The 57,671-nt window shown below is 68.8% G+C and carries 42 protein-coding genes (2 of these 42 cut by a window edge); 18 read left to right on the forward strand and 24 right to left on the reverse strand.

Annotation, left to right across the window (positions count from 1 at the left end; all coding sequences use genetic code 11):
- Nucleotides 1-2,084: the 3' end of a diguanylate cyclase gene (locus IT359_13010; GenBank protein MCC6929894.1), read on the forward strand. 2,632 nt of this gene lie to the left of the window's left edge; the window shows 2,084 of its 4,716 coding nt (coding positions 2,633-4,716); the start codon falls outside the window, past its left edge; its stop codon occupies nucleotides 2,082-2,084.
- A gap of 300 nt (nucleotides 2,085-2,384) precedes the next feature.
- Complete coding sequence (locus tag IT359_13015) at nucleotides 2,385-3,080, forward strand: hypothetical protein (GenBank protein MCC6929895.1); 696 nt, start codon at nucleotides 2,385-2,387, stop codon at nucleotides 3,078-3,080.
- A 110-nt stretch (nucleotides 3,081-3,190) separates the two neighbouring features.
- Here IT359_13015 and IT359_13020 read toward each other — a convergent pair whose 3' ends face one another.
- The 3 genes from IT359_13020 to IT359_13030 all read right to left on the reverse strand — a co-directional run bounded on the left by IT359_13020 (nucleotide 3,191) and on the right by IT359_13030 (nucleotide 8,329).
- Complete coding sequence (locus tag IT359_13020; GenBank protein MCC6929896.1) at nucleotides 3,191-5,914, reverse strand: PIG-L family deacetylase; 2,724 nt, start codon at nucleotides 5,912-5,914, stop codon at nucleotides 3,191-3,193.
- A gap of 687 nt (nucleotides 5,915-6,601) precedes the next feature.
- Nucleotides 6,602-7,384: a hypothetical protein gene (locus IT359_13025; GenBank protein ID MCC6929897.1), complete on the reverse strand. Its 783-nt coding sequence runs from the start codon at nucleotides 7,382-7,384 to the stop codon at nucleotides 6,602-6,604.
- A 75-nt stretch (nucleotides 7,385-7,459) separates the two neighbouring features.
- Nucleotides 7,460-8,329: a hypothetical protein gene (locus tag IT359_13030; GenBank protein MCC6929898.1), complete on the reverse strand. Its 870-nt coding sequence runs from the start codon at nucleotides 8,327-8,329 to the stop codon at nucleotides 7,460-7,462.
- Between the two features lie 657 nt (nucleotides 8,330-8,986).
- Here IT359_13030 and IT359_13035 point away from each other — a divergent pair.
- Nucleotides 8,987-9,130 carry a hypothetical protein gene (locus IT359_13035; GenBank protein ID MCC6929899.1) on the forward strand — a complete coding sequence of 48 codons (144 nt, stop codon included), beginning with the start codon at nucleotides 8,987-8,989 and terminating at the stop codon, nucleotides 9,128-9,130.
- Between the two features lie 6 nt (nucleotides 9,131-9,136).
- Nucleotides 9,137-10,798 (forward strand): sodium:solute symporter, encoded by a 1,662-nt coding sequence (locus IT359_13040; GenBank protein MCC6929900.1) that lies wholly within the window; start codon nucleotides 9,137-9,139, stop codon nucleotides 10,796-10,798.
- A gap of 129 nt (nucleotides 10,799-10,927) precedes the next feature.
- On the opposite strand, the gene IT359_13045 is transcribed toward IT359_13040, so the two are convergent.
- The 3 genes from IT359_13045 to IT359_13055 all read right to left on the reverse strand — a co-directional run bounded on the left by IT359_13045 (nucleotide 10,928) and on the right by IT359_13055 (nucleotide 17,735).
- Complete coding sequence (locus tag IT359_13045; protein ID MCC6929901.1) at nucleotides 10,928-13,690, reverse strand: 2-oxoglutarate dehydrogenase E1 component; 2,763 nt, start codon at nucleotides 13,688-13,690, stop codon at nucleotides 10,928-10,930.
- Nucleotides 13,691-13,813: 123 nt separating this feature from the next.
- The gene (locus tag IT359_13050) at nucleotides 13,814-15,046 is read right to left on the reverse strand and encodes a hypothetical protein (GenBank protein MCC6929902.1); all 1,233 of its coding nucleotides are present in this window, start codon (nucleotides 15,044-15,046) and stop codon (nucleotides 13,814-13,816) included.
- Nucleotides 15,047-15,050: 4 nt separating this feature from the next.
- Nucleotides 15,051-17,735, reverse strand: coding sequence for a serine/threonine-protein kinase (locus IT359_13055; protein ID MCC6929903.1), 2,685 nt, complete (start codon nucleotides 17,733-17,735; stop codon nucleotides 15,051-15,053).
- A 292-nt stretch (nucleotides 17,736-18,027) separates the two neighbouring features.
- On the opposite strand from IT359_13055, the gene IT359_13060 reads away from it, so the two are divergent.
- The 6 genes from IT359_13060 to IT359_13085 all read left to right on the forward strand — a co-directional run bounded on the left by IT359_13060 (nucleotide 18,028) and on the right by IT359_13085 (nucleotide 24,237).
- Complete coding sequence (locus IT359_13060) at nucleotides 18,028-19,191, forward strand: SDR family oxidoreductase (GenBank protein MCC6929904.1); 1,164 nt, start codon at nucleotides 18,028-18,030, stop codon at nucleotides 19,189-19,191.
- A 95-nt stretch (nucleotides 19,192-19,286) separates the two neighbouring features.
- Entirely contained in the window at nucleotides 19,287-20,561 is a 1,275-nt protein-coding gene (locus IT359_13065) for an aminotransferase class V-fold PLP-dependent enzyme (protein ID MCC6929905.1), read from the forward strand.
- A 130-nt stretch (nucleotides 20,562-20,691) separates the two neighbouring features.
- The gene (locus tag IT359_13070) at nucleotides 20,692-21,132 is read left to right on the forward strand and encodes a VOC family protein (protein ID MCC6929906.1); all 441 of its coding nucleotides are present in this window, start codon (nucleotides 20,692-20,694) and stop codon (nucleotides 21,130-21,132) included.
- Between the two features lie 150 nt (nucleotides 21,133-21,282).
- The gene (locus IT359_13075; protein MCC6929907.1) at nucleotides 21,283-22,812 is read left to right on the forward strand and encodes a DEAD/DEAH box helicase; all 1,530 of its coding nucleotides are present in this window, start codon (nucleotides 21,283-21,285) and stop codon (nucleotides 22,810-22,812) included.
- Complete coding sequence (locus IT359_13080) at nucleotides 22,790-23,998, forward strand: beta-lactamase family protein (GenBank protein MCC6929908.1); 1,209 nt, start codon at nucleotides 22,790-22,792, stop codon at nucleotides 23,996-23,998. Before IT359_13075 ends, IT359_13080 begins: the two co-directional genes overlap by 23 nt.
- Before the next feature lie 41 nt (nucleotides 23,999-24,039).
- A complete protein-coding gene (locus tag IT359_13085; GenBank protein ID MCC6929909.1) occupies nucleotides 24,040-24,237 on the forward strand; it encodes a DUF4177 domain-containing protein in 198 nt (65 codons plus the stop codon).
- A gap of 6 nt (nucleotides 24,238-24,243) precedes the next feature.
- Here the strand turns inward: IT359_13085 and IT359_13090 are convergent, their stop codons facing one another.
- The 12 genes from IT359_13090 to IT359_13145 form a co-directional block, all read right to left on the reverse strand.
- Nucleotides 24,244-26,682 carry an ABC transporter permease gene (locus tag IT359_13090; protein MCC6929910.1) on the reverse strand — a complete coding sequence of 813 codons (2,439 nt, stop codon included), beginning with the start codon at nucleotides 26,680-26,682 and terminating at the stop codon, nucleotides 24,244-24,246.
- 100 nt (nucleotides 26,683-26,782) lie between these two features.
- Nucleotides 26,783-27,205: a MaoC family dehydratase gene (locus tag IT359_13095; GenBank protein ID MCC6929911.1), complete on the reverse strand. Its 423-nt coding sequence runs from the start codon at nucleotides 27,203-27,205 to the stop codon at nucleotides 26,783-26,785.
- Entirely contained in the window at nucleotides 27,202-28,743 is a 1,542-nt protein-coding gene (locus tag IT359_13100) for a hypothetical protein (protein ID MCC6929912.1), read from the reverse strand. The genes IT359_13095 and IT359_13100 overlap by 4 nt, the downstream gene beginning before the upstream one ends.
- Entirely contained in the window at nucleotides 28,743-29,222 is a 480-nt protein-coding gene (locus tag IT359_13105) for a hypothetical protein (protein MCC6929913.1), read from the reverse strand. The genes IT359_13100 and IT359_13105 overlap by 1 nt, the downstream gene beginning before the upstream one ends.
- Before the next feature lie 73 nt (nucleotides 29,223-29,295).
- On the reverse strand, nucleotides 29,296-30,093 hold the full coding sequence (locus tag IT359_13110; GenBank protein ID MCC6929914.1) for a sulfoxide reductase heme-binding subunit YedZ: 798 nt from the start codon (nucleotides 30,091-30,093) through the stop codon (nucleotides 29,296-29,298).
- Between the two features lie 134 nt (nucleotides 30,094-30,227).
- A complete protein-coding gene (gene msrP / locus IT359_13115; GenBank protein MCC6929915.1) occupies nucleotides 30,228-31,199 on the reverse strand; it encodes a protein-methionine-sulfoxide reductase catalytic subunit MsrP in 972 nt (323 codons plus the stop codon).
- A 368-nt stretch (nucleotides 31,200-31,567) separates the two neighbouring features.
- A complete protein-coding gene (locus IT359_13120) occupies nucleotides 31,568-33,979 on the reverse strand; it encodes a DPP IV N-terminal domain-containing protein (protein ID MCC6929916.1) in 2,412 nt (803 codons plus the stop codon).
- 168 nt (nucleotides 33,980-34,147) lie between these two features.
- Nucleotides 34,148-36,685, reverse strand: a complete 2,538-nt coding sequence (locus tag IT359_13125) for a S9 family peptidase (GenBank protein MCC6929917.1) — start codon at nucleotides 36,683-36,685, stop codon at nucleotides 34,148-34,150.
- A 122-nt stretch (nucleotides 36,686-36,807) separates the two neighbouring features.
- Nucleotides 36,808-39,267, reverse strand: coding sequence for a DPP IV N-terminal domain-containing protein (locus IT359_13130; protein ID MCC6929918.1), 2,460 nt, complete (start codon nucleotides 39,265-39,267; stop codon nucleotides 36,808-36,810).
- 80 nt (nucleotides 39,268-39,347) lie between these two features.
- Entirely contained in the window at nucleotides 39,348-40,070 is a 723-nt protein-coding gene (locus IT359_13135; protein ID MCC6929919.1) for a carboxypeptidase regulatory-like domain-containing protein, read from the reverse strand.
- 89 nt (nucleotides 40,071-40,159) lie between these two features.
- Nucleotides 40,160-41,512, reverse strand: a complete 1,353-nt coding sequence (locus tag IT359_13140; protein MCC6929920.1) for a RagB/SusD family nutrient uptake outer membrane protein — start codon at nucleotides 41,510-41,512, stop codon at nucleotides 40,160-40,162.
- 33 nt (nucleotides 41,513-41,545) lie between these two features.
- Nucleotides 41,546-44,500, reverse strand: coding sequence for a TonB-dependent receptor (locus IT359_13145; GenBank protein ID MCC6929921.1), 2,955 nt, complete (start codon nucleotides 44,498-44,500; stop codon nucleotides 41,546-41,548).
- 465 nt (nucleotides 44,501-44,965) lie between these two features.
- On the opposite strand from IT359_13145, the gene IT359_13150 reads away from it, so the two are divergent.
- Nucleotides 44,966-46,084 (forward strand): mechanosensitive ion channel family protein, encoded by a 1,119-nt coding sequence (locus tag IT359_13150; GenBank protein ID MCC6929922.1) that lies wholly within the window; start codon nucleotides 44,966-44,968, stop codon nucleotides 46,082-46,084.
- A gap of 80 nt (nucleotides 46,085-46,164) precedes the next feature.
- Here the strand turns inward: IT359_13150 and IT359_13155 are convergent, their stop codons facing one another.
- Complete coding sequence (locus tag IT359_13155; GenBank protein MCC6929923.1) at nucleotides 46,165-48,459, reverse strand: hypothetical protein; 2,295 nt, start codon at nucleotides 48,457-48,459, stop codon at nucleotides 46,165-46,167.
- 139 nt (nucleotides 48,460-48,598) lie between these two features.
- On the opposite strand from IT359_13155, the gene IT359_13160 reads away from it, so the two are divergent.
- Nucleotides 48,599-49,258: a hypothetical protein gene (locus IT359_13160; protein MCC6929924.1), complete on the forward strand. Its 660-nt coding sequence runs from the start codon at nucleotides 48,599-48,601 to the stop codon at nucleotides 49,256-49,258.
- 40 nt (nucleotides 49,259-49,298) lie between these two features.
- Here IT359_13160 and IT359_13165 read toward each other — a convergent pair whose 3' ends face one another.
- On the reverse strand, nucleotides 49,299-49,727 hold the full coding sequence (locus IT359_13165) for an OsmC family peroxiredoxin (GenBank protein ID MCC6929925.1): 429 nt from the start codon (nucleotides 49,725-49,727) through the stop codon (nucleotides 49,299-49,301).
- A 139-nt stretch (nucleotides 49,728-49,866) separates the two neighbouring features.
- Here IT359_13165 and IT359_13170 point away from each other — a divergent pair, with 139 nt between their 5' ends.
- Genes IT359_13170 through IT359_13180 form a run of 3 tightly spaced genes read left to right on the forward strand, consistent with a single transcriptional unit; the run spans nucleotide 49,867 to nucleotide 51,414 of the window.
- Entirely contained in the window at nucleotides 49,867-50,322 is a 456-nt protein-coding gene (locus tag IT359_13170) for a SufE family protein (protein MCC6929926.1), read from the forward strand.
- Nucleotides 50,323-50,373: 51 nt separating this feature from the next.
- The gene (locus IT359_13175) at nucleotides 50,374-50,802 is read left to right on the forward strand and encodes a hypothetical protein (GenBank protein ID MCC6929927.1); all 429 of its coding nucleotides are present in this window, start codon (nucleotides 50,374-50,376) and stop codon (nucleotides 50,800-50,802) included.
- 57 nt (nucleotides 50,803-50,859) lie between these two features.
- The gene (locus IT359_13180) at nucleotides 50,860-51,414 is read left to right on the forward strand and encodes a PepSY domain-containing protein (GenBank protein MCC6929928.1); all 555 of its coding nucleotides are present in this window, start codon (nucleotides 50,860-50,862) and stop codon (nucleotides 51,412-51,414) included.
- On the opposite strand, the gene IT359_13185 is transcribed toward IT359_13180, so the two are convergent.
- Both IT359_13185 and IT359_13190 read right to left on the reverse strand, forming a co-directional pair.
- Nucleotides 51,395-52,012 carry a PepSY domain-containing protein gene (locus IT359_13185; protein ID MCC6929929.1) on the reverse strand — a complete coding sequence of 206 codons (618 nt, stop codon included), beginning with the start codon at nucleotides 52,010-52,012 and terminating at the stop codon, nucleotides 51,395-51,397. The two genes, IT359_13180 and IT359_13185, sit on opposite strands and share 20 nt — an antisense overlap.
- Nucleotides 52,013-52,138: 126 nt before the next feature.
- Nucleotides 52,139-54,256, reverse strand: coding sequence for a TonB-dependent receptor (locus IT359_13190; protein MCC6929930.1), 2,118 nt, complete (start codon nucleotides 54,254-54,256; stop codon nucleotides 52,139-52,141).
- A 280-nt stretch (nucleotides 54,257-54,536) separates the two neighbouring features.
- On the opposite strand from IT359_13190, the gene IT359_13195 reads away from it, so the two are divergent.
- From IT359_13195 to IT359_13205, 3 genes are read left to right on the forward strand one after another with little or no spacing between them, the layout of a single operon-like run.
- On the forward strand, nucleotides 54,537-54,869 hold the full coding sequence (locus IT359_13195; GenBank protein MCC6929931.1) for a CDGSH iron-sulfur domain-containing protein: 333 nt from the start codon (nucleotides 54,537-54,539) through the stop codon (nucleotides 54,867-54,869).
- Nucleotides 54,866-55,930, forward strand: coding sequence for an NAD(P)-dependent oxidoreductase (locus IT359_13200; protein MCC6929932.1), 1,065 nt, complete (start codon nucleotides 54,866-54,868; stop codon nucleotides 55,928-55,930). Before IT359_13195 ends, IT359_13200 begins: the two co-directional genes overlap by 4 nt.
- Before the next feature lie 37 nt (nucleotides 55,931-55,967).
- Nucleotides 55,968-57,047 carry a dihydrodipicolinate synthase family protein gene (locus IT359_13205; protein ID MCC6929933.1) on the forward strand — a complete coding sequence of 360 codons (1,080 nt, stop codon included), beginning with the start codon at nucleotides 55,968-55,970 and terminating at the stop codon, nucleotides 57,045-57,047.
- An 11-nt stretch (nucleotides 57,048-57,058) separates the two neighbouring features.
- On the opposite strand, the gene IT359_13210 is transcribed toward IT359_13205, so the two are convergent.
- Both IT359_13210 and IT359_13215 read right to left on the reverse strand, forming a co-directional pair.
- Nucleotides 57,059-57,562, reverse strand: a complete 504-nt coding sequence (locus IT359_13210; protein MCC6929934.1) for a hypothetical protein — start codon at nucleotides 57,560-57,562, stop codon at nucleotides 57,059-57,061.
- Nucleotides 57,563-57,658: 96 nt separating this feature from the next.
- Nucleotides 57,659-57,671 carry the end of an extracellular solute-binding protein gene (locus IT359_13215; GenBank protein ID MCC6929935.1) on the reverse strand. 1,127 nt of this gene lie beyond the right edge of the window, so the window shows 13 of its 1,140 coding nt (coding positions 1,128-1,140); its start codon lies beyond the right edge, outside the window — the gene reads right to left on this strand; it ends in the stop codon at nucleotides 57,659-57,661.

Here is a 57,671-nt window from a genome sequence, read left to right on the forward strand (position 1 = left end):
ACCACGCGTCGTGGGATGCGCTGGAGGCCCTGGCCAGCGCGATCGACCACGACCGCCTCCTCGTCTGCCTCACGGTGCGCCGCGAGGACGCGCAGCAATTCGAGGCGTCGCGCCGCCGCCTGTCGCGCCACGCGATGTACCACGAGATGCGCCTGGAGCGCCTCACAGCGTCGGAGGTGGGCGAGTGGCTGGCCGACGTCTTGCAGCAGGCGGAACGCGAGGGTGAACTGGCGGGGTTTCTCTACCGCTACACCGAGGGGAACCCGCTGTTCGTGGTGCAGGTGCTGCAGACACTCGTTGACGAAGGGGTGCTGTGGTACGATGGCAAGCGATGGGAATGGTCCACGGTGCACGCGTTGCAGCTGCCACCCGCGGTCGACGACCTCATCGCCCGGCGCCTGGCGCGCCTCGCCCCGTCCACGACGCAGGTCATGACCACGGCCGCCGTCATCGGACGCGCCTTCGAGTTCGACCTCCTGCGCCGCGTGACGGAACTGGACGAGACCGCCCTCATCGACGCCATCGACGAGGCCATCGAGGTGGGGGTGCTGGACGGTGCGCGCGACCGCGAACCCGACCGCTTCCAGTTCGCGCACACCCTCCTCGCCGACGCGCTCATCCGGCAGGCCAACCCGCGCCGCGTGCGCCGCCTGCACGCGCGCGCCGCCGAGGTCCTGGCCGCCGAACGCCCCAACGCCATTACCGAGATCGCCGTCCACTTCGACGCCGCGGGCGATGACGGACACGCCTTCGACTACGCGATGCGCTCCGGCAACGCTGCCGCCGAGATCTATGCCCTCGAGGATGCCATTGCCTCGTACCAGATCGCCGTGCGCCGCGCCCCCGCCGCCAGCGAGCGCCTCGAGGCACGGCTTCGCCTCATCGATGTGGCCCGCATCGCGGGAAAGCTGGAGACGGCAACGGCGGAGTGTGACGCGGCCCGTGCCGCGGTCGACCCCGACGACCGACTGGGCTACGTGCGCGTGTCGCGGCGCGCCTTGCAGCTGCAACTCCTCCAGGCCCGCAACATCGCCGGCGTCGTGGCCGACGGGCAGGCGCTGCTGGCGGTCGCGCGCGAAGCAGGGGCGCACGAGGACGCGGTACTCATCCTCGCCAGCATCGCCGACGCGTACACGCGACTGAGCCGGCGCACCGACGCCGAGCGTGAGGCGCGCGCCGCAACGGCGGAGGCCGAGCGACTGGGTGACGACGGGCTCATCGCCGACGCGCGCCTGCGCCTGGGGGCGGCACTCCTCGAATCGGCGCCGCACGAGTCGCTGCAAGAGTTCGAGTCGGCGCGCCGCCGCTTTGCCGCGCGCAACGACCGCTACGGCGTGATTCGCTGCCTGGTCAACAGCGGGATTGCGCACGCGCGGCGCGGCATGGGAGGGGCGGCCCAGCTCAGCTACGAGGAGGCGCAGCGCGCCGCCGGCGAGGCGAACATCCCCGACCTTGGCGGGCTGGCCGCCCTCAACCTCGGCGTGCTGTTCCAGAAGACGGGTAACTTCGACCGCGCCCACGCCGCGTACGCCCACGCCGAGCGGATGTTCGCCAAGGTGCATAACGAGGCGCGCCGGCTGGCGGCGATGTACAACAGCGCCAACCTCTCCCTGGAGCAGGGCGACGCCGTGGCGGCGCACGAGATGTACGAGCGCGTGCACGCCATCGCGATCGAACTCGACATCCTCGACATCGAGGTGGGGGCGCTGGCCGGTTCGGGGCTCGCCGCGCTCGCCCTGGGCTACGTGGACCAGGCGCTCCTCGCCCGCCGGCGCGCCACCGAGCGCAGCGCGGCGCTGGGCGAGATGTGGTTCCAGGGACGCGAACTGCTCGAGGCGCTCGACGTGCGCTACCTGGTCGCGACCGACCGGCACGAGAAGGCGGCGCGGGCCTTTGACCGCGCTCGCGCGCTCGCCGCCACTATCGATGAAGGGGCCGCGCTGTGGCTGGTGGCCGAATGCGCCCCCGCCCTCACGAGACTGGGTGGTGCCCGCTACGACGCCCTGATTGCCGAGGCGCACCAGCGGGCGACGGAGTTCGGCCTGCGCCCGCTCGCATCGCGCCTGGCCGCGTTCACCCGCTGACGCGACGTCGCCGCCATCGCTCGCTGGCGCCGCCATTCGCACGATTGTGTCGCGGCGCACCAACGTGTGTTCGCGCTCATCACACACCCATGCGCGAATGGCCGGTCGACGGGAGAGAGCGCTCTTCGGACTGGATGTCCGGAACAGGCCGGCGGGGGCGGACAGACTGACCGAAAGCCCGTCAGAACGCCCGAATAGCCAATCTCATAAGTCATTGTATTTCAGGTATTTAACGTGGCATGCACTGTGCTTGATGTCGGGGCAGCCCCAAGTAGCCGAACACCCTGACTCTCTCCTGACATGACCATGCACTACATCACCAAGCGCATCCCGAAGCTCGCCGGACTCGTCTTCGTCGCCATTCTCGCCGCGTGCTCTGCCGACAGCAGCACCAGCCCGGTGACGCAGAAGCTCGACGCGTCGATGAACGTCGCGGCGCCCGAGGCGCCGAGCGTGGTGTTGAAGAGTGCGGTGGCGGCACAGGAGATCACGGCACCGGCCGGGTCGGTCGATCCGCGCCACAGCACGATGGCGGCGGTCAATTCGTCCAACGCGTCGACGTATGAAGTCACGATCGATCCGCGCACCTCGACGAAGGTGATCTTCGGGACGCACATCGTCGCCTTCCCGGCGCTGACCATCTGCGACCCGGCCCAGAGCGGCTACGGTCCGGAGATGTGGTACAAGGCCTGTCCCAAGCTCACGACGCCAATCAAGATCACGGCGACGTTGTGGACCGACTCCCAGGGGCGCCCGCAGATCGACTTCGCCAACTCGATCCGCTTCTATCCCAACTCGTCCAACCAGCTCCCGGCCATCTACCTGCGTGACCCGTGGGCGGCGATGAGCAGCTGGGGTCGCATCGACTACTGCGGCGCCGAAGAGTGCGTGAACGAAGCGGCAAACGACCCGACGCTCGAGACGCAGCGCGACTGGAGCACCGGATACCTGTTCCGCCTCATCCGTCACTTCTCCGGCTACAACGTCTGGGCCTGATTCTTCAATCGCCGGCGCCCCTCACCTGAGGGCGCGCCGGCGAGACCGTTGCCTTGCAGCTGCCGGTGGCCGGCGCCCCGCCCTTGCGGCGATAGCGCACGGCCACCGGTTCACGGTTGGAGGGTGGCGCGCGCCGAGAGGAGGTTGATCATCAGGCGGGCAGCGCCGGGGACGCCGCTGGGGAGCTGTCGGAAGAAGGCAAGAGTCGTGTAGACGAAGGTCCCCTTGCCGTACGGCGCGACCAGGATCGCCCCCTGGTTCGGCGCTTCGCCCGGGTCGTTCATCTCGAGCACGCTCTTGAACGCGGGATCGAACGTTCTCGGCATGTAGAGCGTGCGGTCCTGGATCCAGCCGTCGAAGTCCCTTGCACCGATGGCGTTGGGCGAGACGAGGACCGGCGCCGACGGGTCGAGGATGCGGACCGGCGAGCCTTCCACCGTGACGCGATCGGCCGGGCGGGCGAGGGTGATGGGGAACGGGAGGATGCCCGGTTGCGTCATCTCGTACTGACCGTACTGCACCACCAGCGTCCCGCCGTCGCGCGCGTAGTCGAGGAGGCGCGCGTTGTTGGCGACGAGTGCCTCGCTGGCCTCGTAGGCGCGCGTCCCCACCACCACTGCGCCGAACTTCGACAGGTCGGTGCGGGGAAGGAGCGCGGGGTCGAGGACGGTGACGTTGACCCCCAGCTGCTCGAGCATGGGGGCGACGTTGTCGCCCACGCCGGCGATGTAGCCAATGGCCAGCGCGCGGGGGAGCGTCACGTCGACCGCCTCGATGCCTAACGTGGCGGGGCGATAGAGGCGCTGCGGGCGAATGTGGTCGTAGGCAACGGCGGTGTAGCCGGTGGTGAATGCCTGGCCGTTCGACGTTGCAACTGCCGAGACCAGGTGGCGGCCGGCGGGGAGGCGTCCGCGCACGTTGAAGGTCACCACGCGGACCACCTCGGGGGGCGGCCCGCCGCCAATGCCGAAGGCCGCCGCGGGGCCGGTCGCGGCGGCGGGGCGCGTGACGGCGGGGAACGCGACGCGGCGCTCGGCGCTATCGGCCACGAGCCCCGCCGGCAGCCGCAACGCGACCGTCACCTGGCGCGCCTCGGAGGCGTGCGAGCGCACATAGACGCGGATGGCGCGTTCCAGCGGGGCATTGGCGCGCGCGTACGCCACCGCGGCGTCGAGCGTCAGCGTGACCGCGGGGGCGCCGACCACCGGGCGCTGCACCTCGCCCTTGATGGCGTCGGCGAAGCGCAGCACCACGGGCGCCTCCACCAGCACCGCCACCGAGTCCACCTTGAGCGTGACCCACGCGGCGACGGGCGGGCGGCGCGCCGTCTCGGAGGTGCCAAGGACGCGCGGGGTGAACATCGCCCCCACGCGCGGCGTCCGCAGCCACCACGGCTCCCCCACACCGCTGAGCGTGATGGCGAGCGAGTCGGTCCACGTGCTGTCGGGGGCGAGCGGCGCGTTGACCGCCTTGCCGCCACTGCCAGTCCCCACCGACTCGAGGATCGCGACGTCGGAGACGGTGAAGGGGCGTTCACCGCGGTTGAAGACGCGCACGCTGACGGGGACGCGTTCCCCGGTCGCCCACAGCTCGCGGCTCGCGGTCGCCTCGACGGCGGCGCCCAGCGCCAGCGTGAGGGCGCGCGCGACGCGCTGCGTGGCGACCGACCAGGCGCTGGCGAGGTCGCCGTCACCGGCCGTGGACTGGATGATGTCCGGGGCGGCCCGGACTTCCAGCTGCAACTCGGCGTTGGAGAGTCCGGGCGGCGGTGACGTCATCGCGCGCAGGCAGGGCGTTGCCTCCACCAGCGGACAAATGGCGCGCAGCAGGCGGTGGGTACGCAGCAGCGCGGGGACGAGCGCGCCAGGGTGCGTGAGGTCGAGCGAGCGTCGCGCCGCCGCGAACGCGGCGGGGAGCGAATCCAGGGCGGCGCGTTGCGCCGGGGACTTCATGGCCCGGGCAAAGCGCGCCCACGTCGTGTCGACGCCGTCCAGCAGCGAGCGTTCCTGCCTGGCGTCGGCGGGGGCGCCGGCGGCGCGCGAGGCTTCGCGAACCACGAGGTCCCATCGCACCCCCTTCTGCTGCAGCGAGCCCATGGCCTGCGACTTGTGCTGCGACCGCGAGTCGGCGGCGATCTCGTTGAACGAGCGCCCCAGCACCGGCTCGTACTCCCCCACGTTGATGCGAAGCGTGGCCCGCTCCTGCATCCGGAAGTTTGCCGACCGGTAGAACTTGGAAACCGTCCACGGTCCGTAGCCGGCGGTGGCGGCGCGCGGGAAGCGCACCGTGTCGGCCGCGGCGTCGTAGGCCTCGCGGGCAAAGATCCCCGACACCTGATGGTGGCCATGACCATCGGCCGGAGTGCCGCTGAAGACCGCAACGATCACATGCGGGCGGAACTGTCGAACCACCGTGATGACGTCGCGCAAGATCGAGTCGCGCGACCATTGCGTGAGCGTTTCCTCGGCGTTCTTGGAGAAGCCGAAGTCATAGGCGCGGGTGAAGTACTGACGTCCGCCGTCGAGTCGCCGTGCGGCAAGCAGCTCCTCGGTGCGGATGGCGCCCAGCGCCTCGCCGAGTTCGTTGCCGATGAGGTTCTGCCCGCCGTCGCCGCGGGTGAGGGCGAGGTAGGCGGTCTCGACGTGCCGCCCCTTGGCGAGCCAGGTAATGAGCTGCGTGTCCTCGTCATCGGGGTGAGCGGCGAGGACGAGGACGCGGGCGGAGGTGCCGAGCCCTTCGACGAGGGGGGCGAGCGCGGCGGCGCCGCGGTCCTGGGCGGGGAGGGGGGCACCACCCACCCCGAGGGCGGCGAACGAATTGGCGATGGCTGACATGGACCAACGCAGGAGCCATCGACGGTGTACGAACATCATGCTTGCGTCTCGCGGCGGGTGCGACGCGAGAATCTACAGACCGTCTCACCGGTGGTCGACGTCACCTGGCTGGCGCAGGGTGTCGGCGCGCCGACGGCACTTTGTGAGATGATGTGGGGTGTCCCGCCGCGTCGGCTTCTCGCGGCGGGACCATAGTCAGCTCAGCGCAGGCCGGACAACGGTTGGTCGATTCGCAACCACCGTCCTTGACCCAGGTCTCCGATACGAGTCATTGGTCGTCGCTCCGCTCGTTCGATCAGCGACTGCAAGGGCGCGCGCGCAGAGGCCGGGAGTGCGCGCGTCCTCGCACTCGCGGAGATGGGAACGATGGCCGAACGCGCATCGCCAGCGTGCGCGCGTTCCAGGCGGCGCACGAGCGCGAGCGCGCCTCCGAGAAGTTCTGGCGTCGCCCGATCGCGCCGTATCGCCACGATGTGCCGGCCCGAGGGACGCGACCGAAACATGACGACCGCCGGTACAGCGGGAACGGGGAGCGAGTCGACGAGCGCGAGAACGGCCGAATTGCTTGCGGATGCCTGCGCGGCAGCACGCGTGGAGATGAGGAACAGCGCGAACGCCACGCCCGCCGCAATCAGGGCTGAACGAATTGCCTGGTTCAACATGGATAGCTCTCGGTGGGGGTTGAGGTCACAGCGGTGTGCAGCCAAGGAAGTAGCGAGCGATCTCCTGCCCACTCGGGCTATACCAGACTTCCCACCAGCAGAGGTACCACTCATCGGTATCCTTCTCACCTTGGCCTCCGCCACCCTGCGGCACGCCCTCATGCTCCACGGTTGGGGGACATGGGTCCTGCGCGGCGGGCTTTGCAACGCTGCCGGCCTCGCTGGTCATGAACGAGTTGTGCGGCGGAAAGGGGAGCTGATTCTCGTTCCACGCACGATGTTGCGCCGAGGCAGTGGCCGTGTGGTCACATGACTCCGTCAGCTGCATGCTTGCGTTCACATAGTGGGTGTACCGCCACGGAATCAGCCAGGATTCTTCCTCGGTGAACGTCTGCATCGCCACTGGAGTGCCGCGCCGCACAAGGTTGATGCTGACGGTTTGGCGAGCGCGGTTGCCGAGGAATTCCATGATGGCTTGCCACCACAGGATCGAGGTCGCTCCCTCGGTCTTGAAACCGATAGTGATCTCTTTCCGAAAGATCGTCGGCGTAGCCGCGGTCCCGTCGTCTACGGCAAGCGCGGTGACGTCCCCTCGAAGGCGCGAGGCCGTGAGTTGCTCTGAAGCCAGCGCCTCCGCGCGAGTACTCACTGCAGGCCCACCGGGAATCGAGTCGGGCAGGATGAGTTGAAGCGGATGGTTATCGTCGGCAACACCCGTGGGATTGCTCCCGGGCGCGTCCGTATCGGCGCACGCCAGCGTGACAAACGCCAGGTGGGCCGCAAGCAGAAGTCGAGTGAGATTCGTCATGTTGTCCTGGCGTGCAACATTCGGCGCCAGCGCTGATTCGGCGCGCGAACGGTGCACGTATGTCGAGTAGTCGTCTCATCGGTGATCCCGACATCCGAGGTCGAAGGAGATGAGAATCGTTCGGAGCTCATGCCCGCTCGCGATTGGCGCGAACGCGGGTCCGACAACGTGAAATCGCTGCTGTGATTCGAAATGGACTGGCGAGGGCGTGGCGAGACCCGTTGAGATCTGCAGCCGGCGCGTGAGTTGACCGGACGACTGCGACCAGATCGAGACCTTCGACCCCTTCAGCTGGTCGCCGCCATCGTCCGTGAACCACAAGGCCGGCGCGTTCGCTTGTCCGCCCACGAGCGTGATCGCTTTTCGGATGCCGCCCTGGAAGCTGAGCACGGGACTGTTCCACTCCCCGGGCCGAATCACGCGCGTTCGCCATTGATTAGTCGCACCGCGACGATACGTGGCACGGAATCCGTCGCCGAACGCGGCCACTGCGGAGACGTAGATCGGTGCCTCGTCATCGCTTGCCCCCATCTCACGCAGCGGCGACTTCAACTCGAAAAGACGGATTGCCTCTCCCGGTGCCTTGCTCAAGCTGTCTCGTGTCACGGCGAGAAGTCGGCGCCTACCGCGCGCGTCCAGCACGACATCGATCCACGCCGCCTGAAGGTTGAGGTCGCGATAGCGCCACGTGCCGTCATAGCGCTCGAGCAGCAGCGCGCCATCCAACCTCCTCGCATCACGAAACCCTCGGAGTGCCGCCCACGTGAGCGTGTCACCCGAGCGTGTGAGCGCGCCGTTGTTCAGGATCTTTGGAAACACCGAGTCGGGAATGGCGATCTTCCGAACATCGCGCCACACCGTGTCGCGAAGCACGGCGTGCCATACGCCAATGCTGGAGTCGCTGGTGACAGGATTGAACGGTTTGTCGAGCTCGATGAAGAGCACATCCCACTCATTGCTGCCTCGCCTTACGGCGCGAAACGAGAAGGGAAAGCGCCCAGGAATCGGTGAATGGACGGGCCGCCAACGCCCGTGTTGGTCGCGCAGCGCCCCAACGATCGAATCACGGTGAACTTTCGGCGCCTGTGCGCGTTGGGCCTCGACATTCAGGTAGGTCGGAACGCCAAGTATCAGGAGCGACCGCGGTCCCGCGACAACCGTCGAGGGTTCGACGTACGCCGTGGTATGACGATCAAACCGGACGGTGTCGCTCGCGAGCTGCCTGGGCGCACATGCAGGAGGGGAGGACGACACCACCGGAGCTCTGGCACCTGCGGTCTGCGCAGGCGCCGAACTCGGCAGCAGCACCCACACAAGGGCCATGAAGTGTCTGCGCATTGACTTGCGGCGGGGTAACGGGGAGGTCATCGATTTAGTCCCAACGAGGTTCGCCGAACCATACACAGCGGCTTCGCGGTACCGGTTACCAGAAGAGCGCATACGGTACCGAAGCGTTGCCTGATGCGTGACGCGTGTCGCACACGGTACGCAAGTGCGTCACGTGCGCGTCACTCGGGGTCCGGAGGGGACGAGCTCCCATGCCGCCACCCCGCGCAACGTCCCCTGCATGGCCGATCATGGTCCCGTCCATAGATTGGCGGCATGACCCGTTCGCCTGAACTCGACGACCTCGCGCCACCGGCCGAGGCCCGCCAGCGCTTCCGCCGCACCCTCGCCCGCGTCCTGGGGATGCAGCTCTTCGCCCTGCTCGTGCTCTGGCTGCTCCAGGCACGCTACGCGCACTGACCGCCCATGCACCCACTCAACTGGGCGGTGGTCGCGGCCTACCTCCTCTTCGTGATCGTCGACGGGCTCCGCCGCACGCGTGGCACCAAGGGGATCGAAGGGTACTTCCTCGCTGGACGCTCGCTCCCGTGGTGGGCGGTGGGGCTCTCCGTCATGGCAACGCAGCTCTCCGCGGTGACGATGATCGGGACGACGGGCCAGGGCGCAACCGACGGAATGCGCTTCGTCCAGTTCTACTTCGGTCTCCCGCTGGCGATGGTGATCCTCGGCGTCACGCTCGTCCCGTTCCTCCACGGCGCCAAGGTCTACACGGCCTACGAGTACCTCGAGCGCCGCTTCGACCCAAGGACGCGGACGCTCACCTCGTTCCTCTTCCTCCTCTCGCGCGGGATGTCGTGCGGGACGATCATCGCCGCCCCGGCCGTGGTCTTCTCGGCGATCTTCGGCTGGCCGCTCCCCTGGTCGGTGGCGTTGATCGGGATTCCCACGGTGCTGTACACGATGATTGGCGGCGTGAAGGCGGTGGCCTGGGCCGACGTGAAGCAGATGGTGGTGATCACCAGCGCGCTGGTGGCGGTAGTGGTGGTCCTGCTGGCCCGCATCCCGGTGAGCCCCGACGCCGCGTTGCGGCTGGCGGGATCGGCGGGACGCCTGACGACCTTCGACTTCTCGTTCGACCTCTCCAAGACCTACACCTTCTGGTCGGGGATCATCGGCGGCACGTTCCTCATGCTCTCGTACTTCGGCACGGACCAGAGCCAGGTGCAACGCTACCTCGCCGCCCGCTCCGTCGATGAAGCGCGCAACTCGCTCCTCATCTCCGCCTACTGGAAGATCCCGCTCCAGGCGCTCGTCCTCATGGTCGGCGTCCTGGTCTTCGTCTTCTACCTCTTCCAGGCACCACCGCTGCTCTGGAACCCGACGCACGAAGCGCGCGTGCGCGCGGAGCGCGGCGCGGCCTATGCCCAGCTGGAGTCGCGCTACGCCACGGCGGTCGCCGCCCGCACGGACGCCGCGCGCTCACTGGCCGAGCACGCCCCGGGCGACGCCAGCGCCGCGCCGGCGCACGACACCTTCGTCCAGCGCGACGCCGACGTGACACAGGTGCGGACGGAGGCGCTGGCGCTGGCGCAGGACGTCACGGGCGGGACCTCGCGCGACGTGAACTACATCATCCCGCGCTTCGTCCTCTCCGAACTCCCCATCGGCCTCGCGGGGCTCTTCATCGCCGCGATCATCGCCGCCGCCATGGGGGCGATCGCCGCCGAGCTCAATTCGCTCTCCACCGCGACGGTGATCGACTTCTACCGCCGCTGGTATCGCCCCGAGGCCAGCGACGAGCACTTCCTGCGCGTGTCCAAGGCGGCGACGCTGGTGTGGGGCGTGTTCGCCTGCATCGTGGCAACCTACGCCGCCACGTTAGGCTCGCTCATCGAGGTGGTGAACCGCTTCGGCTCCTTCTTCTACGGCTCGATCCTCGGCGTCTTCCTCCTGGCGATGATCCGTCGATCGACCGCGACCGGCGCCTTCGTCGGCCTCCTGGCCGGGATGGCGAGCGTTGCGGCTGTCTCGTTCGGGTTGCCGCAGGTCTCGTTTCTCTGGCACAACGTGATCGGCGCCGTTGCTGTGGTGGTCGTGGGAAGCCTCCTCTCGGTGAAGAGATCGTAGAAGACGAGAAGACGAGAGGACGAGAAGACGAGGAAAAGCAAAGGGCGGGGCGCGCATTCTGGCGGCCCCGCCCTTTGCACCTGCAGTCCCTCGTCTTCTCGTCTTCTCGTCTTCTCGTCCTCTCGTCCTCTACCGCGGCGCGGTCACGCGCCGCGGTACGATCGGCGCCGCATGCACGTCGCCGACGATGCGGGCCTGCTCCACGGCGTGCGACGAGGCAAACCCCTCCGCCGGGCTCGCCCGCTCGGGGCGCCCGATGTAGCGGATGATGAGGGCGTTGCCGGCCGATGCGCGCAAGCGCGGGGCGACGTAGCTCCACGCACCCATGTTCTTCGGTTCCTCCTGCGCCCAGACAATCTCGGCGATGTTGGGATACAGGTCGACGACGCGCGACACTTCCTCGTGCGGCCAGGGATAGAGCTGCTCCACGCGCACCACCGCGAGGTGTGCCGGGTGGTCCTTCGCCACGAGTTCGTAATACAGCTTCCCCGTGCAGAACACGAGGCGCGTGACGTCGTCGCGGCTGGCGACCTGCGGGTCGTCGAGCACCGGCTGGAATCGCCCGTTGACCAGGTCGTCGAGGCGCGACGAGGCGGCCGCCAGGCGCAACATGCTCTTGGGCTGCATGAGCACCAGCGGGCGGCGGACGGGGACGCGCGACTGGCGGCGCAGCACATGGAAGTACTGCGCCGACGTCGTCGGGTAGGCGACGCGCATGTTCCCCTCGGCGCACAGCTGCAAGAAGCGCTCGAGGCGCGCCGAGGAATGTTCCGGCCCCTGCCCCTCGTAGCCGTGTGGCAGGAGGAGGACGACGCTCGAGTCCTGTCCCCACTTGGCGCGGTCGGCCACGATGAACTGGTCGATGATGGGCTGCGCCATGTTGGCAAAGTCGCCGAACTGCGCCTCCCACAAGACGAGGGCTTCTTCTTCCGCGGTCGAGAAGCCGTACTCGAAGCCGAGGACGCCCATCTCGTTGAGCGGCGAGTTGTAGACCTCGAAGCGACCGGTGGCGTTAGGCAGGTGCTGCAACGGGCAGTACTTCGCCCCCGTGTTCACGTCGTTGAGGACGGCGTGGCGATGCGTGAAGGTGCCGCGCTCGGAGTCCTGCCCGGTGAGGCGGACGTGCGTGCCCTCGGTCACCAGCGACGCAAAGGCCAGTGCCTCGGCGTGCCCCCAGTCGATCCCGCCCGCCGCGCCTAACGCTTCGCGCCGGCGCTCGAGCTGCTTGGCCAGTCGCGGGTGCGGGGTGAAGTCGCTCGGCCAGGTGAGCAGGCGCTCGTTGAGGGCGACGAGCGTCTCGGCGCGCACGGCGGTGTCGATGGACGGGATCGACCCCGGCGTGGGGCGCATCGGTTCCGGTTCGTCGTGGTCGAGGTCGACCGACTTGCGGGACTCGGCGAGGAGCGCGTCGCAGCGATCCTGCTGTGCCTTGTCCAGCGCCTCCACCTGCTCGGCGGTCACGACCCCCTCGGCCACCAGGCGCTGCGCCCACACCTGGCGTGCGGTGGGATGCTGGCGGACCTTGGCGTAGAGCGCCGGCTGCGTGTAGGTAGGCTCGTCGCCCTCGTTATGCCCCCAACGACGATAGCCCACGAGGTCGACGAGGAAGTCCTTCCCGAAGGTGTCACGATACATGATGCCGAGCCGCACCGCGGCGATGCACGCCTCGGCGTCGTCGGCGTTCACGTGCACGATCGGGATCTCGAAGCCCTTGGCCAGGTCCGACGCGTACCACGTGGAGCGCGAGTCCGACGGGTTGGTCGTGAAGCCGACCTGGTTGTTGACGATGAGGTGCAGCGTGCCGCCGATGCGGTAGCCGCGCAGCTTGGACATGTTGAGCGTCTCGGCCACCGCCCCCTCGCCCGGGAAGGCGGCATCGCCATGGATGACGACGGGGAGGACCGAGCGCTCCGAGCCGCCTAACGCGGCAATGCGTGCCCGCGCCACGCCGGTGAGCACCGGGTTCACCACCTCGAGGTGGCTCGGGTTGGGGACGAGCGCGACCGAGACCGAGCGCCCATCGGCGAACGACTTGGTGGTGGTGGCCCCCAGGTGGTACTTCACGTCGCCCGTCTCGCTGCTGCCCAGCTCCGCATGCCGGCCGTCGAACTCGTTGAAGATCGTCCCGTACGGCTTGTCGAGGATATGGGCCAGCACGTTGACGCGCCCGCGGTGCGCCATCCCGATGACGACCTCGCGCGTTCCGCGCTGCGACGACTCGTCGATGGCCGCATCGAGCATCGGCACCATGGCATCGGTCCCCTCGATGCTGAAGCGCTTCATGTTGACCCAGGCGCGGGCGATGAACCGCTCGAAGCCGTCCACCTCCGTCAACCGCGCCAGCGTCGCCTCCTTCTCCGCCGGCGACATCGCCAGGCGCAACCCCTCGTGCTCGAGCACCTGGCGGAACCACTCACGCTCGACCTCCTCCTCGAGGTGCCCGACCTCGATGGCCAGGCGCGAGGAGTAGGTCGCGCGCAGCCGCGCCGCCACGTCGGCCGCCGTCCCCCCCGGGATGCCTAACGCCTCCGACGGCACCTCGGCCAGGTCGCCCTCGCTGATCCCGTGAAACGACGGCGCCAGTTCGGCCGCACCGGCCGGCGGCGTGCCCAGCGGGTCGAGCGGCACCGCCAGGTGTCCGTACTGCCGGATCGCCATCGCCAGCGACGAGGCGCCGGCCACCTTGCGAAGGAACGCCGGATCGGCCGCGGCGTCGGGCGCCAGTAACGGGAGCTCGCCCGGCGGCGACGCACTCCCGCCGCCCAGCGCCTCGGCCATCTGGAAGAACTGCCGCCACGAAGCCTCCACCGACGCCGGATCGCGCCGGTAGGATTCGAAGACTTCGGCGATGTACGCGTCGTTGTAGACGCCGGTGATGGGATCGCGTGACATGGTGGCCAATTTAACCTCTTGTGGCCGACCGCACAGCGACTGCACGGCGACCGCACACCGGCCGTGCGCCGGACACTCGAGGACCGCACAACGACGACGCACCGAACACGCGCCGAGGCGCGCCTACGCGCCGGGTACGTCGCCCACCGCGAAAGTCACCGGGATCCCGCCATTGCTCGTCGTCACGACGTCCCGGAGCGCGAGCCCCAACTGTCCGGTGAGTCGACGGTCGGCTGAGACGACGGCGACGCGCCATCCCGGGAACCCTGCACGCAGGACCGCCCCGGTCCGCGCGTAGAGGTTGCGCAATTCCCCGGTGGCCCCCACGCGCACACCGTACGGCGGATTGGTGACGACCGCCCCCACCGCCCCCACCGCCCCCTTCGTCACCACCGCCTCCCCCGCCGCGCCCTCGTGAGGCGGCGCGGCCAGCGAGACTGGGCGCACCGCAAAGGTGATGTCGGCGGCAACGCCGGCGCGCTCGGCGTTCTGGCGCGCCCCGTCCACCGCGCCGGCATCGCGATCGCTGGCCACAATCGGTGCGCCGGCGTGGGGAAGCTCTCGCGCGCGGACATCGTCGCGCAGCCGGCTCATCACGCGCGCGTCCGCGCCCGGCCAGCGTTCGAGCGCAAAGGCACGGTGTCGTCCGGGCGCAATGCGCCGCGCCAGCAGCGCCCCCTCGATGGCCAGCGTCCCCGCGCCACAGAAGGGATCGACGAGCGGCGTCCCCGGCGCCCACCCCGAGGCGAGGAGCAGCGCCGCGCCTAACGTCTCGCGCAGCGGTGCCTTGCCCGTCGCCAGGCGATAGCCACGCTGGTGGAGCAGCGCCCCCGAGCTGTCCAGCGAGATGGTGCACCGGTCGTGCAGGAGGCGCACCACCACGAGCTGGGGCGCGAGCTGCCCGCCGTCGTTAGTGTCGTTCCCGTCGCTCGCGTCGTTCCCGACGTTCACGTCGTCGCCGTCGTCGCGGGCGCCCAGCTGCACGCCACCGACGCCCGGTGCCAGGATGCCCGCCACGCGCTCGGCCACCGCCCCCGAGTGGTACAGGCGCGACTTGCGGCACGTGACGCGAAGCGCGACGTCGCGACCCGGCGCAATCCAGCGCGACCAGTCGATGCGCGCGGTGCGCTTCTCCAACTCGTGAAAGGTGGCGGCGCGGAACTCGTCCACACGGACGAGGACGCGGCTCACCGTGCGCAGCTGCAGGTTGGCGAGGAAGACGGCGCGAAAATCGCCCGCGAAGGCGACGCCGCCCCCCTCCACTTCGCCGACCGATATCCCCAGGCGCGCAAGCTCCGCGGCGGCGACGGGGGCCAACCCCGGCGCCGTGACCGCGAACGCGTCGTAGCGATCCACCGGGCTATCGCGTGCGCTGGATGCGAAGCTGGCGGCGCAGCTCTCCCCACCAGTCGTGCACGATCACGACCGATGGCCCAGTGCCGGCATCCCGGCTGGCAATCACGCGCGTCCCCGCGATCGACGCCTCCAGATCGGACAAGTTGCCGATTGCCGCATCGTCGGCGGCGACGACGGTGCGCGTGCGCAGGACGACGCTGCGCCCCGGGGCAAAGGCGGTCTCCAACACGGCGTTGCCGTTGCGATAGTACAGCCGCTGGCCGTCGCCCGACCAGACGGGCTGTGTCCCACCGTCGGTCGACACCTGCACCGCTCCCCCAGGCCCCGGGAAGTCGCGCACGTACACCTGCATCTGCCCGCTCTCGTCAGATGCATAGGCAATGCGCTGTCCGTCCGCCGAGAACCGCACGGAGATCGGCGAGCCGTTGGAGGGCATGAGGAGCTTTGGCGTGGTGTCGCCGCGCGTGGCCGCGTAGAACAGCCCCCCTTGGTCCTTCCCGCTTGGCGGCCGGCCGAAGATGACCCACTTGCCGTCGGGTGACACGACGCTGTTGGCCATGAAGCCGCGGCGAGTCGTGACGACGGTGGCCGGCGCGCTGGCGTCGATGGCGCGCTCCCAGATCACCGCCGAATCGCGCGCCCCCGTGCCGTAGGCGAGCGTGCGCCCATCGCGCCGCCACGTGGGCTGCGAGATGCGCTGGCCGTTGGCAACGATGGTCGCGGCGCCGTTCGAGAGATCGTACACGCGCAGCTCCTCCATTGGCGTCACTCCGGCGTTCCCCGTCGCGACCACCACCGCCAGGTGCCGCCCGTCGGGCGAAAGCCGCGGGTGCATGTACGCGCCGGCGCGCAACTTGAGCGGCGTCACTTCACCGCCAGGGCCAAGCTCCACGAGTTCGCGATCGCGCGAGCCGCGCACGTAGAGGAGCGTGCCGCTGGACGAAAGCGCCGCGCGCACGCCGTTGGCGGGACCCACCTGCACTCCCTCGAGCACCGGCGCCGCCTCGCCCGTCACCCTGGACATCGTCTCGTCGAGCGACACCGCCATCAACCGCCCGCCAGCGGCGCCGTAGACGAACTCGCCCTCGATCATCCCCAGCGGATAGGCCCCCGCGAGCTTGAGCGGCGTGACGACGCCGGTGCGGACGTTCCCCACCCACAGGCGCGACAGCTCCAGCGAATCGCGCCCCCACTCGGCGAAGGCGATCATGTCGTCGCCTAACGCGCGCGGCCAGGCGCGCGACGTGCCGGCGGGCGCGGCGACGAACAGCGGCGTGGGGTCACCGCCGGTGGCGGGGACCGAGACCAGCGCCCCGCCCATCGAGAGGATGATGCGGTCGGAGTGGACCCACGTGATTCCCAGCGCCCCGCGAAGGTCGGCCGTCAGCGTCGACGCCGTCCCGCCGGCGATCGGGATCTTGCGCAGCTCGGTGCGCGTGGTGAAGGCGAGCCAGCGCCCGTCCTCGGAGAAGGCGGCGTGCATCGCCCCCTGCGTCCCCTCGATGGCGTGCGGCTCGAGCTGGTCGGTGGAGCGCACGTAGAGGACCGACTCGTTCCCCTTCCGTCCGGCATAGACGATCTGGCGTCCATCGGGCGACAGTGCGTACGTGGCGCCGAAGCCGTTCACCGGCGCCGCTCCCACCGGGAAGTCGAGCGCGAACCGGACCGGCGTGTGAACGATCGCCTCGCGCGGATTCTGCCGCCGGGCGGTGAGGGCCGCGATGGTGGAGACGAGAGTGATGGCGCCTAACGCCAGCACCACGGGGTCGCGCCAGCGCGGGCGTGACACCGGCACCGCGGCGGTAGTGTCCCCATTCGCATGCGCGCCCGCGACGACGGCGTGCGCGTACGCGCCGCGCCCCTGCAGCGCCTCGGCAAACTCCTGCGCCGAGCCAAAGCGGTCGGCCGGGATCTTGGCCAGCGCCTTCTCGATGGCTGCCGCCACGTGCAACGGGACGCTGTCGCGCACCTTGCGCACGGGGCGCGGACGCTCGGTCACCACGCGGGCAATGATCGCCTGCGCCGTCCCTCCCGTGTGCGGTGCCTCGCCGGTAAGCATCTCGTACAGCACCGCCGCCAGCGAGTAGATGTCCGACCGGGCATCGACGAGGCGGTCGGCGGTGGCCTGCTCGGGCGACATGTACTGCGGCGTTCCTAACGAGAGCCCGGTCTGCGTCACGCGCGCCCCGCCGGCGTTGCTCACCGCCAGCGCGATCCCGAAGTCGCCCAGCAGCGGCTGCCCCTCCAGCAGGAGGATGTTCTCCGGCTTGAGGTCGCGATGGATCACCCCCTGCTTGTGCGCATACTGCAGCGCCCCCGCCACCCCCACCGCCAGCTGCACCGCCTCGTCCACCGGGAGCTGCCGCTCATGCTCCAGGCGCGTGCGCAGCGACTCACCGTCGATGAACGGCGTGACGTAGAAGAGGACGCCATCGGCCTCGCCGCTGTCGAACAACGGAAGGATGTTGGGGTGCTGCAGGTTGGCCGTGACGCGGATCTCGGCGAGGAAGCGCTCTGCGCCGAGCACGGCGCCCAGCTCACGGTCGAGCACCTTGAGCGCCACCCATCGGGAGTGCCGCAGGTCACGCGCCCGATACACCGTCGCCATCCCGCCGCGACCGATGAGCCCCTCTACCTCGTAGCGATCGGCGAGCGCGCGGCGCAGCAACGCCTCGAGTTCGCTGGACACGCGCGAATCACCGCCCGCCGGTTTCCCGGGAGGAGTCTGCACCCCCGGCGCCTGGCCGGCTGCATACGATCGGTCGCGCCCGCTCGATGATCCTCTCAACACGTTCTCTCCGTACGCCGAACCCCGGGAATGCTGCACCCCTACGTCCCGCCCCAGCAAGGTAGACACCCCGCAGGGGCATTTGTTACGGAAGGCACGCCATGCGCTTGCTCTCCCTGACACTCGCCGCGCATCCCATATTGCGCGCGAAGCGCCGTGTCCTCGCTCGTTTCACACCTTGCGCGCCGCCGCCATGCCCTCGAATCGCCGCGACTTCCTCCGCACATCCGCCCTTGCCGGTGGTGCCCTCGGACTTGGCCTCACGCGCAGCGCCAGCGCGCACCCCGCGCATGACGCGCCGTGGACCGTGCCCGAACCAGCCCTTCTCCCGCCACGCGCCCCAAAACCGCTGCGCATCCTCATCCTCGGCGGGACCGGCTTCATTGGCCCGCATCAGGTGCGGTACGCCATCGAGCGCGGCCACAAGGTCACGCTGTTCAATCGCGGCAAGACCAACCCGGGGCTCTTCCCCGACGTCGAGAAGCTGCAAGGCGACCGCGCCAAGGGCGACTACGAATCGCTCAAGGGACGCGACTGGGACGTGGTGATCGACAACCCGACGACGTTCCCGCGCTGGGTGCGGCAGGCGGCCGCCGTCCTCAAGGGACACACTCGGCAGTTTGTCTTCGTCTCCACCATCTCGGTGTACGAGAAGAACGACACGTCCAACGCCGACGAGAGCGCCGCGGTCGCGAAGACGACCGAACCGGACGTCGAGGAGATGCGGCTCTACGGCGCCCTCAAGGCGCTGGCCGAGGACGAGGCGCGCAAGGCGTTCGGCGACGGGACAACGATCATCCGGCCGGGATTGATCGTGGGCCCGGGCGACTTGTCCGATCGTTTCACCTACTGGCCGGTGCGCCTCGAGCGAGGCGGCGAGGTGCTCGCCCCAGGGACGCCGAGCGATCCGTCGCAGGTGATCGACGCGCGCGACCTGTCGGAGTTCATCGTGCGATGCTGTGAGGATGGGACCACCGGGACATTCAACTGCACGGGGCCGCGATCGACGCTGACGATCGCCGAGATGCTGGGCGGGATCCGCGCGGCGATGGTCACCGACGCCTATCTCACCTTCGTCCCCGCCGACTTCCTGGCGGCGCAGAAGGTGCGGCCGTGGAGCGACATGCCGGTCTGGATTCCGCCGGTGGGGGAGACGGCGGGGTTCATGCGGCGCAACATCGACAAGGCAGTGAAGGCAGGGCTCACCTTCCGCCCGCTGGCCGACACCGTGCGCGCCACGCTGGACTTCTATCATGCGGAGCCGGCGGAGCGTCAGGCCAAGCTGCGCGCAGGGCTCGACCCGGCGCGCGAGAAGGAGGTGTTGGCGTTGTGGCGTGCGAAGGTGGCGCAGCCCTGAGGGGGCTGCGAGAAGACGAGAGGACGGGAAGACGGGAAGCCTGCCCCAGCGAAGGCTGGGGACGAGAAGAACCTTCGCCACACGCACTCCTCACCATGACGGTATCTCGCCGAACGTTTGTCGCGACGGCAGCGTCGCTTGCCGCGGGAGTCGCGGCGTCGGGGACGGCGGGTGCAACCGGCGCCTTGCCGACCGGCTCGTCGCCGGTCGCGCCGGGCACCATCGACACCGCGGGGAACACCGTGGGCGACGACCCGCTGGGGGTGCGCGGCGACTTTCCGGCCACGCGCGAGGGGAACTACCTCAACTCCGCCTACATCGCACCGGTCCCCACGGCGGTCGTCGCGGCGGGGCGCGACTTTCTCGAGCGCAAGGCCACGAATCCCATCTCGTTAGGCGAGATGCTCGCGCACACCGACGTGGTGCGCGGACAGTTCGCCCGCCTGGTGAACGCCTCGAGCGACGAGATCGGCTTCCTCTTCGCCACCAGCGAGGGGGAGAACATCGTCGCCAACGCACTCGACCTGAAGGCCGGCGACAACATCGTCATAGACGCGCTCCACTACGAGACGGAATTCGTCCTCTACGGACACCTGCGCGACACGCGCGGCATCGACCTGCGCATTGCCCCGCACCGGAACGGCACCGTGGCGCTGCGCGACTTCGAGCCGCTGGTGGACAGGCGCACCCGCCTCGTCTCGGTAGCCTGGGTCTCGCACGCCAACGGCTTCCGCCACGACATGCGCCCCATTGCCGACCTCGCGCACGCGCACGGCGCACTCTTCTACACCGACGCCATCCAGGCGGCGGGAATGATCTCGCTCGACGTGCGCGCGGCGGGTGTCGACTTCCTGTGCTGCGGGACGTACAAGTGGGTCCTCGGCGGCTTCGGCGTTGCCCCCTTCTTTGTCCGGCGCGAATTGCTCGATCGCATCCGGCTGGATCGCTTTGGTGCGTTGCACGTGGCGAAGGAACTCCCCGACAACCGCTTCGAGCTGCACGCCACCGCCAAGCGCTTCGACTACGCCACGCTCCCCTTCGCCGAGGTCTACCAGCTCGGTGCAGGGCTGCACTATGTGGAACAGGTGGGCGTTCCCCGCATCGAGCGCCACACGGTGGCGCTGGCGCAGCGGCTGCGCGACGGGCTCGCCCGGCAGGGCTACGCCCTCTTCACCCCCGAGGGGACGCAGAGCTCGATCGTCACCTACTACTTCGATCGCGATCCGGCCGAGCTCAAGGCGGCCTTTGCCGCCGCCAAGGTGAGCGTGAGCGTGCGCGACGCCAAACGCCAGGTGCGGGTCTCGCCGGCGCTGTTCAACACGCAGGACGAGATCGATCACTTCCTCGAGGTGAGCAAGCGCCTGGCGTGACGGAGGCGATGGCAGGTCACCACCGCCCGACGCCGCTCGTCGCGACAGTCGTCGTACCCCCACGCCTGACGCTACCTCGACCACGCGCACATCGACTGCGACTTTCGCCTGTTCTCAGAGGAGTTTCCGCATGACCACGCCCTCCAATGTGCGCACGCCAGCGACGATCTACCCGTCGTTCATCTACCGCGACGCGCCCGCGATGATTGCCTGGCTCGAACGCGCCTTCGGCTTTCGGCGTCGCCTCGTGGTAGAGGGGGACGAGCGCGCCGTGGTGCACGCCGAGTTGACGTTGGGAGAGGCCGTCATCATGGTCTCCTCGCCACGAGCGGACTTGAACCTGCGCGGGGCCGCCGATCTGGGCGCGACGCATGCCGGCTGCTGCTGTTTCGTGGACGACCCCGATGCGCACTGTGCGCGTGCCGTGCAGGAAGGCGCCGTGGTCCACTTCCCGCTCAAGGACACGGACTACGGCTCGCGCGAATACACTGTGCGCGACCCCGAGGGGGTGATGTGGACCTTCGGCACCTATCGGCCGGGCGCATACTGGGACGGCAGGACGGGAAGCTGATCGCGCAAGCTTGGCGCGAGCAATGGCAATCGAGGCGCCTCGTGGCGAGCTTGAGGGGAGCGCGACGCCTCGTGCGTCGCGATCGCGCCGGCTCGTGCGGCGCACGGCGCTCGCGAGCGCCGCGATCGCTCCCGTCCTCCAGGAATCTCCGTGTCGTCGTTCGCGTCGCTGTCGCTGCATCCATCGCTGCTCAAGGGGCTCAAGGAACTCGGCTTCACCCGCCCCACCCCCATCCAGGGAGACGCCATCCCGCACGCGCTCGCCGGGCGCGACTTGCTGGCGTGCGCCGCTACGGGGAGCGGGAAGACGGCCGCCTTTCTCCTCCCCATCCTGCACGCGCTGATTGCCCGGCCTCGCGGGACGACGCGGGCGCTCGTCCTCACGCCGACGCGTGAACTGGCCGCGCAGATCCTCGAGGACCTGAACGATCTCGCGGTGCACACCCCCATCACCGCGGCAGCGATCTTTGGTGGCGTGGGGATGGGGCCGCAGGAGCACGCATTGCGCAGCGGGGTCGATGTCGTCGTCGCCACGCCAGGACGCCTGCTGGACCACCTGCGGCAGTCGTACACCGACCTGTCGCGCCTCGAGGTCCTCGTTCTCGACGAAGCCGATCGCATGCTCGACATGGGCTTCCTCCCCGACATCCGGCGCGTTCTCAAGCAACTCCCCACCAAGCGGCAGACGCTCTTCTTCAGCGCGACGATGCCGGGTCCCATCGGGCAGCTCGCGCACGAGATGCTGCACCACCCGGCGACGATCAACCTGGAGCGCAAGGCGGCCCCCGCCGTGGGGATCACGCAGGCCATCTACCCGGTGGCGCAGGAGCTCAAGTCGGCGCTGTTGTTGCAGCTGCTGATTCGCGGCGAGATGCAGGAGGTGCTGGTCTTCACGCGCACCAAGCACCGCGCCGACCGCCTGCAGAAGTTCCTCAGCCGGCACGACATCCCGTCGGAGCGCATCCACGGCAACCGGTCGCAGCCGCAACGCACCGAGGCGCTCGCCGGCTTCAAGAGCGGGAAGTACCGCGTCCTCGTGGCCACCGATATCGCCGCACGCGGGATCGACGTCGAGGAACTGGGGCACGTGGTGAACTTCGACGTCCCGATGGCGCCCGAAGACTACATTCACCGGGTGGGGCGCACCGGGCGTGCGCAGGCCACCGGCGACGCCTTCACCTTTGTTGCCCCCGACGAGGAGCAGGACCTGGCCGACATCGAACGCAAGATCGGCCGCCGGCTGCAACGCGTGGTCCTTCCCGACTTCGACTACACGGCGCGCGTAGCCGAGAAGCTCGAGGTCTCCCCCGCCGAGCGCGCGGCCAAGTGGCGCGAACAGAAGGCGCGCGAACGCGCCAACGCCAAGGCCAAGGAGGAGCGACGCGCCAAGGCGGCCTCCGAAGAGCAGGCCCGCCTCGACGCCAAGGCAAGGCGCGACGCCGAGCGACACTCCGCGCACCAGCGCCGTCAGGAGGAACAGCGCACGCGCCACGGCGACAAGCCTCGCGGACCGTCGCGCGACCAAGCGCGCGGACCGTCGCGCGATCAGGCGCGCGGACCGTCGCGTGACCAGACGCGCGAGCAGTCACCCTACGCGCGCGACGACAGCCGGGCCGGGCGTGGAGGGCGAACCGACCGACGCGGCGGGAGGTCGCACCGTGGCGGTGGAAGCGCGCGCTAGCTCGCCTCGGGGCAAGCCGCTGCGAACCGTTGGCCTGCGGCTCGCCGCGGCGACGCTTGCCGTCATCGCGCTGGCGGCAAGCGCCGCGTGCAGCGGCGACCGCCTGCCGCCGACGGGGACCACACCACCACCAACGCCACTCTCCTTCGCCGGCATCGTCGACTCGATTCGCCGACAGACAAACCTCCCGGCGCTCGGCGCCGCCATCGTCACCAGCGACTCGGTCGTGCAGCTGGCGGTGAGCGGCACGCGGCGCCTTGGGGGAACGGCCGCCGTCACCGTGAACGATCGCTGGCACCTGGGGTCGGTCTTCAAGCACCAGGTCTCGGTGCTGGTGGCGCAGCTGGTGGCCAACGGCACGCTCTCCTGGTCGACGACGCTGGCCGAGCACTTTCCCGAGCTGGCCACGACGATGCGCGCCGAGTACCGCACGCGGACGTTGCGCGACCTCCTGTCGCACAGCGCCGGGATCGCGCGCGACTGGACGTCGGAGGTGCCGCGCGCGGGGCGGCAGGCGCGCGCGGAGGCGGTGCGGTGGGCGCTCCAGTCGCCGCCAGCCGCAACGCCGGGGACGTACGCCTACAGCAACGTGGGCTACATGATTGCCGGCGCCATCGTCGAGCGCGCGCTCGACCGCGACTTCGAGCAGGTCGTGCTCGAGCGGCTGTGGGCGGCACTGGGGATGACGAGCGCCGGCTTCGGGCAGGCGGGGAGCGCGGGGCGCGACGACGAGCCGCTGGGCCACTGGCTCGGCAGCGGATCGACGCCCGTGATCTACGACGCCGGGACGCCTAACGCCGACAACCCGCCCGAATACTCCCCGGCCGGGCGCGCCCACATGTCGCTGCGCGACTGGGGACGCTTCACCTCCGCCCTCCTCGCCGCGGAGCGCGGGCGCGACACCCCCGTCCTCTCCTCCGCCGCCTGGCGCGCCCTCACACGGGGATATGTCGCGAATGGAGCGGGGAGTTACGGCTACGGGCTCGCCGTGGCCGACCGCAGCTGGGCCAGCGGGCGCGCCCTCTTCCACGACGGGACCAACACGCGCCACTACGCCCTGGTCGGCATTGCCCCCGAGCGCGACTTCGCGATCCTCATCGCCACCAATGAGTGGAGCGCGACGATGGGCGCCACGCTGGACACCATCTTCGCGCGCCTCGCCAGCTACCAGTCGACTGGGCGCTGACTCTCCCGGCACGCGTTTCCCACCTCAACCCACTTCGCGTCATGCGCTTCGAGTACATCACGCTCAAGTTCGCGGCCTCCGGTTGGCTGGTCGGCGGTGACCTGGATGGCGACGCGTTCAACGAGCGACTCAACCTCCTCGGCGACGAGGGGTGGGAGCTGGTCAGCGTCTTCGACACCAACATGCTGCACGGCCGTACCCGCGACGTGGTGGCCGTACTCAAGCGTCAGCTCCGGTAGCAGGCGTTACTCGGCGCGGATCGCCAGCACCGGATCCACTCCGGCCGCGCGTCGCGCGGGGACCCAGCAGGCCAGCGCGGCGACCCCGGCGAGGATGAGCGGCACCACGGTGAAGGTGAGCGGATCGGTCGCGCCGCTGCCGTACAGCACCCCGCGGATGAGGCGTGCCGCGCCTAACGCGACGACGATCCCGATGACGCCGCCGGCGAGGACGAGGGCAAGCCCCTGGCGCATCACCATGCGCACCACCTCGCCGCGCGCCGCGCCGATCGCCATGCGAATCCCGATCTCGCGCGTGCGCTGCGCCACGGCGTAGGACATCACGCCGTACATCCCGACCGCCGCCAGCAGCAATCCGAGTGCCCCAAAGACGCCCAGCGCCGTGCCCGCCAGGCGCGCCGGGAGGAGGGCGAGGCCAAGGTGCATCTTCATCGTCTTCACGTCGGAGACCGGCATGTTCGCGTCGAGCGCCGCGACCTCCGACCGGAGCTGCGGGACGATGGCCAGCGGATCGCCGTCCACGCGCAGGTGCAACGTCATCTCCGCGCGCCACTCCTGCGCCTGCGCGAAGTACATGTACGCGGTCGGCTCCTCACCAAGGCGCATGTACTTTCCCGTGGGGACCACCCCCACCACGGTGAAGTCGCGGCCGCTGGTGTGCACCACACGCCCCACCGCGCCCCCCGTAGGGAAGAACCGCTTCACGAACTGCTGGTTCACCACCAGCACTGGAGCCGCCAGGCTGTCGTCGCGCGCCTCGAAGAATCGCCCCTCGAGCAAGGGAATCCCCATCGCCTCCAGGTAGCCCGGCGCTGCGATGTTGTAGTTGATCGACATCCCCTCGTCAGGCGCGGGCGTGTACCCCGGCACCCGGATGCCACGGTCCGAGTTGGCGAGCCCCAGCGGCGCGTACTGCGACATCCCCACGTGCTTCACGCCGGGAAGCGTGCGCAGCCGGTCGACCAGCAGGCGATAGAACTGTTCCGTGCGAGCGCGGTTGTAGCCCTGCAGCGACGGATCCACCGAGGCGAGGAGCAGCCCCTCGGCGTTGAACCCCTTGTCCACCGTGGTGGCCGCCTGGAGGTTGCGCAGGAAGAGTCCCGCGCACACGAGGAGCACGACCGACAGCGCCATCTGCGCCACGACCAGCGCGCGACTCAGCCGCGAGCGCGAGCCCCCCGCCGGCGCCTCGCCCTTGAGCGAGGGGATGAGCGCCGGCCTGGTGGCCTGCAGCGCCGGGACGAGGCCGAACAGGAAGCCGGTGGCGATGGTGATCCCTAACGAGAAGAGGAGGACCGGGATGCTGAGGCGCAGGTCGGGGGAGAAGTCGACGTCCATCGGCAGCCGCACGCGATTGGCGAGGGAGATGACCCACGACGCCACGGCAATGCCGCACACTCCCGCCACCAGCGAGAAGACGAGGCTCTCGGTGAGCAGCTGACGGATCAGGACGCCGCGTCGCGCGCCGATGGAGAGGCGCACCGCCATCTCGCGCCAGCGGTCCTGCGCCCGCGCCAGGAAGAGGTTGGCCACGTTGACGCAGGCAATGAGGAGGAGCATCAGCACCACCGCCATCACCACGGCGGTGAGCCCAACCTGCGCCGTGCGGAACATGGGATGGATCCCCGATTCGCCCTGCGGAACCAGGGTGATGCCCGAGTGCTCGTACGCGTCGGGGAAATCGGTGCGCAGCTCGCCCTCGAGGGCGCGCATGCGTGCCTTGGCTCGCTCCATCGTCACGCCGGGGGCAAGGCGCGCCAGGACAGACATCGAGTTGTCGCCGCGCTCGTTCATGGCGGCGCCGTACCCCGGCTCGATCTGCGCCAGCTGCATCATCGGCAGCCACATCTCGGGGGTGAGGATGGGGAGCGCGCCGCGGAACTCGCGCGGCGCCACCCCCACCACGGTGTAGGCCGCCCCGTTCACGATGATCGACTTACCCACCACGTCGTTGTCGCCGCCAAAGCGGCGTTGCCACGTCGCATACGAGATGACGGCGATGGGGTGGGCGAGTTCCCCCACGTCCTCGGCCGGGATGAACACGCGGCCGCGCACCGCGCCGACGCCGAGCATGCCGAAGTAGTTGCCAGAGACGAGCTGCACCATCACGCGCTCCGGTCTCCCGCCAGCCGCAACGCTGGCGAGGGAGAACTTCCACGTCGCTACGTCGCTGAACACGCCCTTGGTGCGCTCGCGCAGGTCCTTCCAGTGCGGGATGGAGTTGGAACCGTACTCCATCCCCGGCCACTTGCGATAGAGCTGCGCCAGCCGCCCCGCATCGCGCACGCCCGGCAACGGGCGCAGCATCAGCGCATCCACCACCGAGAAGACCGCCGTGTTGAGCCCGATTCCCAGCGCCAGCGTCACCACCGCGAGTGCCGTGAAGAGCGGCTTCTTGAGCAGGATCCGGATCGCGAATCGCAGGTCGTGCAGGAAGGTCGACATGGCGGACCGGGCGTGGGTGGTGGGAGGTCGCTCGCCGTGGATAGCTCAGAGGATGGACAGTACGGAGGCGCGCAACGTTTGGATTCTCCCCGGTCGCCAATCAGGGCGGTGGCGCCACCGGGACCATCACCAGCGCCTCGCCGTCGATGACGACCTCGCCATCCTGGTTGCGGCACGTCGTCTCCAGCCGCGCGCGCCGCTTGGCCTCGTTCCACTCGCGCACCTCCAGGCGCGCGGTGACCGTGTCGCCAATGCGCACCGGGCGCTTGAAGCTGAGCGACTGGGAGAGGTAGATCGTCCCCGGCCCGGGCAGCTTCATGGCGATGCAGGCCGAGATGAAGCCGGCGGAGAGGATGCCGTGCGCGATGCGCCCGCCAAACCGCGACTTCGCCGCCTCGACCTCGTTCACGTGCGCCGGGTTGAAGTCACCCGTGATCCCCGCAAAGAGCACCACGTCGCTCTCGGTCACGGTCTTCGCGAACTCGGCGCTCTGGCCGACCTGCAGCTCGTGGGACACGGTCAAATCTCCATGACGAAGCGGATGTCGTCGTCGAGTGTGGCGCTGGCAGTGTGACGCGTCAACCACGACACGACAAAGAAGACGAGCAGCGAACTCACGAGCGCAAGCGCCGTCGCCGTCACGCCGGCGGGGAAAGTGAAGACCTTGAGGAAGGCGAGCGTCTCGAAGACCAGCGTCACGACGAGCCCCGTGCAGATCGACGCGACCGCCCCGGCGCGCGTGGCACCGGTCCAGTTGAGCCCTATGGCCAGCGCCGGGACGAGCGTCGAGGCAAACAATCCCCAGCCGAAAACGCCGAGGAATGCGACCAGTGTCCCCGAAAGCCCCGCCACCATCGTCGCGATGAGCGAGATGACCACCGTCCAGATGCGCCCCCAACGCAGTTCGTTCGTGACCGTGAAGCCCAGGGCCAGCGGGATGTCGTGCGTGAGCGCCGCTGCACCGACGCTCATGAACGAGTTCACCGTGCTCATGATGGCGGCCGCCACTCCCGAGAAGACGATCGCCGACAGGAGGAGCGGCGTGAAGTGGAGCAGGAAGGTCGGCGTCGCGTCGTCGGCGCGGGCCAGCGGCGGCAACTCGCCGCGCACCACCAGCGTCTTGACCGCCAACCCCACGCCAATGAAGAGGAGCTGCGTGACGACGATCGCCACGCTCATGATCATGGGATACCACTTGAGCCGTCGCGGGTCGCGCAGCATGTAGAACTTGTGCACGACGTGCGGTTGGCCTAGTGAGCCAATGCCGAACACGAAGAAGAAGGAGAGGGCGGCGAGCGGCGTGAGCTTTCCCCACGGCGCCAGGAACGGCGCATCGGCGGGGAGGATCGTCGCCGCGAAGCCGCCTGCACCGCCACCCGCAGCGCTACCTGCGGCGCCGCCCACCTTGAGCGTGTAGACGAAGACGAGGACCGAGGCGAGCGCCATCACTCCCCCCTGGAACAGGTCGGTGTACACCCCCGCCAGGATCCCCCCCGACACCGAGTAGGCCAGCGTGATCGCCATCCCGATCCACAGCCCCACGGTGAGCCCAGTGCCGAAGATGGCGTCGATGACCAGCCCCAGGGCGAGGATGTTGGTCGCCATGTAGCCAACGATCGCCACCAGCATCGCCACCGCCGAGAGTCCGCGCGCCGCGCGCGACTGGAAGCGCACCGCGATGGCATCGGGGATGGTCATGAGCCCGCGCAGCTCGCCCAGCAGGCGCAGGCGCTTGGCCAGCGTCCACGCGCCTAACGTCCCGGTCACGCCAATGGGAAGGATGATGAAGACGGCGCCGAGTCCGACGCTGTACAGCAACCCCGGTCCGCCGATGAACGTGAAACCGGAGAGCGTGGCCGCCATCGCCGCGATGGCCATCGTCCACAACCCGATCCCCTGCCCCGCCACGAAGAAGTCGCTGGCATTCCTCGTCCGGCGCGTGGCCCACACGCCGATTGCCGCCACGACCGCGAAGTACGCCACCGCCACCGCCACGATGACGGGCTGCGCCAGCGGCGGGAGCGCGCCAGCCTGCAGCAGGAACCAGTGCGGTGCTCCCATCAGTCGTCCGTGCGTCCCTGCGGCTCGGCGTGCGCCTCGCGCAGTGCCCGCGCCGAGCGCATTGCCCGCACGCGCGCGAGGTCGTCCTCACGGAGCGTCATCACCTCGAAGGTGAGGGCGTAGGCCAGCGGGAGCACGAGGAGGGGGAGGAGCCCGACGCCGTAGACCACAATCGCGGCACGCAGCGGCAATCCGAGGATGATGCGCTCGCCGGGTGCGTCAGCCGGCAGCAGCAACGCCGCCGCGAAGCCGGCGACGATGACCACGAAGGTGAACGCGAGCGGGATCGCCAGGCGCCCCACCCCACCGGTCCGCCGCGACACGCCTAACGCCATCATCGAGACGACCATCAGCGCCAGCCCCACCACCATGCACCAGACGCCCCAGCGCGCCCCCCCCGCGAGGAACGCCGAGCCGTAGGCAAGGGCAATGCAGGCCGTCGAGGTCGCGGTCATGGCGATCGCCACGCGCTTGGTCATGCCGTCTCCGTGTCGGGACATTCGAGAGGCGTAGAATAGCGACGCGCAGCGACCGCGCGCCGAAATCGGAGGCTTACGCCGTCCCTGGCACCCCACTCCGATGCCGCGCCCCCGCCCAGCGCCGGACGCGCCAACCGAGCAACACGGCGAAGACCAGGGCGAAGATCGCGGGCTCCGTGACGTCCTTCTTCACCGACATCCAGTAGTGGACGAGGCCAAGCACGGCACTCGCGTAGACGAGGCGATGCAGCGCGCTCCACCGCCGGTTGCCAAGGCGCCGGATCCACCCCTTGGTCGAGGTCACAGCGAGCGGGACCAGAAGGGCCAGCGCCATCATCCCGATGGTGATGTAGAGGCGCTTGGCGACGTCTTCGACCATGTCGCGCCATGTGAGTTCGACGTCGAGCGCGGCGTAGATGACGAGGTGCGTGCAGGCGTAGGCGAAGGCAATGAGGCCGAAGGTGCGGCGATAGCGGATGAGCCACCCCGCCCTGAGCAGCCGCACGGCGGGCGTCACGACCAGGGAGAGGGCGAGAAAGCGAAGGGTCCACTTCCCGGTGAAATGCTCGGCTTCCTTGATGGGGTTGGAACCCAGGAAGCGGGTCCCCTGGAAGAAGTCGCTGGCGATGGCGGCGGCGACGTAGAGGAAGGGGAGGGTGGCTACACAGAGGACCAGGGCGTGGAGCCAGCGCGGTGGAATGGTACGGAGCGCGCGGTTTTGGTTTGGTGGGGAGGGGGGGCGGGGGGTAGTGTGGTTTTCGGGGGGGGCCCCCCGCGCCGCGCCGCCCGCGCGCGCTTCCAACGCCCCAGCCGGCGCCGACTCCGCGGACTCCGCCGACTCCACCGACTCCTCCGCATCCGCGGACTCCACCGACTCCGCGGACTCCGCCGAATCCGCGGACTCCGCCGACTCCGCAGACTCCGCCGACTCCGCAGACTCCGCAGACCCCACCTCCGGTCTCGCCCCCTCCCTCGCTCCCTGAATCGCCACTCGTCCCCCCTCGATCAGTACAGCTTCCGCAGGTCCATCCCGCTGTACATCGACGCCACCTGTTGCGCGTAGCCGTTGAACATCAACGTCTCGCGCCGACGAAACTCGCCAATGCGCCGCTCCTTCGCCTGCGACCAGCGCGGGTGGTCCACCTCGGGGTTCACGTTGGCGAAGAAGCCGTATTCACTCGCGTTGGCCTCGCTCCACGCCGTCTTCGGCATCGTGTCGGTGAAGCGGATTCGCACGATCGACTTGCCCCCCTTGAAGCCGTACTTCCAGGGAATCACGAGACGAAGCGGCGCCCCGTTCTGGTTGGGGAGCATCTTGCCGTAGACGCCAACGGCGAACAGCGTGAGCGGGTTCATCGCCTCATCCAGGCGCAGCCCCTCGACATAGGGCCAGTCGAGCACCGGCGAGCGCTGTCCCGGCATCTGCGCCGGGTCGAGCAGCGTGGTGAACTCCAGGTACTTCGCCGAGCCTAACGGCTGCATGCGCTTCACGAACTCGGCCATGGGGAAGCCGAGCCACGGGACAACCATCGACCACGCCTCGACGCAGCGATGGCGGTAGATCCGTTCCTCGAGCTTGTACGGCTTGAGGAAGTCCTCGAGGTTGTAGCTGCCGGGCTTCGCCACCAGCCCATCGACCTTCACGCTCCACGGCTTGGTGCGGAACTTCGTCGCATGCTCGGCGGGATCGTCCTTGCCGGTCCCGAACTCGTAGAAGTTGTTGTACGACGTCACGTCGTCCCACGGGGTGAGTTCCGGCTTGAGTTCGCCCCCGCCGATCGAAGTCCCCTGCTGCGGGGCCTTCCCCGCCACCCCCGCCGGCTGCGCCCCGCCCCGGCGTCCGGCGAGGAAGGCGGCCGCGAGTCCAACCCCCGCCAACCCCGCCTGCCTCAGGAAACCCCGCCGGTTCTCGTACTGCGATTCGCTCGTGATCTCCGATGAGCGAATGGGATGCTCTGGCGTGACGCGGATCAGCATGGCAGCGCTTCGGTAGGGTGAGGGGAGTTCAGCCGGTGTGACCGGGCGACGGGAACCGCAGCACGCGCGAGCCTCGTGAAGCGCCCCTTCTCACCGCACCACTCTCCCCCGCGCCCCGCTCGCACCACCCGCACCGCCCGCGCACAGGGGATGTAGCACCCTCCCCCGCATCCGGTTCCATCATAAACGCCCCACGCCATTCCCCGGTTCTCCAGAAAGCCTCGCGCCAGGACACAGTCGCCGAAACGCCGCGGGGCGCGGCCAATCAATCACCGCGCCCCCTCCCCCCCTCGTCCCGAACCTTCGCTGGGGCAAGCTTCTCGTCCCCAGCCTTCGCTGGGGCAGGCTTCTCGTCCTCTCGTCCTCTGCTACTGAACAGGTCTTCTGATCTCGAACCCCTCCGGAGGCTCCGCCCCCATCAGGTTGCGAACGAAGTAGTCCCACGTTCGCCGGATCATGTACGGCTCGCCGGCAAAGCCGTGGTTGCGATTGGGCATCACCAGGAGATCGAAGTCCTTGTTGGCCTTGATCAGTTCGTCGATGACGAGCTGCGTCGCCACGGGGTGCACGTTGTCGTCGAGCGTCCCGTACGCCAGCAGCAGGCGGCCGCGCAGGTGCTTCGCCTTTCGCCAGTTGGACTGCGAATCGAAGGAGTCGGTCGTGTCGCTCAGCTTTCGCAGCAGCCCCTGGTACTTCTCCCCCCAGGTGAAGTCGTAGCTCCGGTTGTCGTGGTTGCCGGCGCTCGAGACGGCCACCTTGAAGAAGTCGGGATACGTGAGGATGGCATCGGTAGACGAGAAGCCGCCGCCGGAGTGCCCGAAGATCCCCACGCGCGACAGGTCCATCTGCGGGATGCGTCCCGCCAGCTGCTTGATGGTGATGACCTGGTCGGGGATCCCGTTGTCGGTCATGTTGCCATAGTACGAATCATGGAACGCCTTCGAGCGCCCCGGCGTCCCCATGGCATCGACCTCGACGACAAAGAAGCCGAGTTCCGATAGCGCGGCGGCATTGCCTCCGGGGCGCGAGGCAAACTGCCGAGTGCCGACTGAGCCGATCTGCGGCCCCGGGTAGATGTAGTCGACCACCGGGTAGCGCTTGCTGGAGTCGAAGCCGGCCGGGCGCCAGAGCAGCCCGCGCAGCTCGGTCACGCCATCGCGCGCGCGCACGGTGAACGGCTCCGGTGCGCGCCATCCCGCGGCGACGAGTCGCGAGACGTCGGCCGCTTGCAGCTGCCTGACCACGGTGCCATCGATGCGCCGCAGGATGGTGACGGGCGCCTTGTCCGGCCGCGCCACGTTGTCCACCACGAACCTGCCGCCAGGCGCAACGCTGATGTCGTGGTCGGCATCCTCCGGCGTCAACAACTGGATTGCCGAGCCATCCAGCCTGGCGCGGTACAGGTGCCGGAAGTACGGGTCGCGCCCGGGCTCGCGCCCCACCGCGGTGAAGTACGCCCAGCGCAACGTCTCGTCGATCCACAGGAGGTCGACCACCAGGAAGTCGCCGCTGGTGATCCGGCTCTTCACCGCCCCCGTCTTCGCATCCAGCAGGTACAAATGCCCCCACCCGTCGCGCTCGGACCACCAGACCACCTCGTTCCCCCCGGCCAGTGGGCGCCAGTTGGGAATCCCCCCCGACATCTGGTTCGTCTCGACGAACGTCTTCCCCGTCTCCTTGTGCACCTGACGGGCAGCACCGGTAGCCGCGTCGGCCGACACCAGCGTCAACTCGCGATTGCCGCGCCTGGGCGCGGTGAAGTACACCTGGTCGCTCCCCGCCCCCCACCGCACGTCCTTCCACACGGTGTCCGTCGACATCCAGCAGCACGTCGTGTTCACCGCATCCATCGTGGGCCACTCGATCTTGCTCCCCTTCCCCGACGACACATCGAACACATGCAGGTCAAACCGCGGAATCACGGAGTCGCCCGGCAACGCATACCGGTACGAGTGAAGCACGGGCCCCGGGTTCTTCGTCTCCAACAGGTGCATCAGCCGCACCCCCCGCTGGTCCCACCTGGTCGTCACGAATCGCCTCGAGTCGGGCGACCAGAGGATCAACGGGCGCTGCTCGCTCTTGTTGCGCACATTGGTCACCTGCTGGCAACAGCCGATGTTCGTCAGCGCATAACCCCAGTCGGCGGTGCCATCCGTGGTCAGCGCGCGCTCCTGGCCACCGTCAGCTGCACGCACGAACACGTTCCCGCCCCTCTCATACGCCACCCACTTCCCATCCGGCGACTTCACCTCGCTCGGCCTCTCGAGAGCGAGCGTGTCGGGACCCGTGCACGTGTACGACGTCAGGTCGCACGTCCAGTTCTTCTTGCGCCCCGCGCTAACGCGAATCGCCTTCTCACCGTCGACCCACGAGATGGCCTGGAAGGGAAGGCGCGCCGAGTCGTACGTGGTGTCGGCCGCCGTCGACAGCGCCGACGCCAGTCGCGCATGATCAAAGGCCGCTCGACGCGCCCCGGTCGCCATGTCGACGACGAGGAACTCCCACCCACGCACCCCACGATTGCGGTACCAGAACCGGTCGCCCGTCATCCAGCGCGGACGAACGGCATCATCGATGATCAGGTCCTGCACGTTCCAGGGAAGCAACTGCTCGGCGCGCGCGTAATCGGTGCGCGTCGGTTGCGCCTGCGCCGTGCGCGATGAACCACCGAATGCCATCCCACCTATCAACAGGGCAATGACAGCAAGCATTCGTGGTGCGGTGCGATGCGCGATGCGGCGTGTGGCGCCCGGTGTGATGCGGAGTGTGAGGCGTGACATGACGTCGGTATCGTGTGATCGTGCGCTGTGATGGTACGCTGTGATGGTGCGCTGTGATGGTGCGCTGTGATGGTGCGCTGTGATGGTGCGGTGACCGCGCGCCGTGGTCGTCAGTGTGGGCGTGGAAACAGGTTGGCTCGTCAGGCAGGGCCGCTCGCGCCGCGCGCGCTACGGATTCCACCGCGCCAACCACGCCTCCGGTTGCCCCCGCAGGTACTTGTCGAACCACTCGAGCATCGCGCCGTCACGCCCTTCCTCGACCGACGGCCGCGAGTTGATCCCATGGTTCTCGCCCGCCACGCGAATGAGCTCAGCCTCGCGCCCAAGCATGCGCAGCGCCGTGAACATCTGCTCCGACTCGGTAGGGACCACGTTGGTGTCGCCGGTGCCGTGAATCAGGAGCATCGGCGCCTGGATCTTGTCGGCCGAGAAGAGCGGCGACCGGTCGACGTACACATCCTTCCGGTTCCAGGGATAGCACCCGGGGCAGGTCCCGTCGGTGTAGCTGTAGCCGCTCGCCCCCGCCCCCCAGTAGTTGGCGATGTTGGAGATGCCGGCCAGCGCGATGCCGGTGCGGAAGATGGTCGTGCGTGTGAGCAGGTGCATCGTCATGAAGCCGCCATACGAATGGCCGAAGTTCCCCACCCTCGACGCATCGACGTAGCGATGCCCCTGCGCGAACTGCTGCGTCCCCTCGATGATGTCCGACGCCGCCGGATACCCCCAATCGTTGGTGTGATAGTTCGAGAACTTCTGCCCGTACCCCGGCGCCCCCGCGGGATTCATCATCAGCACCACGTAGCCATTGGACGCGAACCAGAGCAGCCGCTCCTCGAAGTTCTTCTTCATGGCCAGCGTGCCGCCGTAGTAGTGCACGATCATCGGGTACGTCCTGGTCGAGTCGAAGCCCGGAGGGAGCCAGTACCACGACTCGATGTCCTCGCCCCGCGAGTTGCGGAACGACCACGCCTTCCACGTCGGGAGCGCAATGTTGTCGAACGCCGCGGCGTTAGGCGCGCTCACGGTCGATGTCGCGCCGGTCGCGAGGTCGAGGCGCTGCAGCGCCGGCGCGCTCACCGGCCCCTCCACGCTCGCCACCTGCACCCCGTTGGCGATGTCGAACGCGCCCATCGTTTCCGCCAATGACGGCATGGTCTCCAGCGTCACCGCGCCCAGCGCCGAGGTGACGGCGGCGCGCGTACGGGCCAGCAACGTGCGCGCGCCGGCATCCACCGGGACGTAGATGCGCCCGTCCTTCGCGCTCCACGTGAGCCGCGAACAGCCAAGCCCTCCGCCTATCGAGGGAACGTATCCCGCACTCAGGTGCACCAGCGCGGGCCGGTCGAGCGAGGTGGCGTACAGCTCGTTCTCGTAAACGCTGAACGTCGGGTCTTCCTGCGTCAGCTGCTCCTTCGCGCTGGCGCAGAACGCCACGGCGCGCGAATCGGGCGAGAAGGCAAAGGCAGAAGGCGCGTTGAATGCCTCGCGCGTCAGGTCGAGCAGCCGCCGAGTTGCCAGTGTCGCCACGTCCAGCGCCCACAACTCGGCGCGCAGCCACGGACGTGCATCGCTCGTGTTGACCGAACGTGAGAAGACAATCGTCTTCCCGTCCGGCGACAGCTCCGCACCCGCGACGCCAACCGCGGAATCGCCCACCAGCGTGGTGCGCGTCCCCTGCGCCACGTTCAGCGCGTAGAGATGCTCTTTGTCAGGCGAGTCACCAAAGCGCTGCCACACCTCCGTCAGGCGCCGCATCTCGCCGGGCTTCGTTGCCGGCGTTGTGGCCGCGCGTTCCTGGCCCGTGTAGTAGAGCCACGCACCATCCGGCGACCACCCCACGATGCGGGAGATCGACTCGCCGCGCAGGAGGCGCTGCGATGCGCCCGACGTGGCCTCCCACGTCCAGAGGTCACGCCCAGGCACCTCCGTTCGGTCGGTCGCCGTCAGGAGTGCCAGTCGCTTCCCGTCGTTGGACCACGACGCCGACGACGGGCCGCCGGCGCGCAACTCGGTCAGCAGCTTCCCGCCGCCGACGTCACGCACCTCCAGCCAACTGTTGGTGCGATCGTTGACGGCGTCGCGCTGGCGCAGCACCACCGCCACGCGCGTGGCCGTGGGATCGAGCGTGACGTCACCGATCGACGTCACCCCGTGCAGGTCGCGCCACGTGGGGGCACGCCGGGCGTCGAGCGACACCGTCGTCACCGCCCCCGACGCCGGCGTCAGCGTCGCGACCAGTGGCGTCGATGCGCCTTTCGACACGCGCTGCACGAGCAACCAGTGCTTCCCGCGCGCCAGCGTGAGCTTGGTCGCCGTCACGCGAACGCCATCGAGCCAGACGCGCCGCGTCTCGTCGCCGGCGAAGGTGAGCGTGGCGCGCTGCCATCGATCGGTCTCGATGTACGCCGACGCGTACGACAGCGCACCCGCCGCCGCCCCCGCATCGCCCGACGTCCATCGCAATGCAGCACCGCTGGGCCCCGCCACGGCGCGCCCTTCCACCGGCCACGCCCCATCGGTCGCCAGGCGCCAGCTCGCCAGCATCGCCGAATCGGACCGCGCGTTGCCGAACGGCGCCGGCGCCGGCACGCCAACCGACAGCCATCGATCAATCACCTGCGGCACCTGCGCGCCTAACGCCCCCGGCACCACCACCCCCACCACCCCCGCCAGCAGCACCACGCCAATCCTCGCGCACGATCTCATGAATTGATCCCCAGTGAGGAGTCCCCCAATCCCCATACACCTAACGCGAACAGCAACCCCCGGACAGCAATCGCTCCCCGGGGGCCCCTGTCTCGTCTCTCGTCTTCTCGTCTTCTCGTCCTCTACCAACTGATATAGAACGGCTTCCAATACGGGAAGCCGTCGTCGTAATCATCCCACGACGGACCTTGTCCCCCCTGGCCGCGGCTCCACGGATCATCCGGCTGCTTGATCTCGTAGTTGTCCGGCGGCGTGAGCCCCAGGAGGTTCTGGACGAAGTAGTCCCAGCGACGGCGAATGAAGTACGGCTCGTTGAGCCCGTGATTGCGGTTCGGCGCCCAGACCATGTCGAACGACTTGTTGGCCTTGATCAACTCGTCCACCAGCTGCACGGTGTTGGCCGGGTGCACGTTGTCGTCCATGTCGCCGTGCATCACCATCAGCTTCCCCTTCAGGTTCTTCGCCATCGACTTGTTGGCGGAACCCTCGAAGTTGTCGGTCTTGCGCAGCGTGTCCTTCTTCATGAGCCCCTGGTACTTCTCGGCCCAGTAGATGTTGTAGCTGCGATTGTCGTGGTTGCCGGCCCCCGACACCGCGACCTTGAAGAAGTCGGGATAGCGCAGCATGGCATCGGTGGAGGCAAAGCCACCCCCCGAGTGCCCGAAGATCCCAACCTTGTCGGTGTCGATGAAGCCGTACTTCGCGCCGAGCTGCTTGATGGCGGTGATGTGGTCGGGGAGCCCGTTGTCGCCAAAGAAGCCGTAGTAGTTGTCGTGGAAGACCTTCGAGCGGAGCGGCGTGCCCAGGTGGTCGAGCTGGATCACGACGAAGCCGAGTTCGGCCAGCGCGAACGGCTCACCGCCATTCTTGAAGTTCCACGCCCCGACCGACCCCACCTGCGGCCCCGGGTAGATGTGCGAGATGATCGGGTACTTCTTCGTCGAGTCAATGTTGGGCGGGAGGTAGAGCAGGCCGTAGATGTCGGTCACGCCATCGCGCGCCTTCACGCTGAACACCTGCGCCGGCCGCCAGCCGATCGCCTTGAGGCGCGACACGTCGCCCTCTTCCAGCTTGCGCACGATCGCCCCCGTCGCCGCGCTGCGCAGCACGGTCACCGGCGGCGCCTCCACGCGCGAGTACGTGTCGACGAAGTACTTCCCGCTCGGGCTGAACGTGACGACGTGGAAGCCGTCCTCCGGCGTGACGAGCGTGAGCCCCTGCCCGTCGTAGCCGGCACGATACAGTTTGGGATAGTACAGGAAGCCGTCACGCCCGCGCGCGGTGAAGTAGACCTGCTTCGCCACCTCGTCGACGTACGAGATCTGCCCCACCTGCCACGCCCCCGAGGTGACCTGCGACTTGGGCTCCGGCGCCAGCGACATCCCGCCGTTGCCGGCGGTCGAGGTAACGCTCGCGACCCCCGCGCCATCGAAGCGATAGAGGTGCCCCCAGCCGTCGCGTTCGGACCACCAGAAGGCGTCCTTGAGGTCCTTCGTGACGTAGAACGACCCCGGATCCTGCGGGTTGGAGATCTCCACATACGTCTTGCCGGTGTCGCGCGCAATCACGCGCGTGGCGCCGGTGGACGCATCCACCTCGGCGAGGTACGCCGCCTTGGACCCGCGCATCAGCCACGAGACGTGCACCTTCTGCGAGTTCTCGGCCCACGCCGAATCGCGCACCGAGCCGCCGATCGACAGGTTGTTGGGCCGCACCGGGAGCTGCGCCACCACGTTCGCCTTCGACGCCACGTCCACGATGTGCATCCGCGGGTACGGCACCGCCGTGTCACCGGGCAGGGCATACGGCTGCGAGTAGTGCTTGGGACGCTGCGGCGTGTAGGAGATGTAGTGCATGTGCTCCACGTACCGCTCGTCCTGGCGCATGACGGCGATCTTGGCCCCGTCGGGCGACCAGCGCAGCTGCGGACGCTGCGGCATGGGGCGCTGGAGCTGGCTCGGGCGCGGCATGGTGATGCCATAGCTGTTGTACACCACGCCGTCAGTCGTCAGCTGCACCGAGTCCTTGCGGGTGGCGCGGTTGCGCACCCACAGGTTGTGGTTGGAGATGAAGGCCTCGAGCTTCTTGTCCGGCGATGCCACGAAGGGGACTTCGCTCGGCAAGGTGTCGCCTGCCACGCACTTGTAGGTCGAGATGTTGCAGGTGAAGCGCTTGCGCACCGCGTTGAACTCGATCTCGCTCTCGTTGTCGCCGTCGTTGCCGAACCTGAAGGTGGCAAACGGGAGCTTGTTGCCGTCGAACGCCGTGTCCGACGCCGCCGTCATCGCCTGCGCGAGCTTCACGTGGTCGAACAGGAGGCGCCGCGCGTTGCTGACGGGGTCGATGAGGACGAATTCCGCCCCCGTCGCCGTCTTGTTGCGGTACCAGAAGCGGTTCCCATCCTTGAACCACTGCGGTTGCACCTGATCGCCACTCACGAGGCGGTCGGTGTTCCAGTTGAGCAGCTGCTCGGCGCGCGAGTAGGTCACCTGCGCCTGCAGCGGGACCGCGGCGATGAGCACCCCGGCGAGTCCGGGAAGCGCTCCGCGGAAGATGGGCCTGGCGAGAACGTGCCTGGTCATGTCTCGATCTGGAGAAGGAAGGGCGGAGACCTCGCGCGTGGGGATGGCGCGCGGGCGACGCCGCCGTGAGCAGCGGAGCCTTACGGCACCACGCGCAGGAGCGCCTTCTCCTGCGAGTCGTGGTACTTGCAGCGGTACGAAAAGAGTCCCAGTTGCGTGGCGGGCCACAGGTAGGCCTGCGCCTTCTGCAGGTCGCCCGAGTCCCCCCACGGCCCACCCGTCACCGTATGCACCACGGTGTCGACGTTGTACCAGCACACGTTCGCCCCCAGCCTCACCACCGCCTCGCCGTTCTCCGTCCCGTCGGGCTGGAGCTGGAAGAAACCGTCGCCGATGTAGATCTCGACGAGGTTCTGGTTGTAGTTGCCCAACTGGATGCGCACCGGAACATCGGTCGCCTTCCCGCCCTGCACGGTGCAGCGGATCGGATGCGGATACGGTTCGGGTACGAACGCCACCCCCGGCGCGTTGAATCGAAGCTGGTAGTCGCCCGGAGTGAGTTGCGTGATCAAGAACTTGCCGTTGGCGTCCGGCGAGACGCGCGTCCCGGTCTGCCGCCCGTGGTCGTTCATCAGGATGAGCGTCCCGATATTGGGCTGCACCACGCCGGCCTGGTTGGTCACTGTGCCGGTGATGCTTCCGGTCGGGGTGTCCGGCGGGTCCACGATGCTTCCGCCCCCCCCGCCCCCCCCGCACGCGCCCACGCCGGCGCTCGCGAGAACGAGCCCCGCCCCCGTCGTGCCCAACGTCGAGAGAAAATCACGGCGTGAAAGTGCCGCGTGCATCAAGGAAACAGGCGTCATGACAGCGATGGTCGCGCGAGTGGTCCCGACGACTGCGGGGGCGAACCGGGAACCGGTCCGCCCCCGCGAATCGTGCCCGAGGTGCTGCGTTACTGCGTGACCGAGGGGCAGGTCCCCTCGCCATCCTTCATGCTCGTGTTGTTGAGGATCTCGGTGCGCGAGAGCGGCAGCTTGGTCGCGCGCGCTGCGCCGAGGTAGTCCTTCACCACCCCGAAGCGATACAGGTCCTGCATGCGGTGCCCTTCGACCCACAACTCCGCCTGGCGCTCGTTGAGCAGCGCGTCACGAGCCGCCGTGGCGGTCGTCGGCGTCGTGATGGGCGGGAGACCAACCCCCGTGCGCGTGCGCAGCGAGTTGAGGATGCTGGCTTCGGTCGCGTAGTCGTTGTTCCGGTACGCCACCTCGGCTTCGATCAGCGTTGCCTCGACCTTCGAGAGCATGCGGATCGGCGCGCCGCGGTCGGAGTGCTTCGTGATGCCGAAGTACGCGAAGCGGTTGTTGACGCCCAGCTGACCGGCGCGCCGCGTCACCGCCATGCGCTTGTCATCCTTGGTGGGATCGAACCAGTCGCGCAGGTACGCCTCGCCCGTCGTCGTGGAGTCGATGACGTGCACGCGCGAGTGGTACATGCGGCGCAGCCCCCCGGACCGGTTGCGGTTCTGGTGGAACTGGTTCCCGGTCCACGACTGCGTGCTGGCCGCCCCTTCGGCGTAGATCGCGTTGTAGACGAACCCGGCGGCGACGTTCTGCGCATCGGTCTTGGCCGCCGCGTAGTTCCCCGCCATCAGGTTGGCGCGTGCACGCCCGGCATACGCCACGTTGGTCCACTTGGCCTGCGCCGTGGCATCGCCCTGGATGGCCTGCGCCGCCTGCAGCCCGGCCGTGAACTTCGTGATCGCCTGCTTCCACACCTCGGTATCCGGCGAGCGCGCCGCGTTCGCGGTCAGCGGCGACTCGCAATACGCACCGGCCATCAGCATGTCGGCCATGGCATCGGTGAGGAGCGCCTGGGCGCGCAGCGGCGAGGTTTGCGCCGCCGCACCAAGGACCGTCCCCACGCGCGTCGCCGCGCTCTGCGCCGCGAAACGCGCCCGCAGGAGCTGGTTCTGCGCGTCGGAGAACGACCCATTGGTGGCCCAGTCGTGCCGGATACGTCCTTCGGAAATGTCTTCCCAGTCGATCCACGTCGACGTCGACTCCACGTCGTCGCTCAATAGCTCGGTCATGACGATCATGTCGTCGTACGCGAGCATGAGGACGCCTTCGGCGCCGTCGGTAACGGTCTTGATGATGATGCTGTTGTTCAGGGCGTCGTCGCCGAACGCCTGCGGGTTCGGGACGTCGAGGGCGCCACTGCAGGCCACCCCGGACAGCAGCAGCGCCGCCGTCCCCGCGACCGACGCGAGGCGAACGGTGCCAGCCTGCCTTCTATGCGTAGTCATGTGAATGTGCTCGCAAGTATGGGTGGGTGTCGGCTAGAAGCGAGTCCGCAGCTGCAACCGGAACACGCGCGGCGCCGGCTGCATGAGGAAGCCGCTGTTGAACGTGAACGAGCTGGCGCCCGCCCAGTTCATGTTCGGGTCGACGCAGTTGCAATCGTCCCACCACCACACGTTCTGCCCCGACAGCGTGAACGACGTCTGCCCCATGCCGAAGCGCCCGGAGAGCGAGGTCGGCACGTTCCACGCCAGCGACAGCTCGCGCAGGCGCACGTTGTCACGCTTGTCGACGTAGTTCAGGATCGACGCCCACTGCGCGATGGAGTCCGCCTTGAACGTGCGGTTGCCGCTCGCGTCGAGCGCGCCCAGGTATTCGTCCGACCCGCCCTGGCGAATGCGGTACGCACGGTCGCCGTTGCCGAACCAGGCGCCACGCTCCACCGACAGCAGCCCGTACAGCGTGAACTGGCGCCAGCGCAGGCTGTTGGTCCACGAGAAGTTGCTCGTCGGGAGCCCCGGGCCGAAGTACACCACGGTGTCCGAACGCGTCGTCGTCGGGCAGCCGTAGGAGAGCTTGGTGCAATCGCCTAACGTCGGGTCGGTCCCCGTCGTCTTGACCGAGAAGCCCGTCGGCTTGCGATCCCACACGCCGCCAATCGGGTAGCCCAGGCGGAAGTTGTTGTTCCCCAGGTTCACGCCACCCAGGTCGGTGATCTCGTTCTTGACGCCGTCGGCGCGGACGCCGGTGGTCCAGTCGAACTTCGCGGTCTGCACGACCACGTAGTTCACCGACGCTTCCCACCCCTTGTTCTGGATCTCGCCGATGTTCACGCTCTTGGCCGTGGTGAAGCCACCCGAGGGCGGGTTGAGCTTCGGCACGATGGCGTCGTTCGTCGTCTGGCTGTAGCGCGACGCCTCGATGCCGAGACGATCGTTGAGCAACCCGACCTCGAAGCCGAACTCGGTCTCGGTCGACTTCTCCGGGCGCAGGTCTGCATTCCCCGGGTTGAGCGGGACGATGCCCGAGCTCGACGTGAAGACCGGCGTGGACGCATACGACGTGAACGAGTCGAACGGCCCCGGCATCTTGCCGGCCTGGCCATACGCCGCGCGCACGCGCGCCGCGGTAATCCACTTGGGCAGGTAGCCGCCCTTGGACATGTCATACGAGACGTCGAACTTGGGGTACTTCTTGTAGCCGTAGTTCTTGCCGAACGCGCTGTTGCCGTCGATGCGGATGCCGACGGTCATGAACAACTGGTCCTTGATCGAGAAGCGATCCTGCGCCAGGAAGCCCAGGTTGACGGTCTTGGTGTAGTTCTCCGCCGCCTGCGTCGTGGCGGCCGACGAGATGGAGCTCACCCCGGGGCCCGGGAACGAGTTGCCAACCGACTGCAGCAGGCTCTCGATGTCCCAGAAGCCCTGGCCGCCGGCCGACAGGTTCGACTCGATCCCCCACGGCAGCTTCTGCTGCCACTGGGCGAGGTAGTCCACCGTGTACGTCTTGTAGTTGCGGATTCCCAGGTTGGCCTGGCCGTTGGTCACTCCCGCCGGGCCAAAGGCGCCGGCATACGGGAAGAAGCGGCTCTTGTGATCGTTCACCGCGTCGATGCCGACGATGAAGCGATGCGTCAGGTTGGGGCGGATGGAGTTGCTGAGCGTGAGCCCGCCAGTCCAGCGATCAACGTCGGACTGCGTCTTCATCGTCTTGATGTCCTTCACCGGTACCCATGCTTCGCCATACTGGCGCGTGGCCGATGCCGTGCGCGGGTTGCCGTTGATGGCGTTGCCTAACAAGGCGGTCCAGTTGTTCCCCGCCTGAATCTCGTTGATGCGGTCGCGGGCGTACGTCGAGCGCGTCTCGACGGTCCACTTGTCGCTCGGCACGAAGGTCAGGTTGAGGCGGAGCGACCCCTTGAGCTGGTCGTTCGGCTGGATCGACCCCACTTCCTTCGAGATCTGCGTCGAGGTGTAGTACGTCGAACGCTGCGTCCCGCCCTGCGCGCTGAGGTCGATGCCGTTGTACGGCCCCTTCTCGATCATCGTCTCGTTCGCGTCCAGCGCCTGCGTCCCATCCGGTCCCTTGAAGCGCGGGAACGTCGTCGTCGGCAGGTTGTGGCGCAGCTCCTGGTAGCCAGTGCCCAGCCCCAGATTCCACTGCGTCCGCTGCTCGGTGCCGCGCCCACGCTTGGTGAAGATCTGGATGACGCCGTTGGTCGCTTCGGAGCCGTAGAGCGTGGCGGCCGCCGCGCCCTTGAGCACTTCGACGCGATCGATGTCGTTGGGATTGATGTCTCCCAGACGATCGGTCGAGGCGCCCCCGCCAAACGAGCAGCAGGCGCCGCCGCCAAACCACTCCGTCGCACGCCCGTCCACGCGCACGCCGTCCACGTACACGACGGGGCGCTGGCTGAGCGAGAACGACGCCGTGCCGCGAATGCGGATGTCCTGTCCGCTCCCCACGCCGCCGCCAACCGTCGTGGCGCGGAGCCCGGACACCTTGGACGAGAGCATGCGTCCCACGTCGGGAATCGCGATCTGCTCGGCGAGCTTCGAGACGTCGACCTCACCAATCGACGCCCCCACCTGGCGCTTCTCCACCGCACCGCCCGTCCCCGTCACGACGACCTGCTGCAGTTCGACGGCCGACGCCGACAGCACGAAGTTCACGCGCGCCGTGTCGTTCTCGGCGATTGCAGCCGCCTGCGCCTCGGGGCGATAGCCGATGCGCGTCACGCGCACCGTGCGCTGCCCCACGGGGACGCCGCGGAACGAGTAGCGTCCCGACGCATCGGTGTTGGCGCCAAGCGTCGCTTCACCAACTACCTGCACGCGCGCCCCCGAAATGGGGAGCCCCGTGGAGCGATCGGTGACGGTCCCCGCCACGGCGCCGGTTCCTTGGGCAGCGGCGAGGGCAGGGGTGAGTACTGCTGCGATGGCAACAAGCCATGTGCGGGCGCGCAGCACGCCAGGAGAACGAGAACTGTGCATGGAGGCCTCCGGTGCGGAAAAGGTGCGAACAGTTCAACTCTGCCACGACGTATGGGCGCGTGCGATTGGCGAGGCGGGGGCGGGCCAGCCGGGTTCGGCACACGCACGTGCATGGAAGATTGGATACAATCGTCGACCGACGTGCGCCGGTCAATCGGTACCTGACCGTTTTTCTCCCGATCGGGACGGAAGGCACGCCGGCGATGACGAGCGGTTCGCCGTCGCGACGATTGCGCACAGTACGTTTCATTGCGCGCGAACGATGAACATTGTTCGCCGACGTTCACTCGCACGATCCATCGATCGTATCTTCTGACGGTGTAAACGAAACCACCGCCGCGGCACACCGCCCGGGCTGCACCGCGTCGCCTCGCACCACTTCGCCACACCACTTCGTCACACCGCTTCGCCACGCGGATTCGCAGCACGCATTCTCCTAGCGGCTGCGCTTTACATTCCTCGCCAATGCCACAATTGCTGGATCGACTCGATCGCCAGTTCCTTGGCAACCCGCTCGACGCCTGGCTCACCGCGGCGACGATCGCGCTCGCGGCCTGGCTCTTCCTCTACCTCCTCAAGGTTGTGGTGGGGCGCCGGCTCGCCGCCCTCGCCGCTCGCACGGCGACCGAACTCGACGACGTCGCCTCCGACCTCCTGGGGCGCACGCGCGCCTACTTCGTCCTGGCGCTGGCCGTGCGCGCAGGCGCCCCCGCGCTCTCGCTCCCCGCCGCCGCCCGCGAGGCGCTGAGTGACCTTACCGCCATCGCCGTCCTCCTGCAGTTGGGCGTTTGGGGAAACGGCATCATCGCCTTCTGGCTGCGCAAGTGGTCGCGCTCCCGCTCGGGTGACGAGCAGTCCACCTCGGCCACACTCAAGGCCATCGGCGTCCTGGCCCGCGGCCTCCTGTGGTCGGTCGTCGCGCTCCTCGCGCTCAAGAACGTCTGGGACTTCGACATCACCGCGCTCATTACCGGGCTCGGCGTGGGAGGCATCGCCGTCGCGCTCGCGGTGCAGAACATCCTCGGCGACGTCTTCGCCGCGCTCTCCATTGTCCTCGACAAGCCCTTCGATGTAGGCGACACGATCGCCGTCGACACCGCGGTGGGGACCGTCGAGAACATCGGCCTCAAGACGACGCGGGTCCGCTCGGTCAACGGCGAGCAGATCATCTTCTCCAATGCCGACCTGCTCAAGGCGCGCGTGCGCAACCTCAAGCGCATGGAGCAGCGCCGCATCGTGTTCAACATCGGGATCACCTACGACACGCCCCCTGACCTCGTGGAGCGTGTCCCGTCGATGATCGAGGCGATTATCGAGGCGGCACCGTCAGCGCGCTTCGACCGCGCGCACTTTGCCCGCTTCATGGACTCGTCGCTCGAGTTCGAGGTGGTCTACTTCATGACCACGAGCGACTACCTCGCCTACATGAACACGCAGCAGGTGGTGAACCTCGCACTGCTGCGCGAGTTCGAGGCGGCGGGGATCCAGTTCGCCTTCCCCACACGGACGGTCATCCACGTGTCGGCCGACGGTTCGGCGGTCCCCGGGCTTTCGCAGGCCGGCGGCGAGGCCGCGGCCGGGTGACAGCCTAACGGCCGAGTGACGGCCCAACGGCCGAGCGACAGCCTAAAGGCCGAGTGACAGCCTAAAGGCCGAGTGATTGCCTAACGGCCGGCTGCGCAGCGATCCCAGGCGGCGCGGCGCTCGGCGCGCTCCGAGAGCTCGATGCCGGCGCGCCCGTCGTCCGGGCGCGCCGCGCGCCACAGGATGGCGTCGCGCACCTCACGCATCACCGAGTCGCGAATGGCCGGTTGCCACGGCCCGCCCCCTAACGCACGGACGCGCGCCGACGCCGCCGGGTGCGCGCTCGCGTATTCGCCCCACCGCTGCACCAACCCGCGCGAGCGCGCCTCCGCGGCAATCGCCATCGCCGACGGCACCGTCCCCTCCTCGCGCACGTCGCGCGAGAAGGGCTCGAGGAGACAGCGCCACCCCGCCGCCACATCGGTCGACGCGCGTAGCGCGGTGAGCGTGCCGCTGAACGCGTCGCCACCCCCCGCCGTCCCGTAACGCAGGTCCACGCGGCTCAGCGGCGCCACCAGTGTCCGCCGCACGATGTCGCTCACCCGAGCCTCACGAGCGCTGCCATACGTCTCGTCGTACCAGGAGAAGATCCGCGGCGCCACGAGCGTCATCTCGCGCAGGGCGTCGAGCGTCACGTCGCCATCCACCGTCCCGCCACGCGGCGGCGCCGCCGAGGCGTACCCCGTGATCACGCCGTCCTGCACCGACGACAGGTATCCGTTCACGCGCCCGAGGTGCGCGAGCGAGGCCGCGACGAACCAATCCACACCGCGCGCAAACGCCTCGGTGGGGCGATCGGCCTGCACCGAAGACGAGAGCATCTCGCGCCGAGGACGGGCTGCACTCGCCAACTTCCTGGCGGTGAGCGAGAAGCGATCGGCGTACTGCCGCACCGATCGATCGGTGCGATACCCGCCGCGAACGCCGTATGCGCGGCGCGCAGCCTGCCAGTCCAGGTCGTGCGCCAGCTCGTGCGCCATTGCACCGGCGCTGGTGGCAAGCGGGAAGTACGCGGTGCGCGTCCCCGGATCGTGCAGCGCCAGCGCCCGGTCGGCCAGCGGCGAGTCGCCAAAGCGCACGTTGAGGCCGCGCAGGTCGAGCGCTGGAAAGACCGTCGTGAGGTCCGACACCACGTCGTCCAGCATGCGCGTGTAGTACGGGCGCCACGACGCCGGGACGTCGCGATCGAACTCCAGCGACGCCAGCCCCAGTCGGTTGCGCACCGCGAGCGCGTCCGGCCCTGCGTCACCGGGGAACCATGGGCGCTCCTGCGCATAGGCGCGCATCGCGACCGACGCGCTCAACACCGCCAGGGCCGCCTCACTCGACGGGCCGGCAACGGCGCGAAGGCGCGCCAGCTCGGCGGCCATCGATTCCTCGTTGCGCGTGCGCGCCACGAACTGCGCGCGCGCGCGCTGCGACTCCGCCGTCCCCAACGCCCCCGATACAAACGATCCGTAGCCCCCCATGGTGACCGTGACCGGCGCCTGCGGCGGTGCGTGGCGCCGCGCCACGACCTCGGCAGCCGCCGCCCCAGCCGCCCCACCAAGCGACCGCGACGTTGCCGAGGCGAGCGGCATCGCCTCCAGCGAGGAAAGCTGCGCGACCAGGCGCGGGAGCAGGCGCACGGCTGCCTCCTCGTCGGCGGGCGACGGCGGGTCGGCCAGCGGCTTCTCCACGGCAAAGCGGCGTTGCGCACGCCACGTCGACACGAGTTCGACCGGATCGATCTCCACGCGGCGCGCCTCGCGCAGCAGCGCCGCGACGTCGCGCATTGCCAGGGCACGGTCGCGCGCCTGCGCAATCGCGCCCAGCGCGACCGCGGACGCACGATGCGACACCACCCCCGACGCCGTGCCAACCGTGTACGCCAGGCGCAACGCCAACTCTGCGGCGCGAGGCGACGCCGCCGCCTCGGTCACCGACTCCATGAACTGCCGGTGCGCCCGACCAGTGTTGGGCGAAGGACGCGGCGCCACGAGATCGAGCGCTTCCTGCGGCGTGACGTACGCCGAGCCAACGCTGGTGCGCGCAAGGATCGCCTCGGCCAGTCGGTCGCGCCCCTCGACGGAGAGGAAGGGATCGCGGGAAGCATACTCCACCAGCCGGAACGGGCTCCCGATCCCCAGGCGAAGGCGCTCCAGGTACAGCGCCGCGGTTACATCCCCCGTCTTCATCTCCGCCGGCGACTGCACGGCGAGAAGGCGCTCCACCGAGTCGGCCCAGCGCGCACCAAGGGTGAACTCGCGCGCCACGCGGGGGCGATGATGGCGCGCCTGGAAACGCGCGTAGCCCCAGCCCCCCGCGCCAAGCGCGAGCGCTGCGACTCCAGCCAGCAGGGCCGGACGCACGCGAATCCGAACGCCGATCGCCATCATCTCCTCATAGGTGCCACCAACTTACGCAGGGGACCACCGCCACTGTTCGCGCAGCACGTCCCCCTCTCTTGGACCGCCGCCACGCGCACCGCGTCACGTCCTGCCCGCGCGCCACCTTGCGGCTACCTTACCCGGCATGCCCGCCCGCGGTCCGCTCGCCTCCGTGCTGCGCCCCAAACGCCTCGCCGCAACGCTGCTCGCCGGCGTCGTGCTGCTCGCGGCTCCCTGGCGCGCCGGCGCCCAGGGCGACACGCTCCAACCGCCGGCACGCACCAATGTCGGGCTCGACGCCATTGGCGCCGTGTCCGCGAGCGCCGGGTGGGCGAGCGTGGAGAACGGCTTCCACGCCTGGCAGGTAGCGACTCGCGTCGACTTCGGTCACCTCCGCAGCCGCCGCGTGCGCCTTCTGGCCGACGTGCAGTACCTCCTCTCGCTCCCGCACAGCGAGTACGTGCTCGCCGAGGGGAAGAGCTACCGCGATGTCTTTCGCGATCTGTCGGCGCACCTCTCGCTCGCCGTACACCCCGTCTCGCCCACGGCGCGGGTCTCCCCGTACATCGCCGCCGGCCTCGGGGTCCACGTGCTCTCCAGTAGTTTCGGCTCGGTCACGATCGACACGAGATACAACACCAACAACTTCGGGTTGCGGGAGGCGGTCGGCGTGCGCGTGGGCGTGGGGGGGAGCGGCCGTCGCGCCCTCACGCTCGAGGTCGAATCGATCCAGACGCGCGATGTTCGACGGGTGGGGCTCTCGCTTGGCGTGACCGGGCTCTTCAACGACCTGGTGCGCCGGTAGCCCGCCCGCGACGTGCAACCCGTCGCGAGCGGGCGCGGCGTCAGGCGAGCTTCGCGTCGAGCGTGATGTTGACGTTCCCCTTGATGGCCTTGGAGATCGGACAGCTGTCCTTGGTGGCGGCGGCGAGGGCCTGGAACGTGTCGTTGTCGATCCCGGCCGCAGCCACGCGCACGGTGAGCGCCATCGTGGTGACGGCGAAGGCATCGCCGACCTTCTCGACGGTACAGGCGGCGTTGGTCTCGATCTTCTGCGCCGGCGTTCCGTTGGCCTCGAGCTTTCCGCTCAGTGCCATGCTGAAGCACGCGGCCTCGGCGGCGGCGAGCAACTCCTCGGGGTTGGACCCTTGCTCGTCGCCGAAACGCTTCACGAAGTCGAACTTCCCACCGATGGTCCCCGATTCGCCGGCGAAGGTCCCCTTGCCACCGCGAAGGCCGCCTTCCCAGGTCGCCGATGCATGACGAGTTGGCATGGTTTCGATTGGTCAGAGTTTGATGCGAAGGAAGATGTCGTGTACCCGCATGGTACACCGGCACAGTCCCCGTGCCCGGTAGAATCTGCGGTTGCACACGCTGGTTCCAGTCCTTGCGCCAACGGTTAGGCTTCCCTTCATGACGTCACCATCGCCGGCCGTGCCGCCGCGGCTCGAACAGGTCCTGCGCCGCTTCGCGTCGCTCGGGCGTGAGGAGAAGATGGCGGCGTTGGTCTCGTACGCGCGCAAGCTGGAGCCGCTCCCGGAACGCTTCGCCGCGCTCCCCGACGACGGATATACCGTGCCCGAGTGCCAGACGCCGCTTCGCCTCTTCTCCGAGGTGGACGATGGCAGGCTTCATTTCTTCGCCGACATCAACGCCCGCCAGTCGCCGACGGTCGCCGCCTTCCTGGCCATCGTCCTTGGCGCCGTGAACGGCGAGCCTCCGGCCACGACGCTGGCCATCCCGCCCGACTTCGTGCGCACGGTGATGGCGAGCATCGGGCTGGGGACGCGCGAGGTGGGGCTGGAGGCGATCATCGCCCGCCTCAAGCGCCACGCGCGCGACGCTCGCGACGCGGGCACCACTGCCTAACGCGCACGTCCCGCTCCACCACCACTCCTCACGCCAACCCCTCGACCGACCATGGCACAGTCCTATGCCAACCACACGCGGTGGCTGGTCCCCTATCACTTCGTGGTGGCGCCGCTCCTCATCATCAACCTCGGGCTCACCGTGCGCACAGCGATTCGCGAGCCGAGTGCCGCCGCCTGGTGGGGCGTGGTCGTCGCCGTCGCCATCCTGCTCGGGATTTCACTCGCGCGAGTGCAGGCGCTCACCGTGCAGGACCGGATGATTCGCCTCGAGGAGACGTTGCGGCTGCAACGCCTTCTTCCGCCCGGGGAACACGGCGACATCGGGAAGCTGTCGCGGCGCCAGTTCGTCGCGCTGCGCTTCGCGTCCGACGCCGAGCTCCCCGCCCTGTTCCGCCGCGTGCGCGCGGGCGAGCTTGTCGACGCCAAGGCCATCAAGCAGGCCGTCACCGCATGGCGCCCCGACGAACTGCGCGCCTGAGTTCGTGCGCCCCACGCATCGCCGCCCACCCCACGTCCACACATCACCGCACGGGACATGAATCCGCAGTTCTGGCGCCGCTGGCATCGCTGGATCGCCTTCCCCGCCTCGCTCTTCCTCCTCTGGGCGTCACTCACCGGCGTGGTCGTGGCCGGAACCGAGTTCTTTGGCGAGGACGAGGCGCTGCGCGAGCGCACGCGTGACCTCGTGAGCCCGGTGACCACCGACTCGCCGCCTAACGCGTGGAGCGACGCCGTGCAGAAGGCGCTCACGACCGTCGCCGCGCAGGGTGGCCACGCCCCCATCGACAAGATCGAGCTGCAGTTCAAGGGCGACGCCCCCACCGTCACCGTCTTCACCGGGAAGCCAGGGGGCGGCGAGGACCGGAAGTTCGTCGTCAACGCGACGAGCGGCGCCTTGGTGTCGGCCGAGGCGTACGCCGACAAGCCGTTCGTCTATCGCCTGCACTCCGGCGAGGCATTCGGCGACGGCGGGCTGGTCTTCGCGATGGGGTGGGGGCTGGCGCTGGCGGCGCTCACGGTGAGCGGCTTCCTCGTCTTCTGGCGCATGCGCCGCCGCGACGCCACGGGGATCAGGAAGTACTTCTTCTAGTCGCGCCCACCGCGGCCGCGCCGCCTCCGGCCGCGCCGCCTCCGGCCGCGCCACGACCCGCGACGCTCGCCCCGCCCCCGCCGGCGGCGAGCGTCGAGCGCTTGCGGCGCGTGAGGTAGGGGAGCAGCCACAGGTAGAGCCCCGTCAGCCACAACGCGAAGACGACAACGCCCGACGGGAAGAAGATCCACACCTTGGCCTGCTCGTGGAACCACGACCCGTCGTGCAGCGACTCGAGCAGGTCGGAGCGCCGGTAGGCGCTGTGCAGCACGGCGCCGCTCTCCGAGTCGACCTGGATCTCCCAGCGCGAGTTGCTGGTGATCTTCATGATCCCCTTCCCGGGGCGCACGTCGACGCGGTCAATGTCGCCCCACCCCGTGATCCCGGCCTGCGGCACGGCTCGCGCAATTTCCAGGATGCGCGGGAACTCCACGCTCGGCACCGCCCCACTCCCCCTGTGCTCCGTCGGCTGCACCCAGCCCCATTGCTTCTTCAGCTGCAACAGGAGCCCGGAGGCGATGACGACGAGGAACGGGATCGCGACCGCCACGGCGCCCCAGCGGTGCAGCTTGCGCGACAGGACGCGAACGTTGGGAATCGAGGCGAACAGGGGCATGGGACACTCGGTGGGGGAGTGTGAGCGGGCGGTCGCCCCGTGTGGAGCGACCGCCCGACGACACCGGAAGCCTACTCATGAATGGGCGCCGGCGCACCCTGAGCAGCGCTAGCGCGTGCGCACCAGCGCGAACGACACCACGACGTTGCGTCGCAACCCCGGCTCGAAGGCCACCGGGACGTTGTTCACCACGTCGGGGTTGAGGAACGCCGAGGCAAGGTACGAACGGTCGCCCAGGTTGTTGATGGCCAGGAAGCCGCGCACCCCCACACCGCCACCGAGCGAGACGGGGCGGTCGAGCGAGAAGGTCGCATTGAGGATCGCATACCCCGGAACGGTGACCACGTTGGCGTCATCCGCATAGTACTTCCCGAAGCCCTGCGCCCCGACGCGCACCGCGAACCCCTGCCACGCCGCGGGCGACAGCCCCAGCGTCACCGAGCCGAACACGTCGGGGATGCCGACGATCTTGTTCCCCGAGTAGTCGGCAATGTGCCCGGCCAGCGCCTTGTTGTAGTGGACCGAGTCCACCTCGTACTTCTGGTACGTGTTGTTGGCGAAGGTGAGCCCGGTCTCGAGCAGGAAGCCGCCAGCTGCACGCGCACTCACGCCCAGTTCCAGTCCGCGCCGCCGCGCCTCGCCCGCCGTGAAGTAGAAGCGGCCACCGCGGTACGGGACAATCTCGTTCGTCACGTTCGTCTGGTACGCGGCAATGTCGTACGACAACTCGCGGAAGAAGCCGGTCCCCTGCGCCACGATCTGCTTGGTCCCCACCTCGAACGTGGTCGAGCGAATGGGGTCGAGCAGCGGATTGATTCCCGAGATGGTGTCCTGCCCGAAGGTCGAGGCGGGGTCGGTTTCGTTCCCGGCCGGCGCCTCGACGCCGCCGCCCACGTTCGCATAGAACGTGTGCATGGCCGAGCGACGCCAGGTGAGCCCGAGCTTCGGCGTCACGCGGGCAAAGCTGCGCTCATCGTCGAGCTTGGGGGTGATGAACGAGCGCGCGATGTAGTGGATCTTGTCGTACCGCGCGCCGATGGAGGCGGTCCACTGCTCACCCAGGTCGAGTTCCTCGGTGACGTAGGCGCCAAAGTTGGCCGCGCCCTCACGCTTGTTGTCGCGCAGGTCGGTGGCTCGCGTCCCCTGCGCGGTGAGGCCGTAGAAGAGGATCGCGCCGTCCTGGTACGCCACGTCGCTCCCCGCCACGAAGCGCTGCTTCACCGTTGGCGAGAGCGTCGCACGATTCTGGAAGGAGACGTTGGCCCCGGTGTGGTAGCGCGTGAAGTCGCGGAAGGTCCCGCGCTCCGAACGCTGCAGGTACTTGGGGTTCACGTAGACCATCCCACCCAGGTCGTTGTTCTCTCCCAGACGATGCGTCACCGCTGCCCCCAGTCGCCCTAAACGATTGTAGCGGCGCTCGCGGCGCGCCAGGTAGGTCGCGTTGGCCGCGTCCGGTGTCGCCTCGGCCAGTGCCCGCGTCAGCGGGCCGGGGATGTTGAACGCGTTGTTGGTCGCCACCGCGAAGACGCTCACGTCGGTCGCGCCGCCCGGTGTGGACGTGAAGCCCAGATTGAGAAGCGAACGACGGCTCCCGCTATTCGCCCGGTAGCCATCGAAGTTCGTGTTGGCAAACGATCCGAAGATGCGCCCGTCGCCGACACGCGTCCCCGTGCGCAGAATGGTCCGGTTGTAGCCGTACGACCCCAGCGCCCCCTCCACCTCCATGGCCTGCTGCTCGAAGGTTGGGGCCGTCGAGACCGCGACCACTCCGCCAGCTGCATTCCCCCACAGCGACGAGGCGTTGGAGCGCACCACCTCGATGCGTTCGGCGATGCCGAGGTCGATATCGTCGAACGAGGTGCGCCCATCGGGCTCCGTCTCGGGAAAACCGTCGAGCAGGACGCGGATGCCGCGCGAGGTGCCCGCGTTGGAACGATCGCCCGCCCCGCGCGCGCCAAAACCGCGGATCACGATGCGCACGTCGGAGTTGCCGTAGCGCGATTGCGCGAGCACCCCGGGCACGGCAGACAGCGCCTCATCCAGCCCGTAGCCGCGCACCTGGCGCAGCTTCTCCTGGCCCACAACCGTGATCGCGAGCGGGACCTGGAGCGTCGACGTCCCTCGGCCGCGCGCCGTGATCGTCATCGGCGCAAGTCGCGTGAGGGCGCTATCGGAAGCGGTGGAGTCGCGCCTGGCCGGCCTGGCCTGCTGCGCGGCAACGGGCATGGCGAGTAGACTTGCGACGAGCAACGTTGCCGGAACTGACGGGCGAGGGAGCATGGCGTGCGCGGTGAGCGTTCGAGAAGGTGTCACGGAAGACGTGGCGACCGGAGCGCACAGTGTACCACTCCGGTCATGAAAAATTAAGGAAGAAGATGCACCTCGCTAACGCGCACGCACGCCAGAGCGCTGCACGGTCCATTCGCCCCTCGACCAGCACCTGCTCCGTCAAAATCCGCCAGTTCGAAGTCGGCCAAAACCCTCCGTATCCCTTTCACCGCTTCGCATGCCCCCCTTCACGATCCGGGTCCGCGAGAACGCCTCGCTGTTCATAGCCCCTGAAGACGCGGCCCAGCTCAAGCTGCTCGACCACACCGGAAACGAGATTCCGATTCCCCCTGGCAAGGGGGTCTCCCTGTGTCGCTGCGGCGCCTCCAGGCGAAAGCCATTCTGCGACGCCTCGCACAAGCAGATCGCGTGGGACGGGACGCTGAACCCGACCGGTCCCGTCGCCACCGCGCCGCCCGCGCCGTCGGCCTCCACGCCCGCGCCGTCTTCGCCCGTCACGCCCGCGGCGCCCACGCCTCCAACCGCGACGGACCCGCCATCCGCCTCATGAGCGACGCAACGCTCGCCGCCCTCGCCGCTGACGCTCCCCGCTCGGAACGCGAGCTGGAGGAGCGCCTCAGCCGCCCGTCGGCCGAGGTCCTGGCGGCGCTCAGCGAATGCCCCGGGGACGTGGCGGTGGTGGGAGCGGGGGGGAAGATGGGGCCCTCGCTCTCGGCGATGCTGCGTCGCGCGGCCGACGCGGAGGGGCGCGGGCGACGCATCCACGCGATTTCGCGATGGGGGGGCGAGGCGGGTGCGCGCGACGCCGAGCGACTGTCGGTGATGGGGGTGAACGTGGTGCGCGCCGATCTTCTCGACGCGGAGGCTCACGCCGCGCTCCCCGACGCGCCCAACGTCATCTACATGGCAGGTCAGAAGTTCGGGACGCAGGAGGCCCCGTCCCTGACGTGGATGACCAACACGGTGCTCCCCGCCTACGCCGCGCGACGCTATCGCGAGTCGCGCATCGTTGCGTTCTCCACCGGCAACGTCTACGCGCTCACGCCCGTCACCGGGCGCGGCTCGCGAGAAGGGGACGCGCTGGCGCCGGTGGGGGAATACGCGGCGTCGTGCGTGGGGCGTGAACGCGTCTTCGAGGACGCGGCGGCGCGCTGGGGGACTCGCGTCGCCATCGTTCGCCTCAACTACGCGGTCGACCTGCGCTACGGCGTCCTGGTCGACCTGGCGCGGCGCATCCAGGACGGGACGCCGGTCGACGTGTCGATGGGCTTCGTCAACTGCATCTGGCAGGGGGACGCGAATGCGATGGCGATCCGCGCGCTCCCCCACGCCAGCGCGCCGCCGCTCGCGATCAACGTCACGGGAAGTGCCCGCCTCGCGGTGCGCGACGTCGCGCTGCGTCTGGGCGAACTGTTGGGGCGCGTCCCGCGCTTCGTCGGCTCGGAGGGGGCGGACGCCCTCCTGAGCGACACGTCGCGCGCCCGCGCCCTGTTCGGCCCGGCAACGACCGATGAATCGACGCTCGTTGGCTGGGTGGCCGGTTGGCTGCAAACCGGCGGGCGCACGTTGGGCAAGCCGACCAGGTTCGAACGGCGCGACGGCGCGTTCTGACGATGCAGCCACCGATTGCCACACCGTTCCCCGGCGCATGACCTCGCTCCGCGCGCACCTCCTGGCCGGCCAGGTGATTCCGGCGCACCCGCTGGCGCTCACGGCCCAGCGCCGGCTGGACCACCGGCGGCAGCGCGCGCTCACGCGCTACTACGTGGACGCCGGCGCCGGGGGAATGGCGGTGGGCGTGCACACCACGCAGTTCGCCATCCGGCAGCATGGCATGCTGCACGACGTCCTGTCGTTAGGCGCGGAGAGCGCGCACGAGTGGTTGGCCCGCTCGCCCCGGGGGTTCACCCTCATTGCCGGCGCGGTGGGGGGGCGCGACCAGGCCGTGCGCGAGGCCACGCTGGCGCGCGACCTGGGCTATGACGCCGTGCTCCTCTCGCTGGCCGGCCATGACGGGGCAACGCACGAGCAGCTCCTGGCACACTGCCGCGCCGTGGGCGAGGTCCTCCCCCTCATCGGGTTCTACCTGCAGCCCGCGGTTGGGGGGCGACGCCTCGACTACCGCTTCTGGCGCGACTTTGCCGAACTGCCGGACGTCGTCGCCATCAAGATCGCGCCATTCAACCGGTACCAGACACTGGACGTGGTGCGCGCCGTGGTCGACGCCGGGCGCGACGACGTGGCGCTGTACACGGGGAACGACGACAACATCGTTGCTGACCTCCTCACGCCCTTCACCCTCGCGCGTGGCGAGCAGCGCGTCACGCGCCACATCGTGGGCGGGTTGCTGGGGCAGTGGGCGGTCTGGACGCACCGCGCCGTGGCGATGCTGGCCGAGCTCGCGAGACTACGCACGCGCAGCGCCACGAGCGTGGACCCGTCCGCTGGCGGCAACGCCGATGCCTATCGCCGCTGGCTGGCGCACGGTGTCGCGCTTACCGACGCCAACGGCGCACTCTTCGACGTGACGCACCAGTTTGCCGGCTGCATTCCCGGCATCCATGAAGTGCTGCGACGCCAGCGCCTGCTGGACGGCACCTGGTGCCTGGACCCGGCAGAGGCGCTCTCCCCCGGGCAATCGGCGGAGCTCGACCGCGTCGCCACCGCGTACCCCGAGCTACACGACGACGACTTCGTCGCCGAGCATCGCGATCGCTGGATGGCGTAGCCTGGATCGCGTCACGCGAGCCGTGCATGCCAGGACGACGACGCCGGACGCTCGAAGCGCGCCCGGTACTCCCCGGCATTGGTGATCGTTGTGTCGAAGACAGCGGTGTCGGCGCCAACGACGCCATCGCGTACGCGTGCGACGTACGTTGCACGGTCCACGCATTGCACCTGGCCGGCGGCATCTCGATAGAAGATGCGCCCGCCGGCCAGCAACGACGCCCCCAGCGCACGCTCCAATTGCTCCAGCGAGCGATAGAGCGCATCTATGGAACAACCGGAGGCGCCGGCCGCGCGCTGGTCCACGCCAATTGCCAGAAAGCGCCCCTCGCGCCAGTCGCGCGCGCTCATGAGCGGCTCGCCGTGCGCCTGCCAACCGGCCAGGTAGTCGTCCACGAGTCGCAGCAATGCCTCGCTGGCATCGCCCGTCAGCGCGCCGCGCGTCGTGGCGTCACTGGCGCCAAAGATCCACAGGCGCGCGTCGTCTGGAAGCTGTTTGAACGGAACCTGCGGCATCGACCATCCTCTCCTGCATGGTAACTCGTCGGCATCGGCGCATCGCGCGCCGGTGTCGCAAGTTACTCACCATCCCACAGGAGGTCAGCCAGGGGGTCAGCGGCTCCTG

The organism is Gemmatimonadaceae bacterium, assembly GCA_020852815.1.
Lineage (GTDB): Bacteria > Gemmatimonadota > Gemmatimonadetes > Gemmatimonadales > Gemmatimonadaceae > SCN-70-22.

Excerpts from the sequence above, each read along its gene's own strand:
- IT359_13135 (MCC6929919.1), bottom strand. The coding sequence starts at position 40,070 with ATGACGCCTGTTTCCTTGATGCACGCGGCACTTTCACGCCGTGATTTT.
- IT359_13100 (MCC6929912.1), bottom strand. The coding sequence starts at position 28,743 with ATGGGAGCACCGCACTGGTTCCTGCTGCAGGCTGGCGCGCTCCCGCCG.
- IT359_13145 (MCC6929921.1), bottom strand. The coding sequence starts at position 44,500 with ATGCACAGTTCTCGTTCTCCTGGCGTGCTGCGCGCCCGCACATGGCTT.
- IT359_13210 (MCC6929934.1), bottom strand. The coding sequence starts at position 57,562 with ATGCCGCAGGTTCCGTTCAAACAGCTTCCAGACGACGCGCGCCTGTGG.
- IT359_13015 (MCC6929895.1), top strand. The coding sequence starts at position 2,385 with ATGACCATGCACTACATCACCAAGCGCATCCCGAAGCTCGCCGGACTC.
- IT359_13040 (MCC6929900.1), top strand. The coding sequence starts at position 9,137 with ATGCACCCACTCAACTGGGCGGTGGTCGCGGCCTACCTCCTCTTCGTG.
- msrP (MCC6929915.1), bottom strand. The coding sequence starts at position 31,199 with ATGCTGATCCGCGTCACGCCAGAGCATCCCATTCGCTCATCGGAGATC.
- IT359_13020 (MCC6929896.1), bottom strand. The coding sequence starts at position 5,914 with ATGTCAGCCATCGCCAATTCGTTCGCCGCCCTCGGGGTGGGTGGTGCC.
- IT359_13035 (MCC6929899.1), top strand. The coding sequence starts at position 8,987 with ATGACCCGTTCGCCTGAACTCGACGACCTCGCGCCACCGGCCGAGGCC.
- IT359_13065 (MCC6929905.1), top strand. The coding sequence starts at position 19,287 with ATGACGGTATCTCGCCGAACGTTTGTCGCGACGGCAGCGTCGCTTGCC.
- IT359_13060 (MCC6929904.1), top strand. The coding sequence starts at position 18,028 with ATGCCCTCGAATCGCCGCGACTTCCTCCGCACATCCGCCCTTGCCGGT.
- IT359_13105 (MCC6929913.1), bottom strand. The coding sequence starts at position 29,222 with ATGACCAAGCGCGTGGCGATCGCCATGACCGCGACCTCGACGGCCTGC.
- IT359_13165 (MCC6929925.1), bottom strand. The coding sequence starts at position 49,727 with ATGCCAACTCGTCATGCATCGGCGACCTGGGAAGGCGGCCTTCGCGGT.
- IT359_13150 (MCC6929922.1), top strand. The coding sequence starts at position 44,966 with ATGCCACAATTGCTGGATCGACTCGATCGCCAGTTCCTTGGCAACCCG.
- IT359_13025 (MCC6929897.1), bottom strand. The coding sequence starts at position 7,384 with ATGACGAATCTCACTCGACTTCTGCTTGCGGCCCACCTGGCGTTTGTC.
- IT359_13125 (MCC6929917.1), bottom strand. The coding sequence starts at position 36,685 with ATGAGATCGTGCGCGAGGATTGGCGTGGTGCTGCTGGCGGGGGTGGTG.
- IT359_13170 (MCC6929926.1), top strand. The coding sequence starts at position 49,867 with ATGACGTCACCATCGCCGGCCGTGCCGCCGCGGCTCGAACAGGTCCTG.
- IT359_13205 (MCC6929933.1), top strand. The coding sequence starts at position 55,968 with ATGACCTCGCTCCGCGCGCACCTCCTGGCCGGCCAGGTGATTCCGGCG.
- IT359_13045 (MCC6929901.1), bottom strand. The coding sequence starts at position 13,690 with ATGTCACGCGATCCCATCACCGGCGTCTACAACGACGCGTACATCGCC.
- IT359_13085 (MCC6929909.1), top strand. The coding sequence starts at position 24,040 with ATGCGCTTCGAGTACATCACGCTCAAGTTCGCGGCCTCCGGTTGGCTG.
- IT359_13160 (MCC6929924.1), top strand. The coding sequence starts at position 48,599 with ATGCCCGCCCGCGGTCCGCTCGCCTCCGTGCTGCGCCCCAAACGCCTC.
- IT359_13090 (MCC6929910.1), bottom strand. The coding sequence starts at position 26,682 with ATGTCGACCTTCCTGCACGACCTGCGATTCGCGATCCGGATCCTGCTC.
- IT359_13120 (MCC6929916.1), bottom strand. The coding sequence starts at position 33,979 with ATGTCACGCCTCACACTCCGCATCACACCGGGCGCCACACGCCGCATC.
- IT359_13155 (MCC6929923.1), bottom strand. The coding sequence starts at position 48,459 with ATGGCGATCGGCGTTCGGATTCGCGTGCGTCCGGCCCTGCTGGCTGGA.
- IT359_13195 (MCC6929931.1), top strand. The coding sequence starts at position 54,537 with ATGCCCCCCTTCACGATCCGGGTCCGCGAGAACGCCTCGCTGTTCATA.
- IT359_13200 (MCC6929932.1), top strand. The coding sequence starts at position 54,866 with ATGAGCGACGCAACGCTCGCCGCCCTCGCCGCTGACGCTCCCCGCTCG.
- IT359_13180 (MCC6929928.1), top strand. The coding sequence starts at position 50,860 with ATGAATCCGCAGTTCTGGCGCCGCTGGCATCGCTGGATCGCCTTCCCC.
- IT359_13130 (MCC6929918.1), bottom strand. The coding sequence starts at position 39,267 with ATGACCAGGCACGTTCTCGCCAGGCCCATCTTCCGCGGAGCGCTTCCC.
- IT359_13175 (MCC6929927.1), top strand. The coding sequence starts at position 50,374 with ATGGCACAGTCCTATGCCAACCACACGCGGTGGCTGGTCCCCTATCAC.
- IT359_13140 (MCC6929920.1), bottom strand. The coding sequence starts at position 41,512 with ATGACTACGCATAGAAGGCAGGCTGGCACCGTTCGCCTCGCGTCGGTC.
- IT359_13190 (MCC6929930.1), bottom strand. The coding sequence starts at position 54,256 with ATGCCCGTTGCCGCGCAGCAGGCCAGGCCGGCCAGGCGCGACTCCACC.
- IT359_13070 (MCC6929906.1), top strand. The coding sequence starts at position 20,692 with ATGACCACGCCCTCCAATGTGCGCACGCCAGCGACGATCTACCCGTCG.